This window comes from Streptomyces sp. NPDC047315, assembly GCF_040643215.1.
GTDB lineage: Bacteria > Actinomycetota > Actinomycetes > Streptomycetales > Streptomycetaceae > Streptomyces.
This window is the reverse complement of record NZ_JBEYTZ010000022.1, coordinates 113,048-164,326: the sequence shown is the minus strand read 5'-3', so window position 1 is coordinate 164,326 and position 51,279 is coordinate 113,048. Positions and strand designations below refer to the sequence as shown.

46 protein-coding genes (1 of these 46 running past the window's edge) are annotated in these 51,279 nt (G+C 72.2%); 25 read left to right on the top strand and 21 right to left on the bottom strand.

The genetic code is table 11. The annotated features are described in order from the left end of the window. Positions 1-799 precede the first annotated feature (799 nt). The 3 genes from ABZ842_RS24990 (at position 800) to ABZ842_RS24980 (ending at position 2,177) form a co-directional block, all read left to right on the top strand. Positions 800-1,645, top strand: coding sequence for a helix-turn-helix transcriptional regulator (locus ABZ842_RS24990; protein WP_361540687.1), 846 nt, complete (start codon positions 800-802; stop codon positions 1,643-1,645). Position 1,646: 1 nt separating this feature from the next. After that, entirely contained in the window at positions 1,647-1,850 is a 204-nt protein-coding gene (locus tag ABZ842_RS24985) for a DUF397 domain-containing protein (protein ID WP_361540684.1), read from the top strand. A gap of 117 nt (positions 1,851-1,967) precedes the next feature. Next, on the top strand, positions 1,968-2,177 hold the full coding sequence (locus ABZ842_RS24980; RefSeq protein WP_361540681.1) for a DUF397 domain-containing protein: 210 nt from the start codon (positions 1,968-1,970) through the stop codon (positions 2,175-2,177). A gap of 55 nt (positions 2,178-2,232) precedes the next feature. Here the strand turns inward: ABZ842_RS24980 and ABZ842_RS24975 are convergent, their stop codons facing one another. The 3 genes from ABZ842_RS24975 to ABZ842_RS24965 all read right to left on the bottom strand — a co-directional run bounded on the left by ABZ842_RS24975 (position 2,233) and on the right by ABZ842_RS24965 (position 3,928). After that, positions 2,233-2,955 (bottom strand): cation transporter, encoded by a 723-nt coding sequence (locus tag ABZ842_RS24975; RefSeq protein ID WP_361540678.1) that lies wholly within the window; start codon positions 2,953-2,955, stop codon positions 2,233-2,235. Between the two features lie 2 nt (positions 2,956-2,957). Further along, positions 2,958-3,293 carry a metalloregulator ArsR/SmtB family transcription factor gene (locus ABZ842_RS24970; RefSeq protein ID WP_361540675.1) on the bottom strand — a complete coding sequence of 112 codons (336 nt, stop codon included), beginning with the start codon at positions 3,291-3,293 and terminating at the stop codon, positions 2,958-2,960. Positions 3,294-3,466: 173 nt separating this feature from the next. Next, the gene (locus ABZ842_RS24965; RefSeq protein WP_361540672.1) at positions 3,467-3,928 is read right to left on the bottom strand and encodes a nitroreductase family deazaflavin-dependent oxidoreductase; all 462 of its coding nucleotides are present in this window, start codon (positions 3,926-3,928) and stop codon (positions 3,467-3,469) included. Between the two features lie 284 nt (positions 3,929-4,212). Between ABZ842_RS24965 and ABZ842_RS24960 the strand changes: the two genes are divergently transcribed. The 7 genes from ABZ842_RS24960 (at position 4,213) to ABZ842_RS24930 (ending at position 13,067) form a co-directional block, all read left to right on the top strand. Further along, positions 4,213-5,025, top strand: a complete 813-nt coding sequence (locus ABZ842_RS24960; RefSeq protein WP_361540669.1) for a TIGR03084 family metal-binding protein — start codon at positions 4,213-4,215, stop codon at positions 5,023-5,025. Next, positions 5,022-6,773 (top strand): acyclic terpene utilization AtuA family protein, encoded by a 1,752-nt coding sequence (locus ABZ842_RS24955; protein WP_361540667.1) that lies wholly within the window; start codon positions 5,022-5,024, stop codon positions 6,771-6,773. The genes ABZ842_RS24960 and ABZ842_RS24955 overlap by 4 nt, the downstream gene beginning before the upstream one ends. Positions 6,774-6,858: 85 nt before the next feature. Beyond that, the gene (locus tag ABZ842_RS24950) at positions 6,859-8,469 is read left to right on the top strand and encodes a carboxyl transferase domain-containing protein (RefSeq protein ID WP_361540664.1); all 1,611 of its coding nucleotides are present in this window, start codon (positions 6,859-6,861) and stop codon (positions 8,467-8,469) included. 13 nt (positions 8,470-8,482) lie between these two features. After that, positions 8,483-10,555: a biotin carboxylase N-terminal domain-containing protein gene (locus tag ABZ842_RS24945; protein ID WP_361540713.1), complete on the top strand. Its 2,073-nt coding sequence runs from the start codon at positions 8,483-8,485 to the stop codon at positions 10,553-10,555. Between the two features lie 31 nt (positions 10,556-10,586). Further along, positions 10,587-11,717 carry an acyl-CoA dehydrogenase family protein gene (locus ABZ842_RS24940; RefSeq protein WP_361540661.1) on the top strand — a complete coding sequence of 377 codons (1,131 nt, stop codon included), beginning with the start codon at positions 10,587-10,589 and terminating at the stop codon, positions 11,715-11,717. A 37-nt stretch (positions 11,718-11,754) separates the two neighbouring features. Beyond that, entirely contained in the window at positions 11,755-12,492 is a 738-nt protein-coding gene (locus ABZ842_RS24935) for an enoyl-CoA hydratase family protein (protein WP_361540658.1), read from the top strand. Beyond that, positions 12,480-13,067: a TetR/AcrR family transcriptional regulator gene (locus ABZ842_RS24930; RefSeq protein ID WP_361540655.1), complete on the top strand. Its 588-nt coding sequence runs from the start codon at positions 12,480-12,482 to the stop codon at positions 13,065-13,067. The genes ABZ842_RS24935 and ABZ842_RS24930 overlap by 13 nt, the downstream gene beginning before the upstream one ends. Positions 13,068-13,091: 24 nt before the next feature. Here the strand turns inward: ABZ842_RS24930 and ABZ842_RS24925 are convergent, their stop codons facing one another. After that, a complete protein-coding gene (locus ABZ842_RS24925) occupies positions 13,092-14,198 on the bottom strand; it encodes a citrate synthase 2 (RefSeq protein ID WP_361540653.1) in 1,107 nt (368 codons plus the stop codon). 461 nt (positions 14,199-14,659) lie between these two features. Between ABZ842_RS24925 and pdxH the strand changes: the two genes are divergently transcribed. After that, positions 14,660-15,307: a pyridoxamine 5'-phosphate oxidase gene (pdxH, locus tag ABZ842_RS24920; protein ID WP_361540710.1), complete on the top strand. Its 648-nt coding sequence runs from the start codon at positions 14,660-14,662 to the stop codon at positions 15,305-15,307. 318 nt (positions 15,308-15,625) lie between these two features. Here pdxH and thrS read toward each other — a convergent pair whose 3' ends face one another. The 4 genes from thrS to ABZ842_RS24900 all read right to left on the bottom strand — a co-directional run bounded on the left by thrS (position 15,626) and on the right by ABZ842_RS24900 (position 19,102). Next, positions 15,626-16,873, bottom strand: coding sequence for a threonine--tRNA ligase (gene thrS / locus ABZ842_RS24915; protein ID WP_361540650.1), 1,248 nt, complete (start codon positions 16,871-16,873; stop codon positions 15,626-15,628). A gap of 166 nt (positions 16,874-17,039) precedes the next feature. After that, complete coding sequence (locus ABZ842_RS24910; RefSeq protein WP_361540647.1) at positions 17,040-17,432, bottom strand: transcriptional regulator; 393 nt, start codon at positions 17,430-17,432, stop codon at positions 17,040-17,042. Next, positions 17,429-17,848 (bottom strand): hypothetical protein, encoded by a 420-nt coding sequence (locus ABZ842_RS24905; RefSeq protein ID WP_361540644.1) that lies wholly within the window; start codon positions 17,846-17,848, stop codon positions 17,429-17,431. Before ABZ842_RS24905 ends, ABZ842_RS24910 begins: the two co-directional genes overlap by 4 nt. 495 nt (positions 17,849-18,343) lie before the next feature. Beyond that, positions 18,344-19,102 carry an SIS domain-containing protein gene (locus tag ABZ842_RS24900; RefSeq protein ID WP_361540641.1) on the bottom strand — a complete coding sequence of 253 codons (759 nt, stop codon included), beginning with the start codon at positions 19,100-19,102 and terminating at the stop codon, positions 18,344-18,346. Positions 19,103-19,369: 267 nt separating this feature from the next. Here ABZ842_RS24900 and ABZ842_RS24895 point away from each other — a divergent pair, with 267 nt between their 5' ends. The 3 genes from ABZ842_RS24895 (at position 19,370) to ABZ842_RS24885 (ending at position 22,739) form a co-directional block, all read left to right on the top strand. Continuing rightward, positions 19,370-20,062: a metal-dependent transcriptional regulator gene (locus tag ABZ842_RS24895; protein WP_361540638.1), complete on the top strand. Its 693-nt coding sequence runs from the start codon at positions 19,370-19,372 to the stop codon at positions 20,060-20,062. 800 nt (positions 20,063-20,862) lie between these two features. Beyond that, a complete protein-coding gene (locus ABZ842_RS24890; protein WP_361540635.1) occupies positions 20,863-21,738 on the top strand; it encodes an alpha/beta hydrolase in 876 nt (291 codons plus the stop codon). Positions 21,739-21,845: 107 nt separating this feature from the next. Beyond that, complete coding sequence (locus ABZ842_RS24885) at positions 21,846-22,739, top strand: GNAT family N-acetyltransferase (RefSeq protein WP_361540632.1); 894 nt, start codon at positions 21,846-21,848, stop codon at positions 22,737-22,739. A gap of 10 nt (positions 22,740-22,749) precedes the next feature. Here ABZ842_RS24885 and ABZ842_RS24880 read toward each other — a convergent pair whose 3' ends face one another. The 5 genes from ABZ842_RS24880 to ABZ842_RS24860 all read right to left on the bottom strand — a co-directional run bounded on the left by ABZ842_RS24880 (position 22,750) and on the right by ABZ842_RS24860 (position 28,239). Further along, positions 22,750-23,202 carry a subtilase-type protease inhibitor gene (locus tag ABZ842_RS24880; protein ID WP_361540629.1) on the bottom strand — a complete coding sequence of 151 codons (453 nt, stop codon included), beginning with the start codon at positions 23,200-23,202 and terminating at the stop codon, positions 22,750-22,752. Between the two features lie 702 nt (positions 23,203-23,904). Further along, positions 23,905-24,813, bottom strand: a complete 909-nt coding sequence (locus ABZ842_RS24875) for a hypothetical protein (protein WP_361540626.1) — start codon at positions 24,811-24,813, stop codon at positions 23,905-23,907. A gap of 22 nt (positions 24,814-24,835) precedes the next feature. Continuing rightward, positions 24,836-26,503, bottom strand: coding sequence for a transporter (locus ABZ842_RS24870; protein ID WP_361540624.1), 1,668 nt, complete (start codon positions 26,501-26,503; stop codon positions 24,836-24,838). After that, complete coding sequence (locus ABZ842_RS24865) at positions 26,500-27,342, bottom strand: ABC transporter ATP-binding protein (protein WP_361540621.1); 843 nt, start codon at positions 27,340-27,342, stop codon at positions 26,500-26,502. The genes ABZ842_RS24870 and ABZ842_RS24865 overlap by 4 nt, the downstream gene beginning before the upstream one ends. 276 nt (positions 27,343-27,618) lie before the next feature. Beyond that, positions 27,619-28,239 (bottom strand): bifunctional DNA primase/polymerase, encoded by a 621-nt coding sequence (locus ABZ842_RS24860; protein WP_361540618.1) that lies wholly within the window; start codon positions 28,237-28,239, stop codon positions 27,619-27,621. 487 nt (positions 28,240-28,726) lie between these two features. Between ABZ842_RS24860 and ABZ842_RS24855 the strand changes: the two genes are divergently transcribed. Both ABZ842_RS24855 and ABZ842_RS24850 read left to right on the top strand, forming a co-directional pair. Next, entirely contained in the window at positions 28,727-30,112 is a 1,386-nt protein-coding gene (locus ABZ842_RS24855) for a transcriptional regulator (RefSeq protein WP_361540615.1), read from the top strand. Between the two features lie 270 nt (positions 30,113-30,382). After that, entirely contained in the window at positions 30,383-32,140 is a 1,758-nt protein-coding gene (locus tag ABZ842_RS24850; protein ID WP_361540612.1) for a hypothetical protein, read from the top strand. 52 nt (positions 32,141-32,192) lie between these two features. Here the strand turns inward: ABZ842_RS24850 and ABZ842_RS24845 are convergent, their stop codons facing one another. Further along, the gene (locus ABZ842_RS24845) at positions 32,193-33,536 is read right to left on the bottom strand and encodes an ABC transporter substrate-binding protein (protein ID WP_361540609.1); all 1,344 of its coding nucleotides are present in this window, start codon (positions 33,534-33,536) and stop codon (positions 32,193-32,195) included. 183 nt (positions 33,537-33,719) lie between these two features. Here ABZ842_RS24845 and ABZ842_RS24840 point away from each other — a divergent pair, with 183 nt between their 5' ends. Beyond that, positions 33,720-34,157: a hypothetical protein gene (locus ABZ842_RS24840; RefSeq protein WP_361540606.1), complete on the top strand. Its 438-nt coding sequence runs from the start codon at positions 33,720-33,722 to the stop codon at positions 34,155-34,157. A 107-nt stretch (positions 34,158-34,264) separates the two neighbouring features. After that, complete coding sequence (gene purU, locus ABZ842_RS24835; RefSeq protein WP_361540604.1) at positions 34,265-35,116, top strand: formyltetrahydrofolate deformylase; 852 nt, start codon at positions 34,265-34,267, stop codon at positions 35,114-35,116. Positions 35,117-35,207: 91 nt separating this feature from the next. On the opposite strand, the gene ABZ842_RS24830 is transcribed toward purU, so the two are convergent. Both ABZ842_RS24830 and ABZ842_RS24825 read right to left on the bottom strand, forming a co-directional pair. Continuing rightward, complete coding sequence (locus ABZ842_RS24830; RefSeq protein WP_361540601.1) at positions 35,208-36,734, bottom strand: zf-HC2 domain-containing protein; 1,527 nt, start codon at positions 36,732-36,734, stop codon at positions 35,208-35,210. Continuing rightward, the gene (locus ABZ842_RS24825; protein WP_361540598.1) at positions 36,734-37,315 is read right to left on the bottom strand and encodes a sigma-70 family RNA polymerase sigma factor; all 582 of its coding nucleotides are present in this window, start codon (positions 37,313-37,315) and stop codon (positions 36,734-36,736) included. The genes ABZ842_RS24830 and ABZ842_RS24825 overlap by 1 nt, the downstream gene beginning before the upstream one ends. A 408-nt stretch (positions 37,316-37,723) precedes the next feature. On the opposite strand from ABZ842_RS24825, the gene ABZ842_RS24820 reads away from it, so the two are divergent. Beyond that, positions 37,724-38,239 (top strand): EF-hand domain-containing protein, encoded by a 516-nt coding sequence (locus tag ABZ842_RS24820; RefSeq protein ID WP_361540595.1) that lies wholly within the window; start codon positions 37,724-37,726, stop codon positions 38,237-38,239. Between the two features lie 68 nt (positions 38,240-38,307). Here the strand turns inward: ABZ842_RS24820 and ABZ842_RS24815 are convergent, their stop codons facing one another. Beyond that, entirely contained in the window at positions 38,308-38,946 is a 639-nt protein-coding gene (locus tag ABZ842_RS24815) for a response regulator transcription factor (protein ID WP_361540707.1), read from the bottom strand. A gap of 206 nt (positions 38,947-39,152) precedes the next feature. Continuing rightward, a complete protein-coding gene (locus ABZ842_RS24810; protein ID WP_361540592.1) occupies positions 39,153-40,316 on the bottom strand; it encodes a histidine kinase in 1,164 nt (387 codons plus the stop codon). Positions 40,317-40,750: 434 nt separating this feature from the next. Between ABZ842_RS24810 and ABZ842_RS24805 the strand changes: the two genes are divergently transcribed. Continuing rightward, entirely contained in the window at positions 40,751-41,779 is a 1,029-nt protein-coding gene (locus ABZ842_RS24805; protein ID WP_361540589.1) for a CPBP family glutamic-type intramembrane protease, read from the top strand. Here ABZ842_RS24805 and ABZ842_RS24800 read toward each other — a convergent pair. Together ABZ842_RS24800 and ABZ842_RS24795 are read right to left on the bottom strand one after the other, a co-directional pair. Further along, complete coding sequence (locus tag ABZ842_RS24800) at positions 41,754-43,193, bottom strand: MFS transporter (protein ID WP_361540586.1); 1,440 nt, start codon at positions 43,191-43,193, stop codon at positions 41,754-41,756. The genes ABZ842_RS24805 and ABZ842_RS24800 overlap by 26 nt on opposite strands. Positions 43,194-43,454: 261 nt before the next feature. After that, a complete protein-coding gene (locus tag ABZ842_RS24795) occupies positions 43,455-45,017 on the bottom strand; it encodes an AMP-binding protein (RefSeq protein WP_361540583.1) in 1,563 nt (520 codons plus the stop codon). Positions 45,018-45,315: 298 nt separating this feature from the next. Between ABZ842_RS24795 and ABZ842_RS24790 the strand changes: the two genes are divergently transcribed. From ABZ842_RS24790 to ABZ842_RS24780, 3 genes are all read left to right on the top strand, one after another. Continuing rightward, complete coding sequence (locus ABZ842_RS24790) at positions 45,316-46,461, top strand: acyl-CoA dehydrogenase family protein (RefSeq protein WP_361540581.1); 1,146 nt, start codon at positions 45,316-45,318, stop codon at positions 46,459-46,461. A 1-nt stretch (position 46,462) separates the two neighbouring features. Further along, complete coding sequence (locus ABZ842_RS24785) at positions 46,463-47,371, top strand: acyl-CoA dehydrogenase family protein (protein ID WP_361540578.1); 909 nt, start codon at positions 46,463-46,465, stop codon at positions 47,369-47,371. 400 nt (positions 47,372-47,771) lie between these two features. Further along, a complete protein-coding gene (locus tag ABZ842_RS24780; protein WP_361540575.1) occupies positions 47,772-48,242 on the top strand; it encodes an ATP-binding protein in 471 nt (156 codons plus the stop codon). A 101-nt stretch (positions 48,243-48,343) separates the two neighbouring features. On the opposite strand, the gene ABZ842_RS24775 is transcribed toward ABZ842_RS24780, so the two are convergent. Further along, entirely contained in the window at positions 48,344-49,270 is a 927-nt protein-coding gene (locus tag ABZ842_RS24775) for a cyclase family protein (protein WP_361540573.1), read from the bottom strand. Positions 49,271-49,403: 133 nt separating this feature from the next. On the opposite strand from ABZ842_RS24775, the gene ABZ842_RS24770 reads away from it, so the two are divergent. Together ABZ842_RS24770 and ABZ842_RS24765 are read left to right on the top strand one after the other, a co-directional pair. Next, positions 49,404-50,465 carry an SDR family oxidoreductase gene (locus ABZ842_RS24770; RefSeq protein ID WP_361540571.1) on the top strand — a complete coding sequence of 354 codons (1,062 nt, stop codon included), beginning with the start codon at positions 49,404-49,406 and terminating at the stop codon, positions 50,463-50,465. Positions 50,466-50,479: 14 nt separating this feature from the next. Next, a protein-coding gene (locus tag ABZ842_RS24765; protein WP_361540568.1) for an acyl-CoA dehydrogenase family protein crosses the window boundary here: on the top strand, positions 50,480-51,279 show its 5' portion. The gene runs 376 nt beyond the window's last position; only the first 800 of its 1,176 coding nucleotides appear in the window; it begins with the start codon at positions 50,480-50,482; its stop codon lies beyond the right edge, outside the window.

The window sequence follows — 51,279 nt, the reverse complement described above, 5'->3', positions numbered from 1 at the left end:
CGGGTGTGCCGGTGATGCACACGGCGGACACGACGATGTCCTCGCCGAGCATGCGTACGGATCGCCAGCCCTTGTACTGGCCTCGCTCGATCATGTGGTTCCTCCTGTGGAGGGGTGGGGTGTGGGGGTGGGTGGTCCCGGCCACCGGGGCAGGGGCGTGCCCGCGGGCGGCCGGGACCAAAAGGGGGGGCGGGGAGGGACCGTTGCTCCCCGCCCCCTTTTGACCGCCGTCGCGCAATTCTCTTCAGCGTTAGGGAAACGCTGATGCGCGAAGGCGGAGCTGTGAGTGGTTAGAGGGTGTGCCTGCTGCTGTTGGCGTTGAGCTCCGCGAGGGCGGGACTCAGGACGGTCAAGTTTCGGGAATCCAAGTCGCCGTGTTTCGCGGTCCACTCAAGGCCGCCGCCCTGAGGCCGCAGGTAGTACACGGACCAGTAACACGCCACGACCACGCCGACCTTCTTGGCGGCGGAGTCGTAGACTGCGGTCCCATTCTTGAATTCGGGAGAACTCACCTCAGCACCATCTTCGCGTCCGTCAAATGGCTTCGTGGATATTGGTGTTTGGCGGCCAGGTAGTAGAGCGCGCGGGACTTCGCTGTCATGGCTTTCCCCGCGGTGAGGGGTAAAGCGCGCTCCGTCTTGCTGAAGCGTGGGCCACTGGTCATCCGGCTACCTCCTCGCTCCCCCCTCGGGATGGGTATCTTTGGTTCCTACCTTCGACCAGAACAACGATTCATGTACACGGGCGTCGTGTAACCAAATACCCTGAGTGGACAAGCACTTGCGAGGGGGTCATTGCGTTGGAGCTGGAGCCAGGAGGGCGCGGGGCACACGCGGCACCTGCCGAGATGCTGGCGGCGCGGGTCAAGTTGGCTCGCACAAAGGCCGGTCTGTCGTTGCGAGCCCTTGCTGAGAAGGTTGGGTATCCGCACACCTATTTGAGTCGCGTCGAGAATGGTGACCAACTTCCATCCCCAGCACTGGCGGAAGACCTTGACTCCTTCTACGAGACGGACGGACTGTTCAACGACTTACGTACCGTCGTCCTGGTAGCGGCAGCAGAGACACCGAAGTGGGGCCACCGGGTCCTTGAGGCTGAGAAGCGTGCGGGCCGCATCCAAACGTTCAACAGCAGCGTCGTACCAGGGCTGCTCCAGACCGAGCCTTACACGACTGCTCTCTACGTTGAGTCGATGCCGGGTAAGGACGCCGAGAACATCGCGCTGCAAGTCGCCAAGCGTGCCCATCGTCGAGAGGTGCTGAACTCAGCCACTCCGCCGTTGTACTGGGCCATCATGGACGAAGCGGCCTTGAGGCGCCCAGTCGGTGGTGCGTCTGTGATGGCAGAGCAGATCAGGCACATACTCCACATGGTCGAGACGAACAGCGCGGTCCAAGTGCAGGTGCTGCCCTTCTCACATGGAGTGCACCCACTGTTGGGCGGTAGCTTGAGCTTGCTCACCCTTCGGGATGGGGCAACCTTCGCCTATGTCGAGTCGTTCGCGTCTGGTGTGTCTGTCGACGGCCCGGCTGAAGTGCTGGAGCTGACAACGCTCCTAGACATCGCGCGGTCGAAAGCTCTTGACGGTGGGGAGAGCATGGCTCAATTCCGAAAGTACCTGAGAGAGTATGAGGATGGTTGCTGACATGAACACCCCCGCTCCGGACTGGGTGAAGAGCAGTTACAGCAACGGCCAAGGTGGCGAGTGCGTCGAGTGGGCGCCGGCGGACGCCTCCGTCACTGGCGTCGTTCCCGTCCGTGACTCGAAGGTCCCGGCCGGCCCCGTCCTGCGCATCCCTGCGAACGCCTTCGCCGCGTTCGTGACCGGCATCAAGGACGGCACGGTCTGACGACCGACCCCGCACCAGCACCAAGGGTGCCCCGCCGAGTCCCATTCTCTGGCTCGGTGGGGCACCCTTGTTCGTGGAACCTGTCGCCGTAGTCGACCAGCTACGAAAGGGCACTCCGTGACGACCACGACCGAACCCCTCAGCTGGCTCAAGTCCTCCTACAGCGACCCCAACGGCGGCAACTGCATCGAGTGGGCGCCGGCGGACGCGTACGCCACCGGCGTCGTCCCCGTCCGTGACTCCAAGGCCCCGGCCGGCCCCGTCCTGCGCATCCCCGCACCCGCCTTCGTCGCGTTCGTGACCGGCATCAAGGGCGGCACGGTCTGACGACCCGCAGCTTCGTTTTGCCTGCCGCGCACGCCAATCGCCGCGGCAGTCGGGGTCAGCAGCAGTCGCAACCGGGGCGGCAGCCGCACGCGTCCGACCCGGCGTCGGTGGACGGCGCTGTCGCGGGTGCGGGCGTGGGCGCGCAGCAGCCCTTGCCCTGCCAGGCGTCGCGGCCCTCCTTCACTGCGATGGCGGCGATAACGAGAGCGGCGATCGGGTCGGCCCAGGACCAGCCGAGCGCGGCGTTGAGGACCAGGCCGACGAGGAGCACGGCGGACAGGTACGTGCACAGGAGGGTCTGCTTGGAGTCGGCGACCGCGCTGGCGGAGCCGAGTTCGCGGCCGGCCCTGCGCTGGGCGGCGGACAGGAACGGCATCACGGCCAGGGACAGCGCGGCGATCACGATGCCGGGGATGGACCGCTCGGCCTCGCCCGTGCCGGTCAGGGCGCGGACGGCGTCGAAGGCGACGTACGCGGCGAGCGCGAAGAAGGACACCGCGATGATCCGCAGGGCGGTCTTCTCCCGCGCCTCGCGCACGGCGTGCTCGCGGGCGGAGAACTGCCAGGCCACGGCCGCGGCGGAGGAGACCTCGACGACCGAGTCCAGGCCGAAGCCGATCAGCGCCGTGGAGGAGGCGATCGTGCCGGCCGTGATGGCGACGATCGCCTCGATGACGTTGTAGCCGATGGTCGCGGCGAGCAGGAGCCGTATCCGCTTGGCAAGGGCATCGCGCCGGGCCGCGGAGGGGCCGCGGGAGGTGGACGTGTCGGCTGTCATGGTCAGCAGCAGCCCTTTTCGTCGGCGTCCGTGCAGGTCCGGTCGGTCTCGACGGCGACCACTGCGGTGCGCAGGTCGTCCAGGGCGTGGCCGAGGCGGTCGTCGGCGAGCTCGTAGCGGGTGCGACGGCCGTCGGGGGCGGTGACGACCAGGCCGCAGTCGCGCAGGCATGCGAGGTGGTTCGACAGCCGGGTCCGAGAGATGCCGAGGGCTTCGGCGAGGTCGGCCGGATATGCGGGGGCGGCCCGTAGGGCGAGCAGGATGCGGCAGCGGATCGGGTCGGCGAGCGCGCGGCCGAATCGGGCCAGCACGTCGATGTCGGAGGCAACGGTCAGCACACCACAACAGTACATCCAATCCTGAATTCAGGAAATCGTGGATAGTGGGGGTCGCCCGGCCCCTCAAGGGGCCTTCGATCCATGAAGGTCACCCGAGAGGGGCGCCCGCACCCCGCGCGGCCGGCCGGCGTCCAAGCGGTGGGCGGGCCGGGCCCAGTGAGTGGGCCCGGCGCTCAGTTCGCCCGCGGCGTCGGGGACTCAGGTTCCAGGACGAAGACCGGGATCACGCGGTCCGTCTTCTCCTCGTACTCCGCGTACGTCGGAAACGCCGCGACCGCGCGCTGCCACCACTCCGCGCGCTCGTCGCCGGTGACCTCGCGCGCGGTCATGCCCTGGCGCTGCGGGCCGTCCTGGAGTTCCACCTGCGGGTCGGCCTGGAGGTTGTAGTACCAGACGGGGTTGTTGGGGGCGCCGCCCAGCGAGGCCACCGCCGCGTACCGGCCCTCGTGTTCCACGCGCATCAGCGGGATCTTGCGGATCTTGCCGCTCTTCGCGCCGCGCATCGTGATGATGACGACCGGGAGGCCGGTGTCCCAGAGCGTCGTGCCCTGGGTGCCGCCGGAACTCTCGTACAGCTCGACCTGGTCGCGCACCCACTGCGTCGTACTCGGCTCGTACTCGCCCTCAAGCGGCATTGCTTGTACCCCAATGTCGTGTACGGATGATGTCTGCACAGGCCGGCACACGCCCTGCGCGAGCAGCCTCGCGTGGAGATCAACGCCACAGCGAGCGAACCGTATTCCGGCTTCCCCCGTTGGAACCCGCCCACCGCGACCGCACGCCGCCGCCGTCGTACCGCCGCTCCACACCAGCCACCCCCCACCGACCTCTCGGCCATTCAAAGCAAGCACGCTTGCTTGTTTCTCTGGGCGCTGCCATGCTCCCGGCACACAACCGCCCCGTCCCGAGGGAGCGCACCGTGCCGGACCCCCGCGTCGTGTTCGACGACCTGCGAGACGAGGGTGACGCGCTCGACTCGCTCGTGGGCGGCGCGCCCGTGGCGGACTGGGGGCGCCGGACGCCCGCGCCGGGGTGGAGCGTCGCGCATCAGATCGCGCACCTCGCGTGGACGGACCGGGTCGCGCTGCTCGCCGTCACCGACGCCGACGCGTTCGCCGTCGAGACGGAGAAGGCGTCGGCCGCGCCGTACTCCTTCGTCGACGAGGCTGCCGAGGAGGGCGCCGTACGGCCGCCCGTCGAACTGCTGGCGCGTTGGCGCGAGGGGCGGGCCGCGCTTCAGGACGCGTTGAGCGCCGCTCCCGCCGGGGCCCGTTTCCCCTGGTACGGGCCGCCGATGGGCGCGATGTCGATGGCGACGGCACGGCTGATGGAGACCTGGGCGCACGGGCAGGACGTCGCCGACGCGCTCGGCGTCGCCCGCGAGCCCACCGCACGGCTGCGGCATGTCGTGCACATCGGCGTACGGACCAGGGACTTCGCCTTCGGGGTGCGCGGAATGACGCCGCCCGGGGAGGAGTTCCGGATCGAGTTGACGGCGCCCGGGCCCGGCGGTGAACGGTGGACGTACGGGCCAAAGGACGCCGCCCAGCGCGTGACCGGGCCGGCCGTCGACTTCTGTCTGCTGGTCACCCAACGGGCGAACCGCGCGGACCTCGCGCTCACCGCCGACGGGCCGGACGCGGACCGCTGGCTGGACATCGCCCAAGCCTTCGCCGGGCCGGCCGGGCGAGGTCGGGACCCCCAGGACCACGGCTCCCGGAGGCGGGCGTGACGACCGCCGCCCCCCTGCGCATAGGGAACGCATCCGGCTTCTACGGCGACCGCTTCGACGCGCTGCGCGAGATGCTCACCGACGGCCCACTCGACGTCCTCACCGGCGACTACCTGGCCGAGTTGACGCTGCTGATCCTTGGGCGCGACCGGCTGAAGGATCCCGGCCTCGGCTACGCCAGGACCTTCCTGCGGCAGTTGGAGGAGTGCCTCGGCCTCGCCCGCGACCGCGGCGTGAAGATCGTCGCCAACGCGGGCGGCCTCAACCCCGCCGCCCTCGCCGACGCCGTGCGCGCCCTCGCCGACCGCACCGGTGTGCCGACGGCCGTCGCCCACGTCGAGGGGGACGACCTGATGGGCCGCGGCGACTGGGCGCCGGGCGTCCTCACCGCCAACGCCTACCTCGGCGGCGCCGGCATCGCCGCCTGTCTGCGCGCCGGCGCGGACGTCGTCGTCACCGGGCGGGTCACGGACGCCGCGCTCGTCACCGGGCCGGCCGCCGCGCACTTCGGCTGGCGCCACGACGACCCCGCCGCCCTCGACGCGCTCGCGGGCGCGCTCGTCGCCGGCCACGTCCTGGAGTGCGGCACCCAGGCCACCGGCGGCAACTACCCCTTCTTCCAGGAGGTGTTCACCGCCGATCCGGGGGCGCGCCGGCCCGGCTTCCCGCTCGCCGAGATCCACCCCGACGGCACCTCCGTCATCACCAAGCACCCCGGCACCGGCGGCCTCGTCGACGTCGGCACCGTCACCGCGCAACTGCTGTACGAGACGGGGGACGTGCGCTACCGCGGGCCCGACGTGACCGCGCGCCTGGACACCGTACGGCTCGCGCAGGACGGCCCGGACCGGGTGCGGATCAGCGGCGTGCGCGGCGAGGCACCGCCGCCGACCCTCAAGGTCGGGCTCAACAGGATCGGCGGCTGGCGCAACGAGGTCGTGTTCGTCCTCACCGGCCTCGACATAGAGGACAAGGCGCGGCTGGTGCGCGAGCAGTTGGAAGGCGCGCTCGCCGGGGACCGGCCCGCGGACGTCCGCTGGGAGCTGGCCCGTACCGAACACGCCGACGCCGACACGGAGGAACGGGCCAGCGCGTACCTGCGGCTGGTGGTGCGCGACCCGGACGCCGCGCGGGTGGGGCGCGCGGTCAGCGGCGCCGCGATCGAGCTGGCCCTCGGCAGCTACCCCGGCTTCCACGTGACCGCGCCGCCCGGGAAGGGCACGCCGTACGGGGTGTTCGAGGCCCGGTACGTACCGGCGGCGGAGGTTCCGCACACCGCGGTGCTCCCGGACGGCACGCGCACCCCGATCGCGGCGGCCCGGGCGCCCGAGCAGCCCGCGGTGACCACGTCGTACGCGCCCCTCTCCGAACCACCCCTTCCCGAACCACCCCTCCCCGAGCCGCTGCCGCCCGGGCCCGTACGGCTCGCGCCGCTCGGGTGCGTCGCCGGGGCCCGCAGCGGCGACAAGGGCGGGGACGCCAACGTCGGCGTCTGGGCCCGCACCGAAGACGCCTGGCGCTGGCTCGCCCACCACCTCACGGTCGACCGCTTCCGCGAACTGCTCCCCGAAACCGCCCACCTCGCCGTCGTGCGGCACGTCCTGCCCAACCTCCGCGCCCTGAACTTCACCGTCGAGGGCATCCTCGGCGAGGGCGTCGCCGCCCGGGCCCGCTTCGACCCGCAGGGCAAGGCGCTCGGCGAGTGGCTGCGCTCGCGCCGGGTGGAGATACCGGAGGTGCTGCTGTGACCCGGGGCCTGTCGTACGGATCAGGCCCCGCGTAGCCCCGTTGCCGTGACGCCAGGGGAGCCGCCGCGCTCCCGGAGGGACCGCCGTGACCGTACTGCCGACCCGCACCGACCCGTCGTCGCCCGAGTACGCCGCCCGGCGCGCCGCCCTGCTCGCCAAGCTCGCCGACCTCGACGCCGAGCACGCGAAGGCCCTCGCGGGCGGCGGCGAGAAGTACGTCGCCCGGCACCGCGCCCGTGGCAAGCTCCTCGCCCGCGAGCGCGTCGAGCTGCTGCTCGACCCCGACACCCCGTTCCTTGAGCTGTCGCCGCTCGCGGCCTGGGGCAGCGAGTACCCGGTGGGCGCGTCGATCGTCACCGGCATCGGGACCGTCGCGGGAGTGGAGTGCGTGATCACGGCGAACGACCCGACCGTGCGCGGCGGCGCGTCCAACCCGTGGACCCTGCGCAAGGCGCTGCGCGCCAACGAGATCGCGTACGCGAACCGGCTGCCGCTCGTCTCGCTCGTGGAGTCCGGCGGCGCCGACCTGCCGTCGCAGAAGGAGATCTTCATCCCGGGCGGGGCGCTGTTCCGCGATCTGACCAGGCTCTCCGCGGCCGGCGTCCCCACGGTCGCGGTCGTGTTCGGCAACTCGACCGCGGGCGGCGCGTACGTCCCCGGGATGTCGGACCACACGATCATGATCCGCGAGCGGTCGAAGGTGTTCCTCGGCGGTCCGCCGCTGGTGAAGATGGCGACGGGCGAGGAGAGCGACGACGAGTCACTGGGCGGCGCCGAGATGCACGCCCGCACCTCCGGGCTCGCCGACCACTTCGCCGACGACGAGCGCGACGCGCTGCGGCAGGCGCGCCGCGTCGTCGCCCGCCTCAACTGGCGCAAGGCGCACCCGGACCCGGGCCCGGGGCTGGATCTGGTGGAGCCGCCTAAGTATCCGGTTGAGGAGTTGCTGGGGGTCGTGCCGGAGGACCTGAAGACGCCGTTCGACCCGCGCGAGGTGATCGCCCGGCTCGTCGACGGCTCGGACTTCGACGAGTTCAAACCGCTGTACGGGACGAGCCTGGCCACGGGCTGGGCGCGGCTGCACGGCTACCCCGTCGGCGTCCTCGCCAATGCGCAGGGCGTGCTGTTCAGCGCCGAGTCCCAGAAGGCGGCGCACTTCATCCAACTCGCCAACCAGCGCGACGTGCCGCTGCTCTTCCTGCACAACACCACCGGGTACATGGTCGGCAGCCAGTACGAGCAGGGCGGGATCATCAAGCACGGCGCGATGATGATCAATGCCGTGTCGAACTCGACCGTGCCGCATCTGTCCGTCCTGATGGGCGCCTCGTACGGCGCCGGCCACTACGGCATGTGCGGCCGGGCGTACGACCCGCGGTTCCTCTTCGCCTGGCCCAGCGCCAAGTCGGCGGTGATGGGACCGCAGCAACTCGCCGGCGTGCTGTCGATCGTGGCGCGCGCTTCGGCGGCGGCGAAGAACCAGCCGTACGACGAGGAAGCGGACGCCGGGCTGCGCGCGATGGTGGAGCAGCAGATCGAGGCGGAGTCGCTGCCGGCGTTCTTGTCCGGGCGGCTGTACGACGACGGGGTGATCGACCCCCGGGACACCCGCACCGTGCTGGGGCTGTGCCTGTCCGCGATCCACTCGGCCCCCTTCGAAGGCGCGCGCGGCGGCTTCGGCGTCTTCAGGATGTGAGCCCACGATGCGCATGATGACGAAATTGCTGGTGGCCAACCGGGGCGAGATCGCCTGCCGGATCTTCCGCACCTGCCGGGAGTCGGGCATCTCCACGGTCGCCGTGTACGCCGACCCGGACGCGGGCGCGCTGCACGTACGGGAGGCGGACGAGGCGGTGCGGCTGCCGGGCGCCGCCGCCGTCGACACCTACCTACGCGCCGACCTGGTGGTGAAGGCCGCGCTCGACGCCGGCGCCGACGCCGTCCACCCCGGCTACGGATTCCTCTCCGAGAACGCGGAGTTCGCGCGCGCGGTCGCGGACGCCGGGCTGCTGTGGGTGGGTCCGCCGCCGGACGCGATCGAGGCGATGGCGTCCAAGACCCGCGCCAAGGAGCTGATGGGCAGCCCGCCGCTGAGCGCCGCGGACGTGACGGCGGCGGACCTCCCCGTCCTGGTGAAGGCGGCGGCGGGCGGCGGCGGCCGGGGCATGCGCGTCGTACGCGAACTCTCCGAGCTTGCGGGAGGGTTGGCGGCAGCCCGGTCGGAGGCGGCGGCGGCCTTCGGGGACGGGGAGGTCTTCGTCGAGCCGTACGTGGAGCGCGGCCGGCACGTCGAGGTGCAGGTCCTCGCGGACGGGCACGGCACGGTGTGGGCGCTCGGCACCCGGGACTGCTCGCTCCAGCGCCGGCACCAGAAGGTGGTGGAGGAGTGCCCGGCGCCCGGGCTCCCCGCCGAACTCGTCGCCGAGCTGCACGCCGCGTCCGTGGCGATGGCGCGCAGGGTCGGCTACGTCGGCGCCGGCACCGTCGAATTCCTCATCTCTCCAGACGGCCGCGCGCACTTCCTGGAGGTCAACACCCGCCTCCAGGTCGAACACCCCGTCACCGAAGCGGTCTTCGGCCTGGACCTGGTGGCCTGGCAACTCGCCATCGCGGAGGGCGCCGGGCTGCCCGCCGAGCCGCCGCCGGCCGCGGGCCACGCGGTGGAGGCGCGACTGTACGCGGAGGACCCCGCTGCCGACTGGGCCCCGCAGACGGGCGTGTTGCACGACCTGTCCTTCCCGGTGGAGCAGGGCGGGCCCGAGCCGTCCGGACGACCCGGGCTGTCGGGACGTCCCGTGCTGCGCGTCGACACCGGATACGGGCCCGGCGACCGGATCCCCGTCCACTACGACCCGATGCTCGCGAAGGTCGTCGTCTGGGCCCCCACCCGGGCCGCTGCGGTGCGCCGGCTCGCGGACGCGCTGCGCCGCGCCCGGCTGCACGGCCCGGTCACCAACCGGGACCTGCTGGTCCGGACGCTCACCCACCCCGAGTTCCAGGCGGCCGACGGCATCGGCATCGACATCGGCATCGACACCGGCTTCTACGAACGGCACATTGACGAGTTGACCCGGCCCGCGGCGGGGGAGGAGCACGCGGCGGTCGCGGCGGCGCTGGCCCGGGCCGCGCGCGGCAACGCGAACGAGAACGGGAACGCGAACGAGAACGGGAACGGGCTGCCCGGCCGGCTGGGCGCCTGGCGCAACCTGCCGTCGCAGCCGCAGTCCAAGACGTACGACGGCCGGAGCGGCGCCGCACACGAGGTCCGCTACCGGACGACCGCCCGGGAAGGCGTCCGCTTCACCGCCGAGGGCCTGCCCGGGGTGCGGGTCGTCAGCGTCGCGCCGGACCGGGTGGCGCTGGAGGTCGACGGCGTCGTCCGGACGTACGCGGTGCACGAGTACGAAAGCGACCGGGCGGACGGCGGCGGTCAGGTGTACAGCGGCCGTCAGGTGTACGTGGACGGGCCGACCGGCTCGTACGCCCTCACCCCCCGCCCCCGCTTCCCCGAGCCGCAGACGCGCCACGAGCCCGGCTCGCTGCTGGCGCCGATGCCCGGGACCGTCGTACGGATCGGGGACGGCCTCGCGGCCGGGGCGCGGGTGCGGCGAGGACAGCCGCTGGTGTGGCTGGAGGCGATGAAGATGGAGCACCGGATCGCGGCGCCCGCATCCGGCGTCCTCACCGCGCTGCACGCGGCGCCGGGCGCCCAGGTCGAGGTGGGCGCCCTCCTCGCCGTCGTACGCGAAGAACAGCAGGAGTCCGCACAGGAGAGCACGTAGCAAGGTCGGAGCACTCAGCAGAGGAGGAACCGTGAGCATCGAGAGCCAGGAGCACCAGGACCTGCGCACGGCCGTCGCCGCGCTCGGGCGGCGGCACGGCCGCGACCACGACCGCGACGCGCTGTGGGCCGAAGCCGCCAAACTCGGCTATCTCGGAGTGAACCTCCCCGAGGAGTACGGCGGCGGAGGCGGTGGACTCGCCGAACTCTCCATCGTGTTGGAGGAGTTGGGCACCGCGGGCTGTCCGCTGCTGATGATGGTGGTGTCACCGGCGATCTGCGGCACGGTCATCGCCCGCTTCGGCACCGAGGAGCAGAAGCGTGCCTGGCTGCCGGGGCTCGCCGACGGCAGCCGCACGATGGCGTTCGGGATCACCGAGCCGGACGCCGGCTCGAACTCCCACCGGATCACCACCACCGCCCGCCGCGGCGCCGACGGGGGCTGGGTCCTCACCGGCCGCAAGGTCTTCATCTCGGGCGCGGACATCGCCGACGCGACACTGGTCGTGGGCCGCACGGAGGACGCCCGCACCGGTCGCCTCAAGCCGTGCCTGTTCGTCGTACCGCGCGACGCCGAAGGCTTCGGGCGCTCGCCGATCGACATGGAGCTGACCTCGCACGAGAAGCAGTTCGAGCTGACCTTGGACGAGGTGCGGCTGCCGGCGGACGCGCTCGTCGGCGACGAGGACGCGGGGTTGCTCCAACTCTTCGCCGGGCTGAACCCGGAGCGGGTGATGACTGCGGCGTTCGCCATCGGCATGGGCCGTTACGCGCTGGCGCAGGCCGTCGAGTACGCGCGCCAGCGCCAGGTGTGGAAGGAGCCCATCGGCGCCCACCAGGCCATCGCCCACCCGCTCGCCCAGGCCCACATCGAACTCGAACTCGCCCGGCTGATGATGCAGAAGGCGGCGCGGCTGTACGACGAGGGCGACGACGTGGCCGCGGGCGAGGCCGCGAACATGGCCAAGTACGCGGCGGGGGAGGCGTGCGTACGGGCCGTGGACCAGTCCGTGCAGACCCTCGGCGGCAACGGGCTGACGCGGGAGTACGGCCTCGCGCAGCTGATCACCGCGTCCCGGGTGGCGCGGATCGCGCCGGTGAGCCGGGAGATGGTCCTCAACTACGTGTCCCACCAGACGCTGGGCCTGCCCAAGTCGTACTGACCCACGTCGTACTGAGCCCTGATGGACGGCGGGAGCCATGAGCCCTCTGATCACCTCCGCGCACGAGCGCGGCATCACCACCCTCACCCTGAACTCGCCCGCGACCCGCAACGCCCTGTCGGCGCCGCTGGTCGACGCGTTGGCGCGGGCGCTCGCGGAGTGCGGACGGGACGACGGCGTGCGGGCGGTGGTGCTCACCCACGAGGGCGGCGTGTTCAGCGCGGGCGCCGACCTGAAGGCGCCGCCGAGCCCGTACGCCTTCGTCGACCTGCTGCGGCAGGTGGTCGAGGTGCCGAAGCCGGTGGTGGCCCGCGTCGCGGGGCGCACGCGCGCGGGCGGCCTCGGGCTGCTCGGCGCGTGCGACATCGCGGTCGCGTCGACGGCGTCCGACTTCGCCTTCACGGAGGTGCGCATCGGGGTCGCACCGGCCGTGATCTCCCTCCCGCTGCTGCCCCGCCTCCAACCGCGCGCGGCGGAGTACTTGTACCTGACGGGGGAGGCGTTCGACGCGGCGGAGGCCGTACGGATCGGGCTGCTCACCGCCCGCGCGGACGACGTGGACGCGGCGCTCGCCCCCGTACTGGACGCCCTGCGCAAGGCGTCCCCGCAGGGGCTGGCCGCGGCGAAGCGGCTGCTCACGACTAGGGTGCTGGAGACCTTCGACCGGGACGCCGAAGACCTGGTGCAGCGCTCCGCGTCGCTGTTCGCGTCGGCCGAGGCGCGCGAGGGGACGGCCGCCTTCCTCGAACGACGGGACCCCGCATGGAAGCTGTGACCCCCTCCACCGCGCCCAAGCAGGACCGGAGCCGCGCCACCCGGCAGCGGCTCCTTGAGGCCGCGGTGGCGTGCCTGGCCGAACACGGCTGGGCGGGCTCCACGGTCTCGGTGGTCGCCGAGCGGGCGGGGGTCTCGCGGGGCGCGGCCCAGCACCACTTCCCGACCCGGGAGGACCTGTTCACCGCGGCCGTCGAGTACGTCGCCGAACAGCGCTCCCGGGCCCTCGCGGAGCTCCCGTGCGACGACCGCGCGGCGGTCGTCGCGGCCCTCGTCGACCTCTACACCGGCCCGCTGTTCCGCGCCGCGCTGCGGCTGTGGGTGGCCGCGTCGAACGAACAGCACCTCCACGCCCGCGTCACCGAACTGGAGTCCCGCGTCGGCCGCGAGACCCACCGCATCGCCGTGCGCCTGCTCGCCGTCGACGAGTCCCGCCCCGGCACCCGCGAAACCGTCCAGGGCTTCCTCGACATGGCCCGCGGCCTCGGCCTGGCCAACCTCCTGACGGACGACAGCGCCCGCCGGCAGAGGGTGGTCCGCCAGTGGGCGCTGATCCTGGACGAGGCGCTGGGGTGAGCGTGACCGGCCGGGCGCCCGTGCTCAGCCGGAGGTGGCCGCCTGCTCGTACCCTCCGACCTCCCGCGGGTCCCGGGACGGCGGGCCCACGTACCGTGCCGACGGGCGGACCAGGCGGCCCGTGCGCTTCTGTTCCAGGATGTGGGCCGACCAGCCGGCCGTGCGGGCGCAGGTGAACATCGAGGTGAACATGTGCGCAGGGACCTCGGCGAAGTCCAGCACGATGGCCGCCCAGAACTCCACGTTCGTCGCCAGGACCCGGTCGGGGCGGCGGTTGTGCAGCTCCTCCAGCGCCGCCTTCTCCAGCGCCTCCGCGACCTCGAAGCGCGGCGCCGCCAGCTCCTTCGCGGTGCGGCGCAGCACCCGGGCGCGGGGGTCCTCAGCCCGGTAGACGCGGTGGCCGAAGCCCATCAGCCGCTCGCCCTTGTCGAGCGCCTGCTTCACGTACGCCGTGGCGTCGCCCGTCCGCTCGATCTCCTCGATCATGCCGAGGACGCGCGAGGGCGCGCCGCCGTGCAGCGGCCCCGACATCGCGCCGACCGCGCCGGACAGCGCCGCCGCCACGTCCGCGCCGGTTGAGGCGATGACCCGGGCGGTGAAGGTGGAGGCGTTCATGCCGTGCTCCGCCGCGGACGTCCAGTACGCGTCCACCGCCTTCACGTGCCGCGGGTCAGGCTCGCCGCGCCAGCGGACCATGAAGCGCTCCACCACCGAGTGCGCCTTGTCGATCTCGCTCTGCGGGACCATCGGCAGTCCCTGCCCCCTGGCACTCTGTGCCACGTACGACAGTGCCATCACGGCCGCCCGCGCCAGGTCGTCCCTGGCCTGCGCGGCATCGATGTCGAGCAGCGGCTTCAGGCCCCACACGGGCGCCAGCATGGCGAGGGCGGACTGGACGTCGACCCGGATGTCACCGGAGTGGACCGGGATCGGGAACGGCTCGGCGGGCGGCAGCCCGGGGTCGAAGGCGCCGTCGACCAGCAGCCCCCACACGTTCCCGAAGGAGACGTGTCCGACGAGGTCCTCGATGTCGACGCCGCGGTAGCGGAGCGCGCCGCCTTCCTTGTCGGGCTCGGCGATCTCGGTCTCGAACGCGACGACTCCTTCGAGCCCGGGTACGAAGTCGGACATCAGGCGGCTCCTCACGATCATGACGCGTCTAGGCCCTGTCACACGCGTACGACTGGTGGTCGGTCATCCCGGTGATGCCCCGTGCGATGGGTGGTCACCCGTTCGACCGGAGCGGAAACGACAACTCCTGCTGTGGGAGTACCACAGGGATAGCTGCTTGATTCTGTACGGTTTCCATGGTCTTGCACAGGGTGAGAACAGGCACAGCGTGCCATCGGGTGTCCGAGGGTTTTCCAGGGTTGAGGACCCGCTTCGGTGGGCAGACTGTTGGGCGCAGTTCACGGGGCGCCGGTTCTGGCATATGCCAGACAGATGTCCGATGGCCGCCGGGCGGCTGCCGGGCGTGCGGTGGCCTGCGGCAGGATGGCACCGTGACCGACCACGCCGCCGCTGCGAAAGCCGCCGCTCAAGCCGTCGCCCGGGTCGCCGCGGCGACCGGCGCCGCGCCCGACCCCGCCGTGATGCGCGAGCAGTACCGTTCCACCCCGCTGCTGGACACGGACCTCGCGCTCACGCCCATGGACCAGTTCGTCCGCTGGTTCCACGACGCCGTCACGGCCGGGCTGCACGAGCCGAACGCCATGGTCGTCGCCACGGCCACGCCCGACGGCCGGCCCTCGTCGCGCACGGTGCTGCTGAAGGAGTACGACAGCCGGGGCTTCGTCTTCTTCACGAACTACGAGTCCCGCAAGGGCCGGGAGATCGGCGCCAACCCGTACGTCTCGCTGCTCTTCCCCTGGCACCCGATCGCGCGTCAGGTCGTCGTCACGGGCACCGCGTCGCGGATCGGCCGGGACGAGACCGCCGCGTACTTCCGCAGCCGTCCGCACGGCTCGCAGCTCGGCGCGTGGGCCAGCCGGCAGTCCTCCGTGATCTCCTCCCGCAAGGAGCTGTTGGACGCCTTCGACGAGCTGGCCGCCCGCTACCCGGAGGGGGAGCAGGTGCCGGCGCCGGCGCAGTGGGGCGGGATCCGGGTGGAGCCGCAGACGGTCGAGTTCTGGCAGGGCCACCAGGACCGGCTGCACGACCGGCTCCGTTACGTACGCACAGAAGACGGCGACGGGGGCGGGGGCGGGGAGGGCTGGCGGGTCGAGCGCCTGGCGCCCTGACGAGTCGGCGGCGGCGAACGAGTCAGGGCGGCGAACCCGTTGGCAAATGCAGAACCCGCGGGCTCTGGTTCCTCCTGACGGAGGAGCCGGCCGGACGTACCGGCGAGCCCGCGGGTCGGTGACTGCTTGGATTGCGGCAGGTGGCCTGCCGACTGCACAGAGTGCGACGGCAGGCGCTAGCCCGCAGTCACCTCACGCGTCCGGTTTGCATACATCTGCCGAACCACCTCCTCTCTCGTGTGCCCCACACACTAGGAGCGCGCAGAAGCCGCATCAAGCGCTTTTTTCGCGTACTCATCCGCGCCGTCTTTCCGCAGGTCAGCGGCGTGCGTCCGGTACGGGCTCGGGCTCGGGCCAGAGCCCGGTGCCGCGGGCCGCGGCCACCCGCCCGAAGTTCCCCACCGCCTCCGCGGCCGGCAGTACGGGCACCTTCCGCCCGTCCCGCAGCCGCAGCGCCACCAGGTCGTCCGCGGCCTCCCGCGGGCCGAGCACCGCCTGGTACGGCACCAGGCGCGCGGCCCGGATCCGCGCGCCCAGGGTGCCGCGGTCCGGACCGGCCAGCTCCGCCCGAAGCCCCGCGTCCCGGCAGCGCTCCACCAGGCGCTCGGCGTTCGGCACCTCGGCGTCGGTGACGGGCAGCGCGACGACCTGGACGGGCGCGAGCCAGACGGGGAAGGCGCCGCCGTGCGCCTCGATGAGGTGCGCCACGGCCCGCTCGACGCTGCCCACGACCGCCCGGTGGATCATCACCGGGCGATGCTTGACGCCGTCCGCGCCGACGTACTCCAGGCCGAACCGTTCGGGCTGGTGGAAGTCGATCTGCACGGTGGACAGGGTCGACTCGCGCCCGGCGGGGTCGGCGACCTGCACGTCGACCTTGGGCCCGTAGAACGCGGCCTCGCCCTCCACCGCCTCGTACGGGAGCCCGGACCGGTCCAGCACGTCGGTCAGCAGCGCTACCGACCGCCGCCACAGCTCGGGCGCGTCGACGTACTTGCCGCCGGGGCCGGGCAGCGAGAGCCGGTAGCGGGCCGGCCGGACGCCCAGCGCCGCGTACGCGTCCCGGATCAGGCACAGCGCCGCGTACGCCTCGTCAGCGGCCTGCTCCATGGTGCAGAAGACGTGCGCGTCGTTGAGCTGGATCGCCCTCACGCGGGTCAGACCGCCCAGCACCCCGGACAGCTCCGAGCGGAACATGGTCCCCAGCTCGGCGATGCGGAGCGGGAGTTCGCGGTAGCTGTGGGCGCGGGAACGGAAGATCAGGGCGTGGTGCGGACAGAGGCTGGGCCGCAGCACCACCTGCTCGCCGCCCAGTTCCATCGGCGGGAACATGTCGGCGCTGTAGTGCGACCAGTGGCCCGAGATCTCGTACAGCTCGCGCTTGCCGAGCACGGGCGAGTACACGTGGCGGTAGCCGGCCTTCCGCTCGACCTCGCGGACGTACTCCTCCAAGGCGTGCCGGACGACGGCGCCGTCCGGCAGCCAGTACGGCAGCCCCGCGCCCATCAGGGGGTCGGTGTCGAACAGGTCCAGCTCGCGGCCGATGCGCCGGTGGTCGTGGGTCATCGGTGGTCTCCTCGCTGCGCCCGTTGGCGCTTGGCAGGGGAGCGAGCGACCACACGGCGAAGCCCCGGGGCACTCGCCCCGGGGCTTCGACTTCGTCAGCTGTCAGCGCGCCGGGACACTCTCCGGCGTCGTCGTGTGAACGGCGGCACGCTGCATGACGTCAACGCTAGCAGCCGGCGTCCTGCGGCGCGGGCGTCGTCGCTGTCGCAGTCGCTGTCGTTACGGGCGCGGGTGCCGCCGCGTCCTGCGGCGGGGCCGGGCCGTCGGCGATGGCCCGCAGCGCGGCGAGGTGCTTCCCGTACGCGGCCCGCCCCTCCTTCGTCAGCGCCAGCCAGGTCCGGGGCCGCCGCCCCACCCGCCCCTTGTCGACGGAGACGATCCCCGCCTCCTCCAACGCCGCGACCTGCTTGGACAGCGCCGAGTCCGTCACCTCGACCAGATCGCGTACGAACCCGAACTCGGCCCGGTCGACGGGCGCGAGCGCCGCGACGACGGAGAGCCGGACGGGCGCGTTCAGCAGCGGGGACAGGTCGTGCCGGGGGTGGCTGCCGCTGCTCACGCGGTCCGCCGCCCCTCGCGCACCGCCACCGCGGCGAGCGGCAGCGCGCACCACAGCGTCCCCGCGACGGCGAACGGAACGCTGCCCTCGAAGGTCGACACCCCGAGCGCGACGGTGGCGGCGAAGGCCGTCGCCCAACTCGCGATCACCCCGCCGTGCCGCGCCCCGAAGCCCCGCCGCACCGCGGTCTGCCGGGCGGCGTACACGCTCAACCCCCCGATCAGCGCGAGGTTCAGCACCGCGAACACCAACGCGGCCAGCAGCCCGCGCCACAGCAGTGCCATGGGCACGAGCACCAGCTGCCCACCCGCGAGCACCCACAGATACCGCGCGTACCACCCGCTGCCGCGCAGCGCCGCGGCCTCCGCGCCGGCGGCGCGCACCAGCGCGTCGTTCGCGTCGACGCGAGCGTCCATGACTCCCCCTTCGCCGTCGGACCAGGGCGGACCGCACCGAGGCCTTCCAGGGTGCCAACTACTTTCCACTTCTGCAAGTAGATGCGATCGAGGGAAGCGGCGGACTGGTCCCTACCGCCGGCGCAGGTACTCCTCGATCAGGTCGCCCCTGCGGCCGGCCGCCAGCCGCGCGTCCAGCGAGTACAAGGACCTACTCGCCGTTTCCCTGCGGGTGGAATGGTCTCTGCGGGTGCGTCGTGGCTTGTCGCGCAGTTCCGCCCCCTACGCCCAGAGGGCGTGGGGGGACACCCCCAGCGCCCCTGTTTTGCTGCCCCCAGCCTTTGTCTGCGGGCTGGAGGAAGAGGCATTTAGGGGCGCGGGGAACTGCGCGACAAGCCCACCACCGGGCTGCAGAGACCAACGCATCCGTCAGGGAAACGGCGAGCACGTCCCAGCCCGCAGCCCGCAGCCCGCAGCCCGCACCGACGCCCCGCAAGCCGCCCGCAGGGCGGGGGGTCACGCGTGGCGGTAGAAGATGCGGCCCCGGTTCTCCGACATCACGCGCCCGTTCCACTCGTGACCGCCGTCCACGTTCCCCGACCGCAGCAACGGCGGCTCCACCCCCCGCTCCACCAGCGTCTCCGCCGCCGCCGCCATCATCGCCTGCATCAGCGCGCTGGTGACCACCGTCGACGCGGGCGCGAACGGCGCCTCGATCGCGTCGTGCGTGAGCACCGTGTCGCCGATGGCGATCTTGGAGTCGAGGACCACGTCGCAGTGGTCCTTGAGGAACGTGCCGGTGGTGTGCCGCGAGGACGTCGCGCCCGCGTACGCCACCGACGTCACTCCGATGACCTTCAGCCCCAGCGCCCGCGCGTTGATGGCCATCTCCACGGGAAGCGCGTTGCGGCCCGACAGGGAGATGATGACCAGCGTGTCGCCGGCCTGCGCCGGGCTCGTGTCGAGGACCGCCGCCGCCAGCCCGTCGACGCGCTCCAGCGCGGAGCCCAGCGTCGCGGGGACGACGTCGACGCCGACGACGCCCGGGACGGCGAGCAGGTTCATCACGGCGAAGCCGCCGGCCCGGTAGACCACGTCCTGCGCGGCGAGCGACGAGTGGCCGGCGCCGAAGGCGAAGAGGCGGCCCCCGGAGGCCACGGTGTCGGCGATGACCTCCCCGGCCGCGGCGACGTTCTGCGACTCCTCGTCCCGTACGCGTGCCAGCAGATCGATCGCCGCGTCGAAGAACTGACCTGCCAGCTTGCTCTCGCTCATCGCTGAGCCCTTTCGAGGAGGTGGGAAGCCCGGTGGCAGCACGCTGCGCGCACGCGTGCGGTGCGTGCGCGTACGGGTGCGCGGACACCAGGGAACGCGCCGGGGAATGCCCGCGCCGCCGATCACGTTGCGGTCTGGACCATTGCCCTGTCAATACGGTCACCGGTCGGTCTTGGGCGCCGGCTTCCGCGGGGACGACACGGTTGTCAGTGGGATGCGTAAGAATTGAGTTCGGGGCCGCACCGCACGATTCTTCGAGGGGCACGAATGTCCGGACTGATCGACACCACGGAGATGTACCTCCGCACCATCCTTGAGCTCGAAGAGGAAGGTGTGGTTCCCATGCGAGCCCGCATCGCCGAGCGGCTCGACCAGAGCGGCCCGACGGTCAGTCAGACCGTGGCGCGAATGGAGCGCGACGGCCTCGTGACGGTCGCCGGGGACCGCCATCTGGAGCTGACGGAGGAGGGCCGGCGGCTGGCGACGCGCGTGATGCGCAAGCACCGGCTGGCCGAGTGCCTGCTGGTCGACGTGATCGGCCTGGAGTGGGAGCAGGTCCACGCCGAGGCGTGTCGCTGGGAGCACGTCATGAGCGAGGCGGTGGAGCGGCGCGTGCTGGAGCTGCTGCGCCATCCGACCGAGTCTCCTTACGGGAATCCGATCCCGGGCCTGGAGGAGCTGGGGGAGAAGGCGGAGGCGGACCCGTTCCTGGACGTGGGCATGGTCTCCCTCGCCGACCTCGACCCGGGCACGGACGGCAAGACCGTGGTGGTCCGCAGGATCGGCGAGCCGATCCAGACCGACGCCCAGCTGATGTACACGCTGCGTCGCGCGGGCGTGCAGCCCGGTTCGGTGGTGAGCGTGACGGAGGCCGCGGGCGGCGTCCTGGTCGGCAGCGGCGGTGAGGCGGCGGAGCTGGACTCCGACGTCGCGTCGCACGTCTTCGTGGCCAAGCGCTGAGCTCCCGGCCCTGACGTCTTCGGCCCAGGGCTTTCGGTTCTGAGCCGCCGGTTCCAGAGCCGTCCCGTCCTCCCGGAGCTTCTGGTCCGTCGCCTTCCGGCTCCGCGAGCCGAGCGCGCCCGGTGCCCACTCCGCGCCGGGTGCGCTGCGTGGTGCCCGCCGTCATGTGCCGTCACGTGCTGTCACGCCGCTGGAAGGCGATCCGCGGGCTCGGGCGCGCCGCGGGGTGTGACCCGGGCGCGACCGGGGTGCGGCCCAGGGCCGTCATGGTGCTCCCGCTCCCCGTCGCCTTGTCGTGTGCTTTTTCCGTACGGAACTACAGCGTCTGCGCGCCGCGCGTGCCACGCTGGGGCGAGGCATATGACCCAGAGCCGTGGAGGGATCAGGCATATGCGCCCCTCGCACGCCCGGCGCACCCAGCGGCGCGCTCACCTCGCCCCGGCCTGCTCTCCCCGCCCCCTGCGTCGCCGCACCCCGGGCCCCCGCCCCCACCCCTTGCCGCGCCCCTGCCCCGCGCGTCCCGCTTGGTGGGGCCCCGGCATCCGTGGATGCCGGGGCCCGTCCTCCCCTGTGCTGACCCGGAGCCCCGAGCTCTCAGGGTCATTCCCCTCGGACCGTCTTCCCCGAGCGGCCCGCCTCCCGCAAAAGATCTCCCCTGGTCACTCGGCGCCAACCCTCGTCCCCCGTCACACGAAGGTGGGGTGTTGTACGCCGTTAGCCGGGCATTGGCCCGTGTTCGAATAGCAGTTCGATAAGCTGGTCGTACCGGCCGTACGGGAGAGATGGGGGGTGCCGGGCACGTGGTGCGGCGCATCGAGGTGACCGGAGCGGATGGCGCACGCCTGGTCGCTTGGGAGTACGGCGGCCCGTCGGCGACGCCACCCGGCACGGACCCCGCCGCCGGCCGTTCCCCCGGCGTGTTACTGCTGCACGGGCTGATGGGCCGCGCCTCCCACTGGGCCACCACCGCGCGCTGGCTCTCCGCCCGCCATCGCACGGTCGCCCTCGACCAGCGCGGCCACGGCCGTTCGGACCAGTCGGCGGACGGCCCGTTCACCCATGACGCGTACGTCGACGACGCCGAAGCCGCCGTCGAACAGCTCCGACTCGGCCCGGTCAGCATCGTCGGACACTCCATGGGTGCGCTGACCGCCTGGCGCCTCGCCGCCCGCCGCCCCGACCTGGTGCGCGCGCTGGTCATCAGCGACATGCGGGCCTCTCCGCTCGGCGCGGCCTCGCAACGCGTGTGGGAGAGCTGGGTCCGCGCCTGGCCGGTCCCGTTCGCCACGCTCGCCGACGTCCGCAAGTGGTTCGGCGAGGAAGACCCCCTGGTGGAGCGCCCCAGCCCGGTCCGCGGCGACTTCTACGCCGAGGTGATGGCCGAACGCCCCGACGGCTGGCGCCCGGTCTTCTCCCGCCGCCAGCTCCTCAAGGTCCGCGAGACCTGGGTGCACGACGCCCACTGGGACGAGCTGGCCCAGGTCCACTGCCCCACGCTCGTGGTCCGCGGCCTCGACGGCGAACTGGGTCGCGCAGAGGCCCACGAGATGGTCCGCGTCCTCCCCGACGGCCGCTACGCCGAGGTCACCGACGCGGGCCACCTGATCCACTACGAACACCCCGCGGGCTGGCGCGCCGCGATCGAACCCTTCCTCAACGAGGTCGCCATGACGTGACCCCGGCCCCGCCGAGAGCCGGCGTCGAGAGCGCACGCCGAGAGCCGGCGCCGGAGCACGCCCCGAAAAGCCCGCGCCGAATGCACGCGTACGCGTGACCATGCCCCATGCGCCCGTACACCTGGCACCTCACCCGAGACCTGCACGGCTTCCTCGGTCACGCCCGCGACTTCCTCCACTCGCGGCCCGTCCTGCACACGCTCCCCCTGACCGTCACCGAGACGCTCCGTACGCAGGGGGCGGACGCGTACGGACCCGACGCCCCCGTCTTCGGATGGCTGGAGCGGGGCGGCGAGGTCCGCGCCGCCTTCTTCCGCACCCCGCCCAGGCGGCTGACCCTCACGCCCCTCGACCTTGCCGACGTCGACGCCCTCGCCGTACTCCTGGCCGGCGCGGAACACCCCCTCCCCGGCGTCAGCGCGGACCACGACACCGCCGTGGCCTTCGCCGACGCCTGGCGGCGCAGCACCGGTGCGATGCCGGTGGTCCGCGAGCGGCACCGGCTCTACCGGCTGGGCGAGTCGAGCCCGCCGCAGCCGCCTCCGCCCGGGCGCGGGCGCGTCGCGCAGGTGCGGGACCGCGAACTGCTCGTGCGCTGGTACCGGGCGTTCGGGGCGGAGATCGGGAGGGCCGACGGGCAGGACGCCGGAGCCTGGGCCGACGTCCGCATCGCCGCCCGCAGGGTCATGCTCTGGGAGGGCCCGGACGGCACCCCCGTCTCCATGGCCGGGGCGTCCCCGATGGTCGCGGGGCAGATCAAGGTGGCGCCCGTCTACACCCCGGCCCACCTGCGCGGCCGGGGGTACGCGGGGGCGGTGACGGTCGAGGCCGGCCGGGCGGCGCTCGCCGCGGGCGCGACGGACGTGGTCCTCTTCGCGGACCTCACGAACCCCACCAGCAACGGCCTTTACCGGCGGATCGGCTACCGCCGCGTCACCGACTTCACGATGTACGACTTCACGGCGGCTCCGGCTCCGGCCCCGGACCCGGAGTCCGCCTGACCGCCGGGGCTCAGAAGGAGAAGACGACGCCCAGCGTCGCGGTCATCTCGCAGGCGTTGTTGTACGTGCCCGACCAGGCGACGCGCTCGCCCTGCCACACGCCGTTCGCGTTCACCGTGACCGGGTCCCACTCGCGGGTGCAGAAGGTCTGCGGCAGCTCGGAGGGCAGCGCGGCGAAGTCGCCGTCCACGGCACGCAGTTCGCGACAGGCCGCCGCGGCTGCCGGGTGGGTGCCCGTCGCGCGCGGCGCGCAGTCGAGGGTGACGGCGCGCTCCACCGTGGACGGTGCTGCGGACGTGCCCTTCGCGACGGTGAGGACGAGCGCGGAGGGCGCGTACAGGCTGCTCGCCGCGGCGGGCGGGGCCGTCGGCCGGGCGATGGGCTGGGCTACTGCGGTGCCCAGTGCCGTACCGCTCAGCAGGAGTGCGGCGGCCGTGGCGATCGTGCTCCGCAGATGACGCATGGAAGGCTCCTTCAGTACGAGGGTTACGAGGGTGATGAGAGTGACGCGAGGGATGCGCGAGACGTGCGAGTCACCAGGCTTACGAGAGCCACGCGTTCGCACGGATTCGTTGGCTCATGCGCTGGTTGGGTTGTACGACTGCGGAATGGAGTCTTGCGTACGCACACAGTGAGCGCATGCGACTGCGGTGTTTTCCGGTCGCGCGTCACTCGTTAGGGGTGACCGAATGGTCGTTCGGGCTGCTCGGTGCGGGTGCGGCTGCCTCGCGGGAGGCGTCCAACATATGGACGATCTCCGGTGGTCCAATCTGAAACAACTGCCTGAGCTGTGCTTTTGCTCAGGCGGTACGTTCCTTCAGCCACGTCGCTTCGACGGGAAACAGCCCTCGGTCGTGTCCGCAAAGTCCCGCGCGCGTTCTTGCGTCTCTTGACGTAGCCGCCGTTTCCCTGCGGGAGCGTGGGTCTCCACTGGCCGGTGGTGGGCTGTTCGCGCAGTTCCGCCCCCTACGCCCGAAGGGCGTGGTGGTACCCCCAGTGCCCCAAAAACCCTGCCCTCAGCCCGCAGACGTATGACGGGGGTGGCGAAACAGCGGCGCGGGGAACTGCGCGACAAGCCGCAGACGGGCCGCAGACGCCATGACCGCATACGCACCACGGCGCAAGCGCGCCAGCCAAGGCGCGGCACTGCCACGCGGGGCCCGGTTCAGGAGCCCAGGGGCTTCCGCATCTCCTCGCGCACCCGCACCGTCGCCTCCGCGACTTCCTTCAGGTCGATCGCGCTCGGTGTCATGCCCATCGACGCGGGCGTCACCATCGACACCGACGCGTTCGTGTTGCCGTCCGCCCAGGCGCACATCGGCATCGTCGCCCGGCCCGTGTCGGTCTGGTCGGCCACCAGGACCTGGCAGCTGATCTTCACGTCCGAGCCCGCGGGCGTGACGTCCTTCGCCGGCACGGCGAGTTCGATGCCCTTGGCCGTGGCGCTGCCGCGCAGGATCGAGGTGCGGGCGCGGTCCGGGTCGCTGATCCGGCCGTGCAGCCCGGAGACCACCACGACGCCCGCCGCCTGCCCGTGCACCGAGGTGTACTGGGCAACGGTCGACTTGGCGTCCTTGATGACCTCCTCGCTCGTGCCCTTCAGTCGCTCCTGGTACTCCTTCGACATGTCGCCGGCCAACTCGTACTTCCCGTCGAGCAGCGTGGAGGGGAGCGTGAGTTGGTGCTCGGCCGGCGGGTAGGCGTCCGACGGACCGTCGTCGGAGCCGCCCCCGGCGCCGACGACGTTGTTGCCGTACCAGGCCAGCAGCAGCACGCCGGCCACGGCACCCACGGCTATGAGGACGTTCCGACCGGTCCGCTTCCGCGGCGGTGGCGGCGGCCCCTGGAACGGCGTGCCCCAGGGCCCCGGTGCCGGCCCCGCAGCCCCGTACCCCTGCGGATACGGGGCCGGTTGCTGCGGCGGGTACGGCTGCTGCTGTCCGTACGGCCCGGGTTGACCCTGCGGAGCGGGTTGGCCGTACGGCCCCGGCTGCTGCTGGCCGTACGGACCGGGCTGCCCGTAACCCCCCTGCGGGGGCTGCTGCGGCTGGTGCGGAGGCGGCGGCGTCGACATGGGCAGCAACCTACGCCACGCGCTACTTGCTGACTGCCGCCAGGATCTCCGGCAGCTCCCTGACCGTCACCGGCGCCGCGAGCCGCAGGCCCGCCCACCCGGCGAGCAGCCCGTACGCCGCACCGGCCGGCAGCACCGCCCACAGGTGCGCGTGCCCGTCCGTCAGGTGCAGCCAGACCGTCGTGGCGATCAGCGGCGCGCACACCAGCGCCGAGACGACCGCCCCGCCGAGCAGCGACATCCAGGCGAGCGCGCCCTGCCCCGCGGCCACGTTCTTGTACGCGCTGTCCTGCGGGATCGTGTACGGATAGCGGGCCGAAGCGTACGCACCCGTACCGAGCATCGCGCCGAGCACCGCCAGCGACAGCCCCAGCGCCGACGGCAGGCTCTGCCAGTCGCCGACGACCGCCGCCACCACCACGACCGCGAGGACCGTGTACGGCAGCGCCACCAGCAGCAGCGCGAACGCCCGCGCCCGTAGCTCCTCGTAGGCGTCCCGCGGCGTCGACAGCGTCTGCATCACCATCCAGAACGCCGAGGTGTCCTGCCCGAACTGGTTGTACATCTGGAAGCCCAGCATGCCGGTGGCGAACGAGGCGAAGTAGACCGAGTTGACGCCCTGGACGGCGTTGAAGAGCGGGATCAACAGACCGATCGCGAGCGCGCTGACCAGGCCCGCCTTGGTCTTCGGATCGCGCCAGAAGTAGCGCAGGCTGCGCTGCACTACGGCGGCCGTACGACCCTCGGGGAACAGCCGGTGCAGCAGCGCGGAGCCCGCCGCGCCGGACGGCGCCCGGGCGCCGCCGCGCGGGTCCGCCGCGGCGATCGTGGACCCGTCGGGGGACGTCATCAGCTTGTCGAGGCTCGTCCGCCACCACGCCAGCAGCCCGTACAGTGCCGCGGCCGAGAGCACGAGTTGGGCGAGGGCCGTGCCGTACGAGCCGTCGCTGACGGAGTCGACGGCGCCGAGCGCCGACGCCGGCGGCACCCAACGCACCACCGCAGCGGCCGGCTCCAGCGCCGACAGGTCCAGATCGGTCGAGCTGAGCCGCTGGAACCCGAAGTTGACGAACTGGATGCCGACCGCGATCACCAGACCGCTCAGCAGCGCCAGGTCACGGCCCTTGCGGGAGGTCAGGAGACGGATGTTGGCCGCGGCGAAGGCGCGCGCCAGCGTCACGCACACCAGCAGCGTCAGCGGTACGGCGACCACGGCCGCGGCCCACGCGGCGGGGCCGTGCGCCAGCGCGATCACGGAACCCAGCAGCACGCACAGCGTGAACAGCGGACCGATGCCCACCAGCGACGCCGCGGTCAGCGCGGCCACCAACGGCCGCGGGCGCAGCGGCAGCATCACCAGCCGCGTCGCGTCCAGCGTCTCGTCGCCGCTGGCGAAGAAGAGCGGCATGACGACCCAGCCGAGCGCCAGCACTCCGGCGAACAGCACGGTGACGGCGGCGGCGTGCTCGTGGCCGCGCATCGCCGCGAGCCCGAGCAGTTGCAGCAGCGCGAAGAGCAGCGTCGCGACGAGCGCGGTGACGAAGGCGCGCTTGCGCTTGGACGACTGGCGCAGGCCGTTGCGCAGCAGCGACAGCTTCAGCCGTACGAAGATCCCGACGAGGGCGGCGGGGGGCGGCTCGCCCGAGCCCGTAGCCGTAGCCGTAGCCGGGATCGAGGGCGTCGAGGTCATCGGGCCGCGCCCGTTCCCTCAGCGCCGCCGCCGAGCCAGTCGAGGGATTCGCCGCGGTCGTGGCCCTGCGCGCCGACGAGTTCGAGGAAGGCGCTCTGCAGCGACGGCGCGGCACCGCGCACCTCGGCCAGCGGCCCCTGGGCGCGGATCCGGCCCTGCGCCATCACGGCCACCCAGTCGCACAGCGACTCCACCAGCTCCATCACGTGGCTGGAGAAGACGACGGTCGCGCCGGAGGCGGTGTAGCGCTCCAGCACGGCCCGGATGGTCTGGGCGGAGACCGGGTCGACGCCCTCGAAGGGCTCGTCGAGGAAGAGCACCTCGGGGTTGTGCAGCAGGGCGCAGGCGAGGCCGATCTTCTTGCGCATGCCGGTGGAGTAGTCGACGACGAGTTTGTGCTGCGAACCCGCGAGGTCGAGCACGTCGAGGAGCTGGGTGGTGCGCTTGTCGACCTCGTCGCCCGGCAGGCCGCGCAGCCGGCCGTTGTACCCGAGCAGTTCGCGGCCCGACAGCCGCTCGAACATCCGCAGCCCCTCCGGCAGCACGCCGATGCGTGACTTGACCTGGACGGGGTCCCGCCACACGTCGTGGCCGGCCACCTGCACCCGACCCTGGTCCGGCCGCAGCAGACCGGTCACCATGGACAGGGTCGTCGTCTTGCCGGCGCCGTTCGGGCCGACCAGACCGATGAAACGGCCCGCCGGCAGCGTCAGGTCGACGCCCGCGACGGCGATCTGTTCGCCGAACCGCTTCCACAGTCCTTCGACGCGGACAGCGGGCGGCGCCGTGTGCGCTCCGCCCGCCCCCACGGCCGGTGCGGCCGTCTGCTCGTCCGGCATGGTGGTGCTCCTTAGGGTCCCCGTGGTCACACGCTCCACAGCCGCGCCGCCGTGCAACTGGTGCACGTGGTGTGAAATGGCTGTGTACGCGTCAGTACGGAACCACCCTAAACAGGGCGCTGTCTGCGGTTTCCCGCCCCTCCCCCCGTACTCCCCACAAAACCCCGCGTTCCCCGCGTTCCCCGCGTCCCCTGTGTTCCCTGCGTCCCCCGCGTCCCCCGTGTCTCGTGTCCTACGAGTCCTGCGGAACCTGCTCCGTCCCCGGCTCGGGTGCGGTCAGGCCCGGCGGGCGGCCCGCGTCGCCGCCGCGTCCCGCCCGCAGGCGTACGCGAGCGGGCTGATCAGCTCGTCGACGTCCGGCAGCCAACGGTTCTCCGCGGTGGGGCGGCGCACCCACTGCACCGCGCCGCGGGCGCCGACCCGGGTCGGCGGAGCCGCGATGTAGTGGCCCTGGCCGCGCGGCACCAGGTCGAGGGAGCTCGGCGCCCACCCCAGGTCGCGGACGAGCGCGGGTGCCTTCGCCGCGCCGCCCGGCAGGACGAAGAAGGACATCCGGCGGTCCGGGGTGAGGGTGACCGGGCCGAGCGGGAGGTCCATCCGCTCCAGCCGGGCGAGCGCGAGGAAGCCGGCCGACTCGGGGAGTTCGAGCACGTCGAAGGTGCGGCCGGTGGGCATCAGGACCGAAGCCCTCGGCTGCTTGCCCCACAGCCGCCGCGCACCGCTGGCGCTGCCCGTCGCCTGGTTCGCCCAGTCCGACCGGCTGGGGTGGGCGCCGGGCGCCGTGCAGTCGGAGTCGCCGCACGAGCACTGTTCCGTGGTCTCGGCCGCCTCCAGCCACGTACCCGGAAAGACGTCCCAGTGCCGCTCCTCGGCGTACCGGACGGCGTGATCCAGCATCTGTTCGCCCCGTTGTTGGGGGATTTGTGCGGCTTCTGTGACTCCGATGGTCTCTTCCACGACCCTCTCAACTCCCGCGGTCACCTGGGGTTACGGGCCTCCGACGGGCCGCCCCGGGGATCATGATCCCGCATATGGGGCGCATGGATGCACATACGGGGGCGCGCATGCACATGGTGCACCGAAGGGGGTATCCACAGACGAGGGGGCGGCTGAGCGGGGGTGCGCGCCCTGCCGGGTGAAGTCGCCAGGTCGGCGGGGCGGAGCGCATGGAATCCGCGTGCTTCATTTCGAAGGGAAACAGACTCTTCCGACGGCTTCTTTCGGGGAGTCTTCCGGATTTCTGGACATCCGGCCTTCCTGATGCATCCAGGATTCTGGAGAAACCCGACCAACTCTCTCTCAACTCTCTTAAGTCTGCATTCTCCGTATATCAGCCGGGCAGTGATCAGTTCGTTGATCACCGCGGCTCTCAGGGGGTAGATCCATGGCAGCCAGACCACTCGTCGCCCGCCAGCCCAACGAACGGCTGCAGGCACTCATCCAGGAAGCCGGGTGCTCGAACGCCGGGCTCGCGCGCCGCGTCAACATGGTCGGCGCGGAACGGGGACTCGACCTGCGCTACGACAAGACGTCCGTGGCGCGCTGGCTGCGCGGCCAGCAACCGCGCGGACGCGCACCGGGCATCATCGCCGAGGCCCTGGGCCGCAAACTCGGCCGTACGGTCACGATCGACGAGATCGGCATGGCCAACGGCAAGAACCTCGCCTCAGGCGTCGGCCTCCAGTTCTCACCGACCGTCCTCGGGGCGATCGAGCAGGTCAGCGAGTTGTGGCGGAGCGACGTCGGCCGCCGCGACTTCCTGTCCGGCGCGTCCGTCGCCGCCTCCGCGCTCGTCGAACCGAGCCGCGACTGGCTCATCACCGGTGCGGACGCGCAGGTCGCGCGGAGCGCCGGGGCCCGGGTGGGCACCTCGGACGTCGAAGCCGTACGGGCGATGACGACCGCGCTCACCGAACTCGACCACCGCTTCGGCAGCGGCCACATCAGGCCCGTCGTCGTCCACTACCTCAACTCCGTGGTCTCCGGCCTGCTCTCGGGCTCGTACCGCGAATCGGTGGGGCGCGACCTGTTCGCAGCGGTGGCCCGACTGACCGAACTCGCCGGCTACATGGCCGTCGACACCGGCCAGCCCGGGCTCGCCCAGCGCTACTACATCCAGGCGCTGCGGCTGGCCCAGGCCGCGGACGACCGGGGCTACGGCGGATACGTCCTGGCCGCGTCCATGAGCCACCTCGCCGCCCAACTCGGCAATCCGCGCGAGATCGCCCAACTCGCCCGCGCCGCACAGGAAGGCGCCCGCGGACAGGTCACCCCGCGCGCGCAGGCGCTGTTCTACGCGGCCGAGGCGCGCGGCCACGCCCTGCTCGGCGACGCCCGCACCTGCCACGTCGTCGCCGGCAAGGCGCTGGCCGCGATGGAGCGCACCGATCCGAAGGAGGGCGACGACCCGGAGTGGATCGGCCACTTCGACGAGGCGTACCTCGCCGACGAACTGGCCCACTGCTACCGCGACCTGGGTCAGGCGGAGGCCGCCGCGCACCACGCGGCGAGCGCCCTCGACGGCCATCCGGAGGGACGGGCCAGGCGGCGCGCCATCGGCTTCGTACTGCTCGCCACCGCGCAGGTGCAGCAGCGCGAGGTGGAGCAGGCGTGCCACACGGGCACCCGCGCCCTGGAGCTGATGGGCACGCTGCGCTCCAGCCGGGGCGCGGAGTACCTGGACGACCTGCAACAGCGGTTGGAGCCGTACGCGTCGGAGCCGTCGGTGCGCGAGTTCGGGGCGCGACTGGAGCTCCAGGCCGCTGCGTGAATCCAGGCCGCAGGCGCGGGCACCGGCTCCGTCTCGGTGGGGGCGGGAAGGCCGCGATGGGGAAGGGGGCACCAGCGGGGGCGCCAACGGGGGCATCGGTGGGGCGCCAACGGGGGCATCGGTGGGGCATCAACGGGGGCATTAACAGCGTCCGGCGACGGCGTTGCGTTACTGGGCCGCACGGGGGCGCGGGGGTCTTGAACCACCCGGTAGCGTGAAGCGGCGGTTCCTCGGTTCCGGGGTGCCCTGTCTTCACACGTAGGAGTTCCGGTGACGCAGAGCGGACACGGCGACGAGCAGCGGCAGTCCGCTGCTCGTCCCGCGCATCGTCCCGCGCACGAGGGCGTCGTGCTGCCCGCCGAGGGATCCGACCCCTGGATACCCGAGCCCCAGCAGCACACCACTCCGGCGAGCGGGGTGCCGTGGGGCGAGCCGTGGGGGCCGCAGGGCGCACCGGGGCAACCCCCGCCGGCCGCACCGCCGGTGACGGGCTCGGGCTCGGTCCCGCTCCCGCCGGAGGCGCCGCCGACGGGCTCGTATCCGACGGCTCCGTACGCGACGGGCCAACAGCCGACGGCTCCGTACGCGACGGGTCAGCACCCGACAGCTCCGTATCCGACGGGCCAACAGGCAGCGAGCCAGTACCCGACGGGCCAGTACCCGACGGGCCAGCATCCGACGGGCCAGCATCCGACGGCTGCGCAGCCGGGTGCGCAGCTCCCTCCGCCTTCGCCGGCTGCCGCTCCCCCCGCGTACCCGGGGCCGTTGCCGCCCGTCGCCGGGGAACTCGCGGTACCCGCGCCGACGCCCCCCGCCCCGGGCGGCGGTGCGCTGCCCCCGGTGCAGCCGGGCCCACAGGCGTACGACGCAGCGGACGCCACGCAGGTCATCCCGCCGGTGACGCCGGGCGGTGGCGACGCGACGCAGGTCATTCCGCCCGTCGCCCCCCTCCCGCCGCCCGGCCCCGGCGCGCTGCCGCCCGAGCAGGCGTACGGCGCGGTGGACGCCACGCAGGTCATCCCGCCGGTGGGGCCCGGCGGCGGTGACGCGACGCAGGTCATTCCGCCCGTACCGGCACGGGCCGATGCGGACCCGCCCACGACCTTCCTCGGCACCGGGCCGCTCGGGCAGCAGGGCGCGGGACGAGGCGCCGAGCCCGTGACGCAGCATCTGCCGCCGGTCTCCGGCGCGCCGGTGCCGGGGGAGTTCGACATGCTCTTCCGCGCCCAGGCCGGGCCCGGACCGGAGGTCCCGTACGCACCGGGGACCCCGTACGCATCGGAGGGCCCGTACGCATCGGAGGCGCGTGGCCCGCGCCGCTCGCACCCCGACTGCGAGGAGCGCGAGGAGCGGCGGCGCAAGTCGTCGCAACTGGCCGTCATGGGCGCGGTGATCGTCGCCTGCGCCGTACTCGGGCTCGGCGTCAGCGCCGCGCTCTTCGGCCAGGGCGAGGACGACTCGCCGAAGTCCACCGTCGACCGGAACGCCCCGCCGCCGTCCGCCCCCGGCGCCGCCGGCACCCCGCCGTCGTCGCAGCCGTCCGCGCCGTCGCCGTCGACCGTCGCCGCGGACCCGGTCAAGACGCAGGCCGTCGCGCTCGACAAACTCCTCGCGGACAGCAACAGCAGCCGGGCCGCGGTCATCCGCTCCGTCGAGGACATCAAGCAGTGCAAGGAGCTCGACCGGGCCGCGGCGGACCTGCGCGCCGCCGCCAAGCAGCGCCGCGGCATGGTCACCAGGCTGGAGGGCGTGAGCGTCGACAAGCTGCCGCGCAACGCCGAGTTGACCGCCGCGCTCAAGCAGGCGTGGCAGTCGTCCGCCACCGCCGACGACCGCTACGCGACCTGGGCGTCCCAGGTGAAGGGCAAGAAGGGCTGCAAGGACGGCCGGGCCCGCAGCACCCGCAGCACGGTCGAGGCGAACCGGGCGAGCGGCGACGCGACCAGGGCCAAGCAGCGCGCGGCCGGCCTCTGGAACGCCATCGCCACCCCCCACGACCTCCCGCGCCGCACCGGCGACCAGCTCTGACCGGCCCAGCCCCGCTCTGACGAGCTCTGCCCCGCTCTGTCGCCCGGCGCCGTCAGCCCTTGCGCTGCGCCGAGAGGATCGCGTCGACGTTCACGAAGTCGGGCTCCTGGGCCACCAGCCGTCCCTCGCGCACCACGTTGAACGTCACGTGCCGGTTGACCGCCCGCGGGAGGTCGGGCGTGCCCAGCTTCGTCCCCCGGTCCCAGCGGAGCGTCGGCGTCACCCCGCCCGTGGACACCTCAAGCCCCTCGGAGAGGGTCCGCGACACCGCCCCCGCCGTGATCTCGTCCGCGTCGATCGCCTTGATCGCCGCGTTGAGGACGCTGTACGCGATCCAGGTGGTCTGGGTGCCCACGTCCGTCGGGTCGACGCTGTTGTCCGCGAACGCGTGCTCGTCGATCACGTTCTTCATCTGGTTCCAGCGCGGATCGGCCGCCGCCGGGTACCAGCCCGTGATGAACGCGCCCTCGAAGGGGCCCGAGCGTCCGCCCGTACGGTTGATGAAGGACTGGTCGACGCTGCCGACGACCGACGAGAGCGCGATGTCCCGCCCGTCGTCCGGGAGGCGGCGGAAGGAGTCCACGAACGTCTCCGTACGGTCCCCGAGCGCGGCCGTCACGCACCCGGGCCGCTTGTCGTCGCTGGCCTCCGAGCCCTCCCCGGCCTTGGCGCGCGCCTGGTCGGCCTGGCGGGTGTACTCGGTCGCGTCGTCCGGTGCGAGGACGTCGACCGCTTCGCTGTGCCCGCCCTGCGCGAGTCCGGCGTCGAGCAGCTCCGGCAGCTTGTCGCCGGCGATCGAGTCGGGCCGGACGATCGCCACCCGGCGGCAGGTGTCGGCGAGCTGGCGCCCCTGCCCGGCGAAGAGTGCGGCCGGTCCGCCGTTGACGGGGTAGGAGAGGTAGTTGGTGAACTCCTCCTCGGACGCGCCGAAGCCGCCGATGAAGGGGATCCCCGCGACCTGGAGCGGCGCCGTGAACGCCCTGCCGTGCTGGCTGTACGAGCCGACGACCGCGACCACGTCCTCCTCGACCGCCTGGCGCGCGCAGTACGACGCCCCCTCGGCGGTGTTCTTCTCGTTGCACGTGATGACGCGGAGCTGGTGGCCGTCGACGCCGCCGTTCGCATTGACCCAGCGGGCGTACGCCTTGGCCATGGCCGGCATCCCCGGCATGTTCGTGGCCTTCGTGCCCTCGGGGGCGAAGGTCATCACCTTCACCGGCTCGCGCGAGTCGCCGTCGAGGCCGGGGACCACGCCGCAGCCGGAGGCGAACAGCGCGGTGACCACGACGGAGGCCGCCGCGACCCGGCCGGTGGTCGCACGGGAAGGGGCGGTACGGGCCCCGGGCGTGCGGGCCGAGGTCTCATGGGCGGCAGCGGTGCCGGGGCTGCTGGTCATGGGCACTCACGGTTCCGCCACCGCGGTAACGGAACCGTGAGCGACGTTGGCCGCAGGGTGTCGGAAGGATGAACAGCCGGGGGGCGCGCGGGGCGGACGGGGCGGGAACGTACGATCGACGGCGTGGAGCAAGCCCCGGTCACCCCTTCCCGTCGCACCCGTCGCTCGTCCACCATGGGCGGTATGCCGTTGAATGACATGCCGTGGTGGCGCTGGCGCTGCAATGTGCGCTCGGCGTTGCACATGCTCTCCGACCCCGCCTTCCACCAGGACGTCTGGCTGGCCGGGAGGGAGGGGTACGGCGACGTGACCGACGCCGTCTACCGTCTCGTCGAGGACACCTGGCTGGACAACTGGTCCGCCGAGAAGTACGTCGGCACGATCTTCCGCGACGCGAACGAGGCCGCGCTCGTGGACGCCGCCGTGCTGCGGGTGCTCAGGATCCTGCACCAGGTCGGCGCGGACGCCCCCGTCTCGACGTACCTGGCGCACCCGGCCTGGCCGGAGGCGGTCGCGGCGGCGCGCGAGGCCCACGTGTGCCTCGCGGCGAACGACGGCGACTCCGCGGACGAGCCGCCGCGCTCGCTGGACGTGCTGCGGATCATGACGCGTACGGCGTAGCGGACCGTACGAGGCAGGGTTCGCGGGTGCGGGGCGCGGGGCGCGGCGGCTGTCCACGCGGCGGACCGTGGGCGCTTTCGGGGCGGCCGGTGTGGCACCCTACGAGGATGACGGACCAGTACGTTCTGACGCTCTCCTGCCCGGACAAACAGGGCATCGTGCACGCCGTGTCGAGTTACCTCTTCATCACCGGTTGCAACATCGAGGACAGCCAGCAGTTCGGGGACCAGGACACGGGTCTGTTCTTCATGCGGGTGCACTTCTCCGCCGAGCCGCACGTGACCGTGGACAAGCTGCGGGCCAGCTTCGCCGCCGTCGGCGACGCCTTCCAGATGGAGTGGCAGATCCACCTCGCCGACGAGCCCATGCGGGTCGTCCTCATGGTCAGCAAGTTCGGCCACTGCCTGAACGACCTGCTCTTCCGCTCCAGGATCGGCGCCCTGCCGGTCGAGATCGCGGCCGTGGTCTCCAACCACCGGGACTTCGCCGAGCTGGTCGGCTCGTACGGCATCCCCTTCCACCACATCCCGGTCACCAAGGACAACAAGGCGGAGGCCGAGGGCGCCCTGCTGGAGCTGGTGCGGGAGCTGGACGTCGAGCTGGTGGTGCTCGCCCGCTACATGCAGGTGCTCTCCGACGACCTGTGCAAGCAGCTCAGCGGCCGGATCATCAACATCCACCACTCCTTCCTGCCGAGCTTCAAGGGCGCCAAGCCCTACCACCAGGCCCACGCCCGCGGAGTGAAGCTGATCGGCGCGACGGCGCACTACGTCACCGCGGACCTCGACGAGGGCCCGATCATCGAGCAGGAGGTCGAGCGGGTCGGCCACGACCTCACGCCGGAGCAGCTGGTCGCGGTGGGCCGGGACGTCGAGTGCCAGGCCCTGGCGCGCGCGGTGAAGTGGCACGCGGAGCACCGCATCCTGCTGAACGGCAGCCGCACGGTCGTCTTCGCCTGAAGCCGGGCCGGCACGGTTCCGACCGGGCGGCTGGCGGCTCGCGTCGAGGCGGGGCTGATGGGTCCGGCCTGGCCTGTTCTGATCGGCGAGGTCACAAGCGGCTGAGCGACGCTGCGGCGAACAGCACGTCCCGGATCGCCTCGCGGTCGCCGTACTGACCGACCGCCGCCTCCTCCGGAGGTACGTGCCCGGCGACCAGCTTGCAGAACTCCACCCCTTCGAGGGCGACCTGGGCCACCGCACGGTCCGGTGAGCCGAGGGCCGCCGGCGAGTCGAGCGCGATGTACCAGTCGCCGCCGCCCGCGCCCTCCACCTCCAGCCGCACCGAACGCCCCGGCGCCCCCGCCGCCACCAGCTCCTTCACCGGCCCGGCGAGCCCGGTGCGGCGGCGTGCGGCGAGCGTCGCCGGCAGCAGCCGGGCCGCCAGGTCGATCATCCGCTTGAGGTGCGCACCGCGCGGCGGGTCGTACGGGTAGTCCACCGCGTCCGCGATGTCGTCGGCGTGGATCCAGCACTCGAAGGCCCGGTCGACGAGCGCGTCCCGCAGCGGCAGCGAGAAGTCCCCGTACGACACGGACATCTCGGCCGCGCCGTGCGCCGCGAAGGACACCGTGCGGATGAGGGTGTGGCTCTGGTCCCGCCACAGGCGGTGCGCGGCGCGCCCGGTCGGGAGGTTCTCGGAGCGCCAGAACTTCTCCGTGCGCTCCGTCGGCGGCTTCGGGCCGTTGCGACCGAGCGGGTCGTCGAGACCGAGGGCGTGCGCCACGAGCCCGTCGACGGTCATCAGATGGCCGATGACGCCGCCGACGGTCGTCAGCCGCCGCGCCGACTCGCGGCCGTCGAACCACAGCAGGTGCAGCGGCGCGTCCCACTCGGCGTCGCCGATGTCGCGCAGCAACGCGTCGAGCCGGGCGGTCTCCGCGTCGTACGGGGTGGCCCAGTCGGGCACGGGGATGCGGGGCGGGCGGCGGCCGAGGCAGTTCTCCAGCACCCGGAAGCGCAGCGTGGGCGGCAGGTCGAGTTCGCATTCGGTGTGCAACAACTCGACCGCGCCGCGCAGCCGGTGCGCCTCTTCGCGACAGGGCGCGCAGATCTTCAGGTGTGCGTCGACGGCGGCGGTCTCGTCGGCGGAGCAGGCGGACAGCGCCCACGCGCCGAGCAGGGACTTGAGCACCCGGTGGGACGGCGGCCCGGCGCGGTCGACGTCCTCCGCGCCGCCGCCGTCCGTCGGAACGATGTCGACGGTGCCGTCGGGGCCGCCGCGGCTGTCGGTGCCGTCGGTGCCTGCTGCGCCCGCGACCTTCGCCGGACCCTGGTCGTTGCTCCGCTCTTCTCGATCGTCTGTTGCTGCTGGTGCTTCTGGTGTGTCGGGCATATCGGCCTCGGCCGGTCGGTCGGCTGGCGTGGTTCCGTTGGCGGGCGGGGAGGGGCGGCGGGCTGCGGACGTATCGGAAGGCGGGGGTACGTGTGGTGCGACGTTCCTCCTGGGCCGGGGCACCCCGGTGGCGTCCCACGGCGCACGCGGGGCGAGGCCGTCACCGGCCCGCCGGGGGGCGGGTATGCGCGGTACGCCCTGCACCTCCTCGTGCTCGCCGTCGCCGCCCTCCCGGTGCGCCATCACAGGGAGCGTCCGTATCCAGGTGGTGACGAGCCCTCCACGGGCCGCGTGTGTGCGGTGGACAGCAACTGGAGACCGAGCCGCAGTCTGCGTCTGGCCTCGTCATCGGTCACTCCCAGGTGCGCTGCGGTCTGTCGGTAGTCCCGTCGTTCGAAGTAGGCCAACTCCAGCGCCCTGCGCAGGGGAGCGGGCATCGAGGTGCGTATGTAGTCGGCCCGTGCCTCCGCCGCCGCCCGGCGCACCCGCTGCTCCAGCTCCTCGGTGGTGCCCGTGCCGCCGTCCGCGAGCGCGGCGGCCCCGGTGCGGCGCAGCCGCGACACGGCGTGCTGGTTGGTCAACTTGGCGACCCAGGAACGCAGGGACCCCTGCTTGGGGTCGTACTCGTCGGGGTGCTCCCAGACGTGGCCGAAGACCTCGCGGGTCACTTGGTCGGCGGCCTCGTCGTCGTCGAGCACCCGGTGGGCCAGGCTGTGCACGAGGGAGGCGAGCCTGTCGTACAGCTCGCCAAGCGCCGCGGCCTCGCCCCTGCTGAGTCGTTGCTGCATCTTGTGGTCCCAGCGCGGCTGCGCGTCCTTCGCCATCCGTTCCGTCCCCCCAAGCCCGCTCCCGCGTACCGCCCTTGTCTGCGGACACCGACCGAGCGCCCGGCGCAACGGCCGGATCCCCGTCGGGGCCGGTGGGGATCCGCGAAGCGTCGCGATGCTCTTGGTGTCCTCGATGTCCTTTCCCCCTCAACGAATGTAATGCGCGTGACGATGCCCGCACGCCCCTTTGCTCCAAGTGCGCCCCCGAAGGAGGGTTGAGGTGGTAGAGGGACTTCGGGCCCGAAGGGGCCCCGAGCGAGCTCTGAAGGGGGTTCCGGACGTCGCCCCGACTCCCTGCCTTCGAAACTGTGATCATGTCTTCACCCACGGTTGGTTTCACGTTCCCGAGCAGGTAATTGGCGGGTACTTGCACGCGTCAGCCTCCTGGGGCCGTACGCTCCCCGCATGGACAGCGCAGAGTACGAGCGCAAGATCGCGTCTCGCTTCGCCGCATTCGATCAGGACGGCAACGGCTACATCGACCGCGAGGACTTCAGCGGGGCGGCGGCCCGTCTGCTGGCCGAGTTCTCCACGACTCCCCGCTGCGACAAGGGACAGGCCCTCTACAACGGCGCCGAGGCGTTCTGGCAGGGCATGGCCGGTATCGCCGACGTCGACGGCGACCAGCGCGTCAGCCGCCAGGAGTTCGTCACGGGGGCGGTCAAGCGGCTCCGGGACAACCCCGAGCGCTTCGCGGAGATCGCCCGTCCCTTCCTGAGCGCGGTGATCGCCTTGGCCGACACTGACGGACAGGGCATGACCCCCGCGGCGGCCGAACGAGTCCTACGGGTCCTGGGCGTGGGCACCGAGGTGACGGCCCAGGTGGCCGCCGCCCTGGACACCGACGGCGACGGCCGCATCGGCGAGGACGAGGTCCTACGGGCCTTCGCCTCCTACTACGTGACGCCGGAGCAGCCCTAAGCAAGGCCCCAACTGCATCGACTACCGGTCAGTGCCCCGGGGCGCGTTCTTCGTTCAACCGTCGTTCATCAGTCCTCCCCGGGGACGACCAGACCCGACTCGTACGCCATCACGACCGCCTGCGTACGGTTCTGTGCATCAAGCTTCATCAGGACGTTGCTCACATGCGTCTTGACGGTCTCCAGGCTCACCACGAGCCGCTGCGCGATGTCCGGGTTGGACAGGCCCTTCGCCATCAGCCGCAGGGTGTCCTTCTCCCGCCCGGTGAGCGGCAGCGGCAGCGGCGGAGCCGCCGAAGCCGGGCGGGCCGTCACCAGCCGGCGGACCGCGTCCGGGAAGAGGAGTGAGTCGTCGGTGGCGACCAGGTGGACGGCGCGGGCGATGCGGTCCGAGGGCGCCCGCTTCAGTACGAACCCGTCCGCGCCGGCGCGCAGCGCGTCGTACACGTACTGGTCGCTCTCGAACGTGGTGATCACCACGACCTTCGGCGGCTCCGCCAACTCGGCCCGCAGCCGCCGCGTGGCCTCGATGCCGTCCATGCCGGGCATCCGGACGTCCATCAGGACCACGTCCGGCCGCAACTCGGCCACCAGCGGCAGCACCTGCGTACCGTCAGCGGCCTCGCCGACCACTTCGAGTTGGGGCTTCGCCGCCAGCAGGGTCCGCAGACCGGTGCGGGTCAGCTCCTCGTCGTCCGCGATGAGCACGGTGACGGTGCGGGCCGCTGACGCCGACTCTTCGGGCTCCGCTTCGGGCTCCTCTCCGTGCGCGGGTGCGGGCGTGGATGCGGGCGGGGGCGCGGGCGGTGTGTCCGTGGTCGCGCGGGCGAGCTGGGGCGGTGGCGCGAGTGCAGTCGGGGCGGTGGTGTCGTTCATCGACCTGTCCTCGTCCAAGGTCATGCTGGCCATGGCGGTCATGGCTCAGGTTGCAGCGGGAGGCTGGCGGCGAGCCGCCAACGGTCGTCGGCCGTGGGGCCGCATTTGAGGTCGCCGCGCAACAGCCGGACTCGCTCCTTCAAATTCTTGAGTCCGTAACCGAGGCGGTCGGCTCGGGCCGGCCGGAACCGTCGGACGGCGGACCCGGGTATCGCATTGATCAACTCGGCCTCCAATCGGTCCGATGCCACGATCAGTCGCAACTCAACGATGGGTCCCGCACCGTGCCGCAGCGCGTTCGTCAACCCTTCCTGCACGATCCGGTACGCCTCCCGGGACACGGGCCCCGGGACCCGCTCCAGATCGCCGCGGATGTCCATGTCCACCTCGACGCCTGCCTGTTGAACCCCGTCGATCAGCGCAGGCAGCTCGGCCAGGGTAGGCCCGACTGCGGTCGCGGCCGGAGCGCCGCCACCCCGCCGAAGGGCACCCAGAACGTGGTCCAGATCGTCCAGCGCGCCGCGCGAGGTCTCCTCGATGCTGTTGAGGGCACGCCGCGCCGCTGCCGGGTCCCTGTCCATCAACTCCCCGGCCACCGCCGCCTGAATGGTGGCAGCGGTGAGGGTGTGGCCGATGGAGTCGTGTAGCTCCTGAGCCAGGCGGTTGCCCTCCGCCAGCACCCGCATCCGCTCCTCCATGGCGGCCACCCGCTCCGCCTGGCCCGGGCCGATGAGCACGGGGGCGAGCCGCCGGAGCGCCGCACTGCCGGCGGCGACGACGATCCAAGCGAGCGGGAGCGCGACCACCGTCAGCGGCACCGTCCACGCGCCGTGCCACCCGGCCGCCACGTCCGCGCTGACGTAGAGGAAGCGGATGTCCTCCCCGCCGCCGTCCAGCCACACCATGACGGGTACGAGCGCGGCGCTGGCCAATATCGTCGCTGCAATCGCCACGAAGCAGCCGATGACCGCACTCACCAGCAACCACGCTCCCGTGCGCAGCCGCTCGGGCGCCCCCGCTCGGGTGGGCGCGGGCAACTCCGTTTCGAGGAGGGCGTTGGCGAGCCGCACGGCGCGTCTGCGAGCCGAGTGCAGCAGCCCGCAGATCACGATGAGGTCCGCGGCGGCGCCGGTGATCGCGACCAGGCGCCAGCCGGAGGGCAACGTGCTGCTGCCTGCCTCCATGACCAGGAGCGCGGTCATGATTCCGATGACGCCGATGCACGTGCCGAACACGATGTGCCCGAGGCCGCGCACGGTGCGTCGAACGTGTCGGAGCGCCGAGCGGCCCGACAGCCTCGCGCGGCCCGCGGGGTGTTGACGCGGGCGGGTCATTCCATGCGTTGGTGAGTTCGGATGGGTGGCTGGATGAGTCGGAGTTGACAGGGATGGAGGGGCGGGCAGGGATCGAGGGGTCGACAGGGACGACGGATGGGCGTGGGCCGGTTTGCTCTTCCACACGTTTCCGATTTTGCAGGCGACGGCGGGGCGGCGCCTCCCCCAGGTGAGGGAGATCCAATCTCGCTCACGATCGCGATGTGTCGGGCCGGTCGCCGGGCGGACAGTGGTCGGCATGTTGCGCGCACCACGAGCGGCAGCGCGCACGGACACGATCACGGAGAGAAGGTCCGCACACCATGACGTACGTCGCCCCGACCAAGATCACACCGTTGTCCAGGAGGGAACGCAGGCGCGGGCTGTGGGTGTTCATGCTGATCACCTTCGGCGGCGCCTGGGCCGGGATGTCCCTGCCGTTCTTCACCGACCTCTCTCCGCTACACCCCCTCGTGCAAATCACCTTCGGCTTCATGCCCGCTCTCGGTGCGGTGGTCGCCCGCCTCGTCACGGGCGAAGGCTTTGCTGACGCAGGACTCCGCCCTCGCTTCCGTAGTGCGTGGCCGCACTATCTGGCCGCCTGGCTGGGGCCGTTGGCCTTTGCCGCCGTGGCTTTGGCGAGCGCTCGGGTCTTCGGCGTCTGGGACGGTGACCTCTCCCAGCTCGGCGACGGCGTGGGCGGTGTGCCGGGGTGGGCGGTGGTGCCGCTGCTGATGCTGGTGGTGCTCCTTCTGTCCCCCATCTATTGGGGTGAGGAGTTCGGTTGGACCAGCTACCTCAGGCCCCGGTTGTGCTCAGGTCGGCCCGTGGCCTCGGTGGTCACCACGGGCGCGATCTGGGCCGTGTGGCACTACCCGTTGGCGTTCAACGGCTACATCGAGTTCGAGCACCTGCTGCTCGGGCTGGCGATCTGGTCGATGGCGTTCCTCGTCCAGGAGGTCATGCTCGCGGCGCTCGCCGTGCGCAGCCGCACGGTGTGGACCGCTTCCGTCGCCCACGCGGGGAACAATCTCGTGCTCTCCCTGCTCCTGGAAGTGCTGGTCCTGAACGGCGGCGACGGCAAGGGCGACGGGCCCGGTCAGATAGCGGTCACGGTGTTGCCCCTGCTGCCCATGGCACTGGTCTGCGTCTGGATCCTGTGGAATCGCAAGTTGGACGCCCCGAGCGATGGTGCGGGCGATGACGGGGGCGATGGGGACGGGGCCGCGGCGCCCGCGTCAGCCAACCTCGCGGTGCTCGCCCCGACCGCTCTCGACTATCCCCGTTCTTCGAAGGCCGGTGCTTCGTCGCGTTCTTCCGAGTCCTTTAGTGGCCCGAGGAGCTCGCGATGAAGCGCCGCGGCACCAAAGCGGTCACCAGGACCGTCACGGTGGCCACGATCCCGACGGACACCCATGACGTCGTGGTCAGCGCCGCGTCGAAGGCGTTCCGGGCAGCGGCAAGGACGGTGGGGTCACCGAGTTGCTCGGCGTCGCCGATGGACTGCTGTGCGGCGGACGGCTGGCCTGCCATGGCGTCCGCGTACGCGGCGGCGTGGATGGAGCCCAACAGTGCGACCCCGAGGCCCACCCCGAGTTCGTACGAGGTCTCCGAGACGGCGCCGGCCTGCCCGGCGCGTTCCGCGGGCACCGCCGACACCAGGACCGCGGCTGCCGTGGTGATCGCGATGCCGTCGCCGAGCCCGAGGGCGATCAGGACCACCGCGACGTACGGGTACGTGGTCGGCTCCGGGGACAGTGCGAGGACGAGGAAGCCGGCGACGAGTCCGCTCAGCCCGAGGGCCATCGCGGTGCGCACCCCGACCCGGCGCATCAGCCAGGGCGCCGAGAGCGAGCCGACGAGTGTGGCGAGCGCCGCGGGCAAGGTGCGGACGCCGGCCTGCGAGGGGGAGTAGCCGTGGACGTACTGCATCCACAACGACAGGAGGTACAGCGCCGCGCCGATCGCGAGCATGGCCATCAGGGTCGCCAACGCGGCTGCCGTGAAGGCGCGGCGCCGGAAGAGCCGCACGTCGAGGAGGGGATCGGGTTGGGCGAGTTGACGGCGGGCGAAGAGTGCCAGCGAGACGAGGCCCAGGGCCAGCGCGATCGAACCGCTCACGTTGGCGTCGCCCTTGCTGAGGTTCTTGATGCCCCAGGCCAGGGCGATGACGCCGACGACCGAGAGAATGGCCCCGAGCCAGTCCAGGCGCCCGTGGCCCGCGTCCTTGAACTCCGGCAGCAGCCACACCCCAGCTGCGACGGTCGCCACGACGACGGGCACGTTGACCCAGAAGGCCGCCGACCAGTCGTACTCCTCGACCAGGACACCGCCGACCAGGGGGCCGATCGCGGCGCCCGCGCCGGCGACGGAGGCCCACACGCCGATGGCGAGGGTGCGTTCGTGCGGGTCGGTGAAGATGTTCCGGATCAGCGAGAGCGTGGAGGGCATCACCATGGCGCCGCCGATCGCCAGCAGCACCCGTCCGCCGATCAGCTGCGCCGACGAGGCCGCGGTGGCCGCGACGACGGAGGCAGCCCCGAAGAGGACGAAGCCGCTGAGGAAGAGCAGTTTGCGGCCGTAGCGGTCGCCGATGCCTCCGGTGGTGACGAGCAGACCGCCGAGGACCAGCCCGTAGACGTCGATGATCCACAGCTGCTGGAGCGCGTCGGGCTCCAGGTCGTCGATGAGGGAGGGCAGGGCGACGTTCAGGATGGTGGCGTCCATGGCCACCAGCAGGAGGCTGGCGCACAGCACTGCGAGCATGCTCCAGCGCCGGGCCCGGCTGAAGCCCGGTGGCGTCGGACCGTTCGACGGGGGCTGCGGCGGTTGGGGCGGCTCCGAAGGCTGCGACCCCGGTGGATGCTGCGCCGTACCGCCCATGACCCGTCCCTTCGTGACCCCCGCCGAGGAACACTGCCTTGGCGGGGACCGGCCGCCGCGGAGACGGGCCCGGCGCTTGCCCCGAACGGCGCACGGTCCTGGGCGCGGACCGCAGGGAACGTGCCCGGGGCCTGCGTCACCGGGTCAGCCGAAGTGCTCCCGCAGCTTGTACTTCAAGACCTTCCGCAGGGCGTCGTTGCGCGGCAGGGCGTCCACCACCTCCAATTGCTCGGGGAGTTTGTAAGGGGCGAGGCCCTGGGCCCGAAGGAACGCGGTGACGGTGGGGAGGTCGAGCCGGGCGCTCCCGGCCCGCTGCTCCAGCACCGCGCAGACCCGCTCGCCGCGTTCGGCGTCCGGCAGCCCGATCACGGCTGCGTCGGCGACGTCCGGGTGCGTGTGCAGCAGGTCCTCGACCTCCTTCGCAGAGATGTTCTCGCCCTTGCGGATGATGACGTCCTTCAGCCGGCCGGTGAGCACCAGGTGTCCGGACGGCGTCAGACGGCCCAGGTCGCCGGTGATCAGGAAGCCGTCCTCGTCGAAGACGGCGGCCGACTGGACGGGGTCGAGGTAGCCCCGGCAGACCGCCTCGCCCCGCAGCCGCACCTCACCGTCGACGATGCGGATCTCCATCCCCTTCGGCGGTCGTCCCTCGGTCGTGGCGAGGTCGTCCACGGAGTCGTCGGGAGAGCCCATCGTGATCATGGGCACTTCGGTCATGCCGTAGCCGTGGGTGAGCTGGCAGTCCATCTCGCGTACGACGGCGTGGTACAGCTCCGGCGGCTTGGGCGCCCCGCCGCCGGCGAGCAGCCGCAGCGTGGGGATCAGCTTCCGGTCAGGCTGCTTGCGCTGTTCGGCGAGGAAGAGGGAGTAGAAGGCCGTGGAGCCGCCGGCGGTGGTGACGCCGTGGCGGCGGTAGTCGTCGAGCGCGGCGGGCAGGGCGAACTTCTCGAAGAGGACCGCCGGAAAGCCGTACAGCAGCAGCATCACCAGGTAGTCCGCGCCGCCTATGTGGGCGAAGGGGAAGGCGATGGAGCCGATGTCCTCGGGGGTCAGTTGCAGTGCGTGCGCCAGGCAGGAGCCGCCCGCGATCAGGGAGCGGTCGGTGTGCAGGACCCCCTTGGGGTCGGAGGTGGTGCCCGAGGTCCAGTAGATCCAGCGGACGTCGGTGCCGTTGTCGGGCGGCGGCGGGAGGCTCGCGGGGTCGCCGGAGGGCAGCGGTCCGTAGCCGTCGAGGACGCCGCGCGCGCCGATCCGGGCAGCCATCGCCCAGTGGTCGAAGTCGCGCCACACCCCGGGCACCGCGAAGTGCTCTGCCTTGGACTCGCGCAGGGCGAAGGAGACTTCACGGTCGCGGTAGAAGGGGATGATCGGGGTCTGCACGGCGCCGAGCCGGGCGAGGGCGACGCACAGGACGACGGTCTCGATGGTGGTCGGGAGTTGCCAGGCCACGACCGTGCCCGGCCGCACCCCCAGGGCGTACAGCCCGGCCGCGGTCTCCTCTGCGGCCGAGCGCAGACCGCCGAAGGTCAGCGACCGTTCGCCCTGGAGGAGGACCCGCCGGTGGGGGGTCAGTTCGGCGCGCCGGGCGAGGAGGTCCCACAGGGTGGGCGAGTCACTGAGCGCGTGCGCGGTAGCCGACCCGTCAGCGTCAGGCGCCCCGTCCCAGCCACCAGCGCCGCCCCCACCCCAGCCATCCGCCCCGCCCATGCGATCCGCCCCGCGCCCGCTGGTCCCGCCGCCCGCATCGTTCCTGTTGCCCGTGCTGCTTCTGCTGCTTCTGCTGCTCCTGCCGGGCGGGGTGGGCGTGCCGTTTGCGTGTTGCGTGCCGTCCGTGCGCATTGGGCGTACGCCTCCATCCACCCCGGGCCAGCCGAGCAAAGATCTGACGAATCGTCAGGCATGGTCGAGAGGGTAGGTCTCCGGCGCTTGTCGGTCCAGGGGTGCGGGGCTAGCCTGAGAGATCTGACGTTGTGTCAGATTGAGTGGGGGAGGGGCGGGGCGGGGCGTGGATCTCAGCTGCACGGAAGAGGAAGAGGCGTTCCGGGCCCGGCTGCGGGACTGGCTCGGCGTCAGCCTGCCGAAGCTCCCGCCGAAGCCGTCCCCCGACGACTGGCCCGCCCGGCGCGCTTACGACACGCTCTGGCAGCGGATGTTGTACGACGCGGGCTATGCCGACCTCCATTGGGACGCGCCCCCCACCCAGCGACTGATCTATCTGGAGGAGACCGAGCTGGCGGGCGCGCCGTACGTGGGGGCGAACTTCGTCGGGCTGCTGCACGCCGGACCCACCATTGCGGCCGAGGGCACGCCAGAGCAGCGGGACCGTTGGCTGGGGCCCATCCTGCGTGGCGACGAGATCTGGTGCCAGGGCTTCAGCGAGCCCGACGCCGGCTCCGACCTCGCGGCCCTGCGCACCCGGGCGGTGCGGGACGGCGACGAGTACGTGATCACCGGGCAGAAGATCTGGACGTCGCACGCGGAGGTGGCCGACTGGTGCGAGCTGCTGGTGCGCACCGACCCCGACGCGCCCAAGCACCGCGGCATCTCCTGGCTCGCGATGTCGATGGACGCGCCGGGCGTCACCGTTCGCCCGCTGCGCACGCTGGCCGGTTCGGCGGAGTTCGCCGAGGTCTTCCTGGACGAGGTGCGGGTGCCGGTTTCCCATCGCGTCGGTGCGGAGCACGACGGTTGGCGCGTCACCATGGTCACGCTCTCCTTCGAGCGCGGTACTGCGTTCGTCGGCGAGGTCGTCGCCTGCCGTCGCACCCTGCGGGAGGTCGCCCGGGCTGCCCGCGCCAACGGGAGCTGGGACGACGCGGTCGTGCGCCGCCGCATCGGCCGGCTGCACGCCGAGTTCGCCGCACTGTGGCGGCTCACCCAGTGGAACGTCAGCGAGGCGCAGGCCACCGGTGGCGTGCCGGGGATCGGCGGCTCCGTCTTCAAGCTCCGTTACTCCCAGGCCCGCCAGGAGCTGTACGAGGCGGCGGCGGAGGTGCTGGGCCCCGAGTCGCTGGACCTGGACCGCGCGTGGACCGCGGACCGGCTGTCCTCGCTCTCGTACACCATCGCCGCCGGCACCTCCCAGATCCAGCGGAACATCATCGCCGAGCGCATCCTCGGCCTGCCCAAGGCCCCGAAAGGCGGTGCCTGACGTGCGTTTTCAGCTCACCGACGACCAGCGGGTCCTGAAGGCCGCCACACGAGAGTTGGTGGAGCGCGTGTGGCCGGCCGAGGCGCTGCGTGCCGCGCTGGAGGGGGCGCCGGCCCTCGACCGCCGGGTGTGGACGGCGCTGGCCGAGGCGGGGGTGTTCGCGCTGCGGCTGCCTGAGGCGGAGGGAGGCGTGGGCCTCGGGCGGGCGGAGGCTGTCCTCGTCTTCGAGGAGCTGGGGCGGGCGCTGGCCCCCGGGCCGCTGGTGGCGACCCATCTTGCCGCCGGGGTCGTGCCGGGGGCGGCGACGGGGGACCGGGTGGTGGCCCGGGTGGACGGCGGGTTGGTGGCGTGGCTGGCCGCGGCGGATGTCGTCGTCGCCGAAGCGGCGGGCGGTGCGCCCGTGGACGCATCCGGGGCCGTGACCCTGCGGTCCCTGGATCCGCTGACGCCGTTGCACCGCGTCCCGGCGGGCGTCGAGCCGGCGGGTTGGGACGCGGAGGCCGCCCTGCTCGTCGCCGCCGAGCAGTTGGGCACCGCGGCCCGGGTCACCGATCTGGCCGTACGGTACGCGAAGGAGCGCGAGCAGTTCGGGCGGCCGGTGGGCGCCTTCCAGGCGGTGAAGCACCTGTGCGCCGACATGCTGGTGCGTACGGAACTCGCCCGCGCCGCGGTGTACGGGGCCGCCGTCACCGGGGACCGAACCGAGGTCGCCGGTGCGAAGCTCCTCGCGGACGACGCCGCCGTACGGGGCGCCCGCGACTGCCTCCAGGTGTACGGCGGCATGGGCTTCACCTGGGAGGCGGACGTCCATCTGCACCTCAAACGCGCCTGGGTGCGGGCCCGGATGCGGCCCCGGGCCACCGAGGCGGAGGAGGTCCAGGCGCAGGCGCTGACCGCCGCGTCGCTATAGCACCATTGGGCGTGACGGTGCGTCGATATCGGGTTGTGTCCTTCGGATGACTCGTCACGGGCCGTCGTCGGGCACTCGCTCCGGTACGCTCCGTGAGGTGCGAGTCGTTCCGAGGCGTAACGGCCCCGGTGTTGCCGCTGTGGCGGCTCCGGGCGTGAGAAAGTGCGCCGCTCACACCCCTGGTGAGCGGGCTGCGCGCTTCTGTTCGACTCCTCGCAGCAGGCGTCGCACAGTATGCACCAAGCGTCATCCTTCGCGCTGGAATATGCCCGAAGCGCTTGTTGCCGTGACTGTACGTCAACCATGCTGTCCCGTAGGGGAGTCACGCACGGTGACTCTCTCGGGAGAGACCCAGTCGAGGCGCGAGGCGTTGTGTCCGCCGGTTCGGATGGTGTGAGCGGTGCAGGTGCTCCAGGTTCAGTTGGAGGTCGGTCCCGATCCCGCGGAGGTGGGGCGGGCCAGGAGATGGGCGCGTTCCCGGCTGGTGGGATCCGGCATACAGCACGATGAGCCGCTGGCGGAGACGCTGATCCTGTTGATCTCCGAACTGGTCACCAACGCCGTGGTGCACACCGGCTGCCCCGCCGTGCTGCGGATGCTCTTCGGCTCGGGCAAGGCGGAGGCGGGCACGGTGCGCGTGGAGGTCGCGGACAACTGTGCGCGTCCGCCACGGCGGCGCACGGCCGAGGACGACGAGACCAACGGCCGCGGGCTGGAGTTGGTCGACGGCCTCGCGGACCGGTGGGGCTGGGAGCGCGAGGGCGCGGGCAAGGCGATCTGGTGCGAGGTGGACCGTGCCGTGCCGGTGATCGCGTCGTACCGCAGGGACGTCCGGGCGGGGGCGCGCGTGCTGGCCGGAGCACATCGGTAGCTGCACGGCGAGGAAGCCGGCCGGACATGGCCGTCGTGCCTGCCGTGGCCGTCGTACCTGCCGTGGCCGCCGTGGCCCCCGGCGGCGCGGCTGCGGCGGCTCTAGAGGACGGCGACCGGGGACACCGGGGTGCCCGTGGCGCCGAGGAAGGGTTCGGGCATGGCCGAGAGGAGGAAGGCGTAGCGGGACTCTTGTGCACAGGCTGTGGACAGAGTTTCCAGGTTCCAGTTCTGGCCCTGGATCATGCCCATTTCGACGAGGTCGAGGGCGTGGACCGCTAGCCACAGGTTCTCGATCTCCGGGGGGATGATCTCGAACGAGAGCGTGTCCGTGGCGACCGCGGCCACGTCGTGGGCGTGGAACCACTCCGGCGTGCGCACCGAGAGGCCGGGCGACGGGAAGCCGTAGCCGTGCTTGTCGCCGTCCAGGAGCAGTCGCAACTGGCCGGTGCGGATCAGCAGCACGTCGCCCGCGGTCACCGTGACGCCGCCGAAGTCGGCCGCCTCCGCCAGGTCCTCGGGCGTCACCGGGTGGTCGGGCGGCAGGCGGTCGAGGCCCTTCGCGCGGGCGACGTCGAGCAGTACGCCCCGCGACACCACGTGCGGCACCTTGTCGATGCCGCTGAAGCGGGCGCGGTCGTGCGGGGTGATGGTGTCGGCCGGACGGCCGTTGTAGATGGTGCCGCTGTGGGAAACGTGGGTCAGGGCGTCCCAGTGCGTGGCGGCCTGGAGCGCCATGGTCACGGTGTCGTCGCTGGTGGCCACGGCGTCGGGGCCGAACATCTCGTAGTTGATCTGGATCATGGTGTGCAGGGGGTTCGTCCGGCCCGGGATGAGGCCCGTCTGGAGGCCGTCGCGGTGCAGCGGCAGGGCCAGCGGTATGCGGCGGCCGGTGCGGACGGTCGCGGCGGCGGTCCGTACGACCTCGTCCGTGACGAGGTTCAGGGTGCCGAGTTCGTCGTCCGCGCCCCAGCGGCCCCAGTTGTTGACGCGCCGGGCGATCTCGTGGAACTCCGGTGGCAGCGGCATCGGGACCGACCTCCATGGGGCGCCTCGGGGATGCCCCGGGATCCTTCGGATGCCCGGGAACGGGGGGTTGTGCTGGGGCGTCCAGCTCCCCGTAAAATCTAACGGTCCGTCAGAAACCGTGGAAGGGGCCGGTGTGGGTAACTTCTTGGCAGACAAGGTCATCGCCGTCACGGGCGCGGGCCGCGGCATCGGACGGGCGGTCGCCCTCGCCGCCGCAGCCGAGGGCGCCCGGGTCGTCGTCAACGACCACGGCGTCTCGATCGACGGCGCGGAGCCCACGTCCGAGGTCGCCGACTCCGTCGTGGCGGAGATCGCCCGGGCCGGCGGCAGCGCGACCGCCGTCGCCGACGACATCGCGACCATGGCCGGCGGTCAGCGCCTGGTGGACGTCGCGCTCGCCGAGTACGGCCGGCTCGACGGCGTCGTCTGCGTCGCCGGCATCCTGCGCGAACGCATGCTCTTCAACATGTCCGAGGAGGAGTGGGACCCGGTCGTCGCCACCCACCTCAAGGGCACCTTCACCGTCTTCCGCGCCGCTTCCGCCGTGCTGCGCAAGCAGGGCTCCGGCACCCTCATCGGCTTCACCAGCGGAAACCACCAGGGATCCGTCGCCCAAGCCAACTACTCCGCGGCCAAGGGCGGCATCATCTCGCTGGTGCGCAGCGCCGCGCTCGGCCTGCACAAGTACGGCGTGACGGCGAACGCGGTCGCGCCCGTGGCCCGCACCCGGATGTCCGCGAACGTCCCCATGGAGCTCAAGGAGATCGGCGAGCCCGAGGACGTCGCCGCGCTCGTCGTCTATCTGCTCTCCGACCGCGCCCGCGAGATCACCGGGCAGGTGTACACCATCGCCGGCCCCAAGATCGCGGTGTGGGCGCAGCCGAGGGAGCTGCGCGCCGGCTACGCCGAGGGCTCCTGGACGCCGGAGAAGATCGCCGACTTCCTGCCCGGCACGGTCGGCGTCGACCCCATGCCCATGCTCGCCGCACTGGAGGAGATGGCGCGGGCCGCCCGAGCCGGCGACCGCCCCAACACGGCGAACCGCCTCAACACCGGCGACCGCGACCGCCCCAACACGGGTGACCGTGCGAACACCGGCGACCGCGACCGCCCCAACACGGGTGACCGTGCGAACACCGGTGATCGCCCCAACACGAGTGACCGCGCCAACGTCGGCGACCGCCCCGACGCCTAGGAGAGGGGACGGCCGTGGACGACGACGCCGACTTCCGCCGTCGGGCCCGCGCCTGGCTCGACGCGCACGTGACCGAGGAGCACCGACGCATCGGCGGCGGCCCCGGCAGCGAACACCTGGGGACGGCCGAGCGCCGCGCCTGGGAACGCGAGCTGGGCCGGGCCGGTTGGATCGGCCTCGGCTGGCCCGAGTCCGGCTGGGGCAACCGCACCGCCACCCTCGCCCAACAGGTCGGCTGGGCCGAGGAGTACGCCCGCTCCGGCGCGCCCGCCCGCGTCGGCCACATCGGCGAGAACCTGCTCGCCCCCACCCTCATCCGCTTCGGCTCCCCGGCCCAGAAGGAACGCTTCCTGCCGCCCGTCGCCCGCGGCGACGAGCTGTGGTGCCAGGGCTTCAGCGAACCCGGCGCCGGCTCCGACCTCGCCGGGGTGCGCACCTCGGCCGTGCGCGACGGCTCCGCGTACCGCGTCACCGGGCAGAAGGTGTGGACCTCGCTCGCGCAGGACGCCGACTGGTGCTTCGTGCTCGCCCGTACGGAAGCGGGCTCGGCGCGCCACCGCGGGCTGTCGCTCCTGCTGGTGCCGATGGGCCAGCCCGGCGGACGGATCGAGGTGCGGCCGATCCGGCAGCTCACGGGGACTAGCGAGTTCAACGAGGTGTTCTTCGACGGGGCCGTGGCCAGCGCGGAGCACGTCGTCGGCGGGGCGGGCAACGGCTGGCGGGTCGCGCTCGGCCTGCTCGCCGTCGAGCGCGGCGTGTCCACCCTCGCCCAGCAGATCGGCTTCCAGGCGGAGCTGCGCGAAGTGGTCCGTAC

Excerpts from the sequence above, each read along its gene's own strand:
- ABZ842_RS24880 (WP_361540629.1), bottom strand. The coding sequence starts at position 23,202 with ATGCGTCATCTGCGGAGCACGATCGCCACGGCCGCCGCACTCCTGCTG.
- ABZ842_RS24965 (WP_361540672.1), bottom strand. The coding sequence starts at position 3,928 with ATGCCGCTTGAGGGCGAGTACGAGCCGAGTACGACGCAGTGGGTGCGC.
- thrS (WP_361540650.1), bottom strand. The coding sequence starts at position 16,873 with ATGACCCACGACCACCGGCGCATCGGCCGCGAGCTGGACCTGTTCGAC.
- ABZ842_RS24895 (WP_361540638.1), top strand. The coding sequence starts at position 19,370 with ATGTCCGGACTGATCGACACCACGGAGATGTACCTCCGCACCATCCTT.
- ABZ842_RS24795 (WP_361540583.1), bottom strand. The coding sequence starts at position 45,017 with ATGGGCGGGGCGGATGGCTGGGGTGGGGGCGGCGCTGGTGGCTGGGAC.
- ABZ842_RS24865 (WP_361540621.1), bottom strand. The coding sequence starts at position 27,342 with ATGCCGGACGAGCAGACGGCCGCACCGGCCGTGGGGGCGGGCGGAGCG.
- ABZ842_RS24930 (WP_361540655.1), top strand. The coding sequence starts at position 12,480 with ATGGAAGCTGTGACCCCCTCCACCGCGCCCAAGCAGGACCGGAGCCGC.
- ABZ842_RS24825 (WP_361540598.1), bottom strand. The coding sequence starts at position 37,315 with ATGGCGAAGGACGCGCAGCCGCGCTGGGACCACAAGATGCAGCAACGA.
- ABZ842_RS24800 (WP_361540586.1), bottom strand. The coding sequence starts at position 43,193 with ATGCTCGCAGTGCTGTGCGCCAGCCTCCTGCTGGTGGCCATGGACGCC.
- ABZ842_RS24775 (WP_361540573.1), bottom strand. The coding sequence starts at position 49,270 with ATGCCGCTGCCACCGGAGTTCCACGAGATCGCCCGGCGCGTCAACAAC.
- ABZ842_RS24810 (WP_361540592.1), bottom strand. The coding sequence starts at position 40,316 with ATGACCGCGCTCCTGGTCATGGAGGCAGGCAGCAGCACGTTGCCCTCC.
- ABZ842_RS24860 (WP_361540618.1), bottom strand. The coding sequence starts at position 28,239 with ATGCTGGATCACGCCGTCCGGTACGCCGAGGAGCGGCACTGGGACGTC.
- purU (WP_361540604.1), top strand. The coding sequence starts at position 34,265 with ATGACGGACCAGTACGTTCTGACGCTCTCCTGCCCGGACAAACAGGGC.
- ABZ842_RS24900 (WP_361540641.1), bottom strand. The coding sequence starts at position 19,102 with ATGAGCGAGAGCAAGCTGGCAGGTCAGTTCTTCGACGCGGCGATCGAT.
- pdxH (WP_361540710.1), top strand. The coding sequence starts at position 14,660 with ATGCGCGAGCAGTACCGTTCCACCCCGCTGCTGGACACGGACCTCGCG.
- ABZ842_RS24885 (WP_361540632.1), top strand. The coding sequence starts at position 21,846 with ATGCGCCCGTACACCTGGCACCTCACCCGAGACCTGCACGGCTTCCTC.
- ABZ842_RS24840 (WP_361540606.1), top strand. The coding sequence starts at position 33,720 with ATGCCGTTGAATGACATGCCGTGGTGGCGCTGGCGCTGCAATGTGCGC.
- ABZ842_RS24870 (WP_361540624.1), bottom strand. The coding sequence starts at position 26,503 with ATGACCTCGACGCCCTCGATCCCGGCTACGGCTACGGCTACGGGCTCG.
- ABZ842_RS24905 (WP_361540644.1), bottom strand. The coding sequence starts at position 17,848 with ATGGACGCTCGCGTCGACGCGAACGACGCGCTGGTGCGCGCCGCCGGC.
- ABZ842_RS24985 (WP_361540684.1), top strand. The coding sequence starts at position 1,647 with ATGAACACCCCCGCTCCGGACTGGGTGAAGAGCAGTTACAGCAACGGC.
- ABZ842_RS24805 (WP_361540589.1), top strand. The coding sequence starts at position 40,751 with ATGACGTACGTCGCCCCGACCAAGATCACACCGTTGTCCAGGAGGGAA.
- ABZ842_RS24935 (WP_361540658.1), top strand. The coding sequence starts at position 11,755 with ATGAGCCCTCTGATCACCTCCGCGCACGAGCGCGGCATCACCACCCTC.
- ABZ842_RS24945 (WP_361540713.1), top strand. The coding sequence starts at position 8,483 with ATGATGACGAAATTGCTGGTGGCCAACCGGGGCGAGATCGCCTGCCGG.
- ABZ842_RS24845 (WP_361540609.1), bottom strand. The coding sequence starts at position 33,536 with ATGACCAGCAGCCCCGGCACCGCTGCCGCCCATGAGACCTCGGCCCGC.
- ABZ842_RS24830 (WP_361540601.1), bottom strand. The coding sequence starts at position 36,734 with ATGGCGCACCGGGAGGGCGGCGACGGCGAGCACGAGGAGGTGCAGGGC.
- ABZ842_RS24855 (WP_361540615.1), top strand. The coding sequence starts at position 28,727 with ATGGCAGCCAGACCACTCGTCGCCCGCCAGCCCAACGAACGGCTGCAG.
- ABZ842_RS24875 (WP_361540626.1), bottom strand. The coding sequence starts at position 24,813 with ATGTCGACGCCGCCGCCTCCGCACCAGCCGCAGCAGCCCCCGCAGGGG.
- ABZ842_RS24820 (WP_361540595.1), top strand. The coding sequence starts at position 37,724 with ATGGACAGCGCAGAGTACGAGCGCAAGATCGCGTCTCGCTTCGCCGCA.
- ABZ842_RS24925 (WP_361540653.1), bottom strand. The coding sequence starts at position 14,198 with ATGTCCGACTTCGTACCCGGGCTCGAAGGAGTCGTCGCGTTCGAGACC.
- ABZ842_RS24975 (WP_361540678.1), bottom strand. The coding sequence starts at position 2,955 with ATGACAGCCGACACGTCCACCTCCCGCGGCCCCTCCGCGGCCCGGCGC.